The sequence below is a fragment of the Streptomyces antarcticus genome (assembly GCF_026627255.1).
Taxonomy (GTDB): domain Bacteria; phylum Actinomycetota; class Actinomycetes; order Streptomycetales; family Streptomycetaceae; genus Streptomyces; species Streptomyces antarcticus.
Map to the genome: position 1 here is coordinate 1 of NZ_JAPNLM010000045.1, position 42,028 is coordinate 42,028.

At 70.2% G+C, this 42,028-nt stretch carries 37 protein-coding genes and 6 pseudogenes; 21 read left to right on the forward strand and 22 right to left on the reverse strand.

Annotated elements, in window-relative coordinates:
• Positions 1-679: 679 nt before the first annotated feature.
• From OTB16_RS36565 to OTB16_RS36605, 9 genes are all read left to right on the forward strand, one after another.
• Positions 680-1,204 carry an HPP family protein gene (locus tag OTB16_RS36565; protein ID WP_267726889.1) on the forward strand — a complete coding sequence of 175 codons (525 nt, stop codon included), beginning with the start codon at positions 680-682 and terminating at the stop codon, positions 1,202-1,204.
• Positions 1,205-1,287: 83 nt separating this feature from the next.
• On the forward strand, positions 1,288-1,926 hold the full coding sequence (locus OTB16_RS36570; RefSeq protein WP_267726891.1) for an HD domain-containing protein: 639 nt from the start codon (positions 1,288-1,290) through the stop codon (positions 1,924-1,926).
• A gap of 38 nt (positions 1,927-1,964) precedes the next feature.
• Positions 1,965-3,479: a vanadium-dependent haloperoxidase gene (locus OTB16_RS36575; protein WP_267726893.1), complete on the forward strand. Its 1,515-nt coding sequence runs from the start codon at positions 1,965-1,967 to the stop codon at positions 3,477-3,479.
• Positions 3,472-3,885, forward strand: coding sequence for a cupin domain-containing protein (locus tag OTB16_RS36580; RefSeq protein WP_267726895.1), 414 nt, complete (start codon positions 3,472-3,474; stop codon positions 3,883-3,885). The genes OTB16_RS36575 and OTB16_RS36580 overlap by 8 nt, the downstream gene beginning before the upstream one ends.
• Before the next feature lie 139 nt (positions 3,886-4,024).
• Entirely contained in the window at positions 4,025-4,360 is a 336-nt protein-coding gene (locus OTB16_RS36585) for a hypothetical protein (RefSeq protein ID WP_267726897.1), read from the forward strand.
• A 96-nt stretch (positions 4,361-4,456) separates the two neighbouring features.
• Positions 4,457-4,618, forward strand: coding sequence for a hypothetical protein (locus tag OTB16_RS36590; protein WP_267726899.1), 162 nt, complete (start codon positions 4,457-4,459; stop codon positions 4,616-4,618).
• Positions 4,619-4,623: 5 nt separating this feature from the next.
• Complete coding sequence (locus OTB16_RS36595; protein ID WP_267726901.1) at positions 4,624-6,522, forward strand: FAD/NAD(P)-binding protein; 1,899 nt, start codon at positions 4,624-4,626, stop codon at positions 6,520-6,522.
• Positions 6,519-8,192: an AMP-binding protein gene (locus OTB16_RS36600; protein WP_267726903.1), complete on the forward strand. Its 1,674-nt coding sequence runs from the start codon at positions 6,519-6,521 to the stop codon at positions 8,190-8,192. The genes OTB16_RS36595 and OTB16_RS36600 overlap by 4 nt, the downstream gene beginning before the upstream one ends.
• A gap of 96 nt (positions 8,193-8,288) precedes the next feature.
• A complete protein-coding gene (locus OTB16_RS36605) occupies positions 8,289-9,185 on the forward strand; it encodes a LysR family transcriptional regulator (protein WP_267726905.1) in 897 nt (298 codons plus the stop codon).
• 65 nt (positions 9,186-9,250) lie between these two features.
• Here the strand turns inward: OTB16_RS36605 and OTB16_RS39765 are convergent.
• From OTB16_RS39765 to OTB16_RS36625, 3 genes and pseudogenes are all read right to left on the reverse strand, one after another.
• Positions 9,251-10,360, reverse strand: a pseudogene (locus OTB16_RS39765) (IS630 family transposase).
• Positions 10,361-10,429: 69 nt separating this feature from the next.
• The gene (locus OTB16_RS36620) at positions 10,430-10,858 is read right to left on the reverse strand and encodes a DUF4267 domain-containing protein (RefSeq protein ID WP_267726907.1); all 429 of its coding nucleotides are present in this window, start codon (positions 10,856-10,858) and stop codon (positions 10,430-10,432) included.
• 229 nt (positions 10,859-11,087) lie between these two features.
• Entirely contained in the window at positions 11,088-11,534 is a 447-nt protein-coding gene (locus OTB16_RS36625) for a DUF1772 domain-containing protein (protein ID WP_267726909.1), read from the reverse strand.
• Positions 11,535-11,624: 90 nt separating this feature from the next.
• On the opposite strand from OTB16_RS36625, the gene OTB16_RS36630 reads away from it, so the two are divergent.
• Positions 11,625-12,203 carry a TetR/AcrR family transcriptional regulator gene (locus OTB16_RS36630; RefSeq protein WP_267726911.1) on the forward strand — a complete coding sequence of 193 codons (579 nt, stop codon included), beginning with the start codon at positions 11,625-11,627 and terminating at the stop codon, positions 12,201-12,203.
• A gap of 198 nt (positions 12,204-12,401) precedes the next feature.
• On the opposite strand, the pseudogene OTB16_RS36635 reads toward OTB16_RS36630, so the two are convergent.
• The 4 genes and pseudogenes from OTB16_RS36635 to OTB16_RS36650 form a co-directional block, all read right to left on the reverse strand.
• Positions 12,402-12,596, reverse strand: a pseudogene (locus tag OTB16_RS36635) (TetR/AcrR family transcriptional regulator); the annotation flags it as partial.
• A 234-nt stretch (positions 12,597-12,830) separates the two neighbouring features.
• Entirely contained in the window at positions 12,831-14,234 is a 1,404-nt protein-coding gene (chrA, locus tag OTB16_RS36640; RefSeq protein ID WP_267726912.1) for a chromate efflux transporter, read from the reverse strand.
• The gene (locus tag OTB16_RS36645) at positions 14,231-14,665 is read right to left on the reverse strand and encodes a chromate resistance protein ChrB domain-containing protein (RefSeq protein ID WP_267726914.1); all 435 of its coding nucleotides are present in this window, start codon (positions 14,663-14,665) and stop codon (positions 14,231-14,233) included. The genes chrA and OTB16_RS36645 overlap by 4 nt, the downstream gene beginning before the upstream one ends.
• On the reverse strand, positions 14,662-15,201 hold the full coding sequence (locus OTB16_RS36650) for a Chromate resistance protein ChrB (protein ID WP_267726915.1): 540 nt from the start codon (positions 15,199-15,201) through the stop codon (positions 14,662-14,664). Before OTB16_RS36650 ends, OTB16_RS36645 begins: the two co-directional genes overlap by 4 nt.
• Before the next feature lie 391 nt (positions 15,202-15,592).
• On the opposite strand from OTB16_RS36650, the gene OTB16_RS36655 reads away from it, so the two are divergent.
• Entirely contained in the window at positions 15,593-19,612 is a 4,020-nt protein-coding gene (locus OTB16_RS36655) for a bifunctional nitrate reductase/sulfite reductase flavoprotein subunit alpha (protein WP_420717874.1), read from the forward strand.
• A gap of 137 nt (positions 19,613-19,749) precedes the next feature.
• Here OTB16_RS36655 and OTB16_RS36660 read toward each other — a convergent pair whose 3' ends face one another.
• The 3 genes from OTB16_RS36660 to OTB16_RS36670 form a co-directional block, all read right to left on the reverse strand.
• Positions 19,750-20,184: a molybdopterin-dependent oxidoreductase gene (locus OTB16_RS36660; protein ID WP_267726917.1), complete on the reverse strand. Its 435-nt coding sequence runs from the start codon at positions 20,182-20,184 to the stop codon at positions 19,750-19,752.
• A gap of 582 nt (positions 20,185-20,766) precedes the next feature.
• On the reverse strand, positions 20,767-21,927 hold the full coding sequence (locus tag OTB16_RS36665; RefSeq protein ID WP_267726919.1) for a fatty acid desaturase family protein: 1,161 nt from the start codon (positions 21,925-21,927) through the stop codon (positions 20,767-20,769).
• Positions 21,928-21,934: 7 nt separating this feature from the next.
• Entirely contained in the window at positions 21,935-22,993 is a 1,059-nt protein-coding gene (locus tag OTB16_RS36670) for a ferredoxin reductase (RefSeq protein ID WP_267726921.1), read from the reverse strand.
• Positions 22,994-23,080: 87 nt separating this feature from the next.
• Here OTB16_RS36670 and OTB16_RS36675 point away from each other — a divergent pair, with 87 nt between their 5' ends.
• Both OTB16_RS36675 and OTB16_RS36680 read left to right on the forward strand, forming a co-directional pair.
• On the forward strand, positions 23,081-24,220 hold the full coding sequence (locus OTB16_RS36675) for a PucR family transcriptional regulator (RefSeq protein ID WP_267726923.1): 1,140 nt from the start codon (positions 23,081-23,083) through the stop codon (positions 24,218-24,220).
• A gap of 385 nt (positions 24,221-24,605) precedes the next feature.
• Positions 24,606-25,316, forward strand: a complete 711-nt coding sequence (locus OTB16_RS36680) for a hypothetical protein (RefSeq protein ID WP_267726925.1) — start codon at positions 24,606-24,608, stop codon at positions 25,314-25,316.
• 266 nt (positions 25,317-25,582) lie between these two features.
• Here OTB16_RS36680 and OTB16_RS36685 read toward each other — a convergent pair whose 3' ends face one another.
• Positions 25,583-26,320 carry a dienelactone hydrolase family protein gene (locus OTB16_RS36685; protein ID WP_267726927.1) on the reverse strand — a complete coding sequence of 246 codons (738 nt, stop codon included), beginning with the start codon at positions 26,318-26,320 and terminating at the stop codon, positions 25,583-25,585.
• A gap of 269 nt (positions 26,321-26,589) precedes the next feature.
• Here OTB16_RS36685 and OTB16_RS36690 point away from each other — a divergent pair, with 269 nt between their 5' ends.
• Positions 26,590-26,997 carry a hypothetical protein gene (locus tag OTB16_RS36690; RefSeq protein ID WP_267726929.1) on the forward strand — a complete coding sequence of 136 codons (408 nt, stop codon included), beginning with the start codon at positions 26,590-26,592 and terminating at the stop codon, positions 26,995-26,997.
• Positions 26,998-27,246: 249 nt separating this feature from the next.
• Here OTB16_RS36690 and OTB16_RS36695 read toward each other — a convergent pair whose 3' ends face one another.
• From OTB16_RS36695 to OTB16_RS36710, 4 genes and pseudogenes are all read right to left on the reverse strand, one after another.
• Complete coding sequence (locus OTB16_RS36695; protein ID WP_267726950.1) at positions 27,247-27,804, reverse strand: pyridoxamine 5'-phosphate oxidase family protein; 558 nt, start codon at positions 27,802-27,804, stop codon at positions 27,247-27,249.
• A gap of 92 nt (positions 27,805-27,896) precedes the next feature.
• A complete protein-coding gene (locus tag OTB16_RS36700) occupies positions 27,897-28,982 on the reverse strand; it encodes a globin domain-containing protein (RefSeq protein WP_324290933.1) in 1,086 nt (361 codons plus the stop codon).
• Between the two features lie 549 nt (positions 28,983-29,531).
• A complete protein-coding gene (locus OTB16_RS36705) occupies positions 29,532-29,897 on the reverse strand; it encodes a hypothetical protein (RefSeq protein WP_267726954.1) in 366 nt (121 codons plus the stop codon).
• Positions 29,898-30,182: 285 nt separating this feature from the next.
• A pseudogene (locus OTB16_RS36710) lies at positions 30,183-30,344 on the reverse strand (ion channel); the annotation flags it as partial.
• 510 nt (positions 30,345-30,854) lie between these two features.
• Here OTB16_RS36710 and OTB16_RS36715 point away from each other — a divergent pair.
• A pseudogene (locus OTB16_RS36715) lies at positions 30,855-31,216 on the forward strand (SRPBCC family protein); the annotation flags it as partial.
• Positions 31,217-31,493: 277 nt separating this feature from the next.
• Here the strand turns inward: OTB16_RS36715 and OTB16_RS36720 are convergent.
• Both OTB16_RS36720 and OTB16_RS36725 read right to left on the reverse strand, forming a co-directional pair.
• Positions 31,494-31,943, reverse strand: coding sequence for a spore-associated protein (locus OTB16_RS36720; protein WP_267726931.1), 450 nt, complete (start codon positions 31,941-31,943; stop codon positions 31,494-31,496).
• Between the two features lie 354 nt (positions 31,944-32,297).
• Complete coding sequence (locus tag OTB16_RS36725) at positions 32,298-32,444, reverse strand: hypothetical protein (protein WP_267726932.1); 147 nt, start codon at positions 32,442-32,444, stop codon at positions 32,298-32,300.
• 602 nt (positions 32,445-33,046) lie between these two features.
• Between OTB16_RS36725 and OTB16_RS36730 the strand changes: the two genes are divergently transcribed.
• The 4 genes from OTB16_RS36730 (at position 33,047) to OTB16_RS36745 (ending at position 36,304) form a co-directional block, all read left to right on the forward strand.
• Entirely contained in the window at positions 33,047-33,355 is a 309-nt protein-coding gene (locus OTB16_RS36730) for a hypothetical protein (protein WP_267726934.1), read from the forward strand.
• A 317-nt stretch (positions 33,356-33,672) separates the two neighbouring features.
• Positions 33,673-34,320: a YwqG family protein gene (locus OTB16_RS36735; RefSeq protein WP_267726936.1), complete on the forward strand. Its 648-nt coding sequence runs from the start codon at positions 33,673-33,675 to the stop codon at positions 34,318-34,320.
• A 1,500-nt stretch (positions 34,321-35,820) separates the two neighbouring features.
• Positions 35,821-36,057 (forward strand): hypothetical protein, encoded by a 237-nt coding sequence (locus tag OTB16_RS36740; RefSeq protein WP_267726937.1) that lies wholly within the window; start codon positions 35,821-35,823, stop codon positions 36,055-36,057.
• Positions 36,047-36,304, forward strand: coding sequence for a hypothetical protein (locus OTB16_RS36745; RefSeq protein WP_267726939.1), 258 nt, complete (start codon positions 36,047-36,049; stop codon positions 36,302-36,304). Before OTB16_RS36740 ends, OTB16_RS36745 begins: the two co-directional genes overlap by 11 nt.
• A 162-nt stretch (positions 36,305-36,466) precedes the next feature.
• Here OTB16_RS36745 and OTB16_RS36750 read toward each other — a convergent pair whose 3' ends face one another.
• Together OTB16_RS36750 and OTB16_RS36755 are read right to left on the reverse strand one after the other, a co-directional pair.
• Complete coding sequence (locus tag OTB16_RS36750) at positions 36,467-36,808, reverse strand: hypothetical protein (RefSeq protein ID WP_267726940.1); 342 nt, start codon at positions 36,806-36,808, stop codon at positions 36,467-36,469.
• 267 nt (positions 36,809-37,075) lie between these two features.
• Positions 37,076-38,428 (reverse strand): annotated as a pseudogene (locus tag OTB16_RS36755) (IS1380 family transposase).
• Between the two features lie 149 nt (positions 38,429-38,577).
• Here OTB16_RS36755 and OTB16_RS36760 point away from each other — a divergent pair.
• Positions 38,578-38,787: an HIT family protein gene (locus tag OTB16_RS36760; RefSeq protein ID WP_267726941.1), complete on the forward strand. Its 210-nt coding sequence runs from the start codon at positions 38,578-38,580 to the stop codon at positions 38,785-38,787.
• Positions 38,784-39,293, forward strand: a complete 510-nt coding sequence (locus tag OTB16_RS36765; RefSeq protein ID WP_267726942.1) for a nucleoside 2-deoxyribosyltransferase domain-containing protein — start codon at positions 38,784-38,786, stop codon at positions 39,291-39,293. The genes OTB16_RS36760 and OTB16_RS36765 overlap by 4 nt, the downstream gene beginning before the upstream one ends.
• A 712-nt stretch (positions 39,294-40,005) precedes the next feature.
• Here OTB16_RS36765 and OTB16_RS36770 read toward each other — a convergent pair.
• From OTB16_RS36770 to OTB16_RS36780, 3 genes and pseudogenes are all read right to left on the reverse strand, one after another.
• On the reverse strand, positions 40,006-40,395 hold the full coding sequence (locus OTB16_RS36770) for a hypothetical protein (RefSeq protein ID WP_079403197.1): 390 nt from the start codon (positions 40,393-40,395) through the stop codon (positions 40,006-40,008).
• Positions 40,396-40,633: 238 nt separating this feature from the next.
• Positions 40,634-40,948 carry a hypothetical protein gene (locus OTB16_RS36775; protein WP_267726946.1) on the reverse strand — a complete coding sequence of 105 codons (315 nt, stop codon included), beginning with the start codon at positions 40,946-40,948 and terminating at the stop codon, positions 40,634-40,636.
• A 354-nt stretch (positions 40,949-41,302) separates the two neighbouring features.
• Positions 41,303-41,794, reverse strand: a pseudogene (locus OTB16_RS36780) (IS5 family transposase); the annotation flags it as partial.
• Positions 41,795-42,028 lie beyond the last annotated feature (234 nt).

Consider the following 42,028-nt stretch of genomic DNA (forward strand, 5'->3'; position numbering starts at 1 on the left):
GAGGCCGCGATGGCGCCTCCGGAACTACTCGCTGGAACAGCCCCCACAACTCATCCGGCACCAGCCGCTCAACAATCCCCACCACGACCGGCAGCCTACCCAAGCCCCCAAATGAGATCGCCTCTAAGCCGCCATCGCCTCCCGAAGGCTTGTCGTCCAGCGGCCGCAGCGCCGCTCCAAGTAGGCCGCGACCAGCCGATCCTTCGCCGAGAAGAGCCGGTACAGGCGCTTGAGGGGGACCCGCGAGGCCGTCCGGATCCGGTCCATTCCAACGGCCTGGATGCCGTGGGCGTAGAACTATTCTTCCGCTGTGTCCAGCAGCCGGATCCGGGCCTCGTCATCGTCCTCGGGTATGTCCATGGGGCGTCAGGGGAATGCGCATCCGGGCTGTGAAGAACGGATTTTGTGCATGCCGGTGCACAAGCGGAATGACCCATCGGGTCAGGCACAGGGCGCCGCAGGAAAACTTCTGGCAGGAAGAATTTATGCCCCCCATCAGGGTCCCTATTTGCCCGTCCGGAGCGTTGCGATCTAGCTTCGAGGAGCGGAACGGCCGAGTCCCTCGGGGCATTGGGCACGATCGCCGATTTCCGGCCAGGAGTACAAGGCCGGCGCGGTCAACCGATCGCAATCGGTATTCCGGATTCCACTTCTGTTCGCAAGGGAAAGGTGTCTCAGCGTGCCCAGTGCCCAGGCCGCGTCCACGGCGGACCGGACGTCTTGGTCCAGCAAGGCTCCGCCCCGGCCGCCGTGGGCCGCGGTGGCAGTGGCCACCGCAGCTGCGGTGGCGGGGCTGGTCGCGCTGGTCGGTCTCGGATTCGTCATGGGGCAGGCCCTGCTCATACCGCCCCTCGCGGCGAGCGCGGCCCTGGTCTACGGCGCGCCCGCCCTGCCGCTGGCGCAGCCGCGCAGCGTGATCGGTGGTCAGCTGCTGTCCGCCTGCGTCGGGTTCGCCGTGGGGGCGGTCGTCGGCAGTTCACTCTGGGCGGCTGCCGTCGCCGGCGGTCTCGCCCTGGGGGCCATGATGGCCGCCCGCACCCCGCATTCACCTGCCGCGGCGACTGCCGTGATCGTCGTCGTCACCGAGCCGGACGCCAGTCTCTACCTTCCGCTGCTCGCCCTGGCGGCGGCCCTGCTGGTCCTCGTGGGCGTGCTTGCCGCACGGCTGCGGCCGGGGCCTGTGTACCCCACCTACTGGTGGTAGCAGGCAGCCCCTGCACGCCTTCTGCCCCATACCTGCCAACCCCCGACCCCTTCCCCTCACAACCAGTCAAGAGGTAGTCGAAGATGTCCCTCCGTATCGCAGACGTCGAGATTCCGGACAGCCGGCTCGCCAAGGAAGCCACCGAACTGATCCGTGAAGCGACCGACGATCTGATCTACCACCACTCGCGCCGCGTCTTCCTCTGGGGCTCTCTCCAGGGACGCAACCGCAGCCTCGCCTTCGATGCCGAGCTGCTCTACGTCGGAGCCATGTTCCACGACCTCGGCCTGACGGAGCCCTACCGCGACAACGACCAGCGCTTCGAGATCGACGGCGCCGACGAGGCGCGCAAGTTCCTCCTGGCCAACGGGATCGAGGAGGACCGGGCCAGGGTGGTGTGGGAGGCGATCGCGCTGCACACCACCCCCGAGATTCCCACCCGCATGGCCCCCGAGATCGCCCTGGTCACCGCCGGAGTCGAACTCGACGTACTCGGAATCGGCTACCACGACGTGTCGGACGAGGTCCGTGCGGCGGTCGTGGCCGAGCACCCCCGCCCCGACTTCAAGCGGAACATCGTCCAAGCGTTCAACGACGGCATCACCCGTCGCCCGGCCACCACTTTCGGAAACATCAAGGCCGACGTGCTGGAGCGTCTTACCGAGGGCTACGTACGCCCCAACTTTGTGGAAATCATCGAGACCTCTCCCTGGCCGAATTGATGAATTCCGCACCTACTCTCCCAAGGATTTCGAAAAGCATGGCAACCGGCCACACCACGCTGTCCCGCAGAATGGGCTGGGGTATTTCCTCCGCCCTCGCGGTCGCCCTCCTCGCCACCACCCTGAGCTCGCCGTCGCACGCCGACACCCCGGACGGGTCCTTCGCCGTCCGCGGGGGCGACAACGCGGTCCTGCTCTGGAACCGGCAGATCACCTCCGCCCTGAACGTGAACAACCAGGGCTCGGCGCACCCCACCCCGCCCCCCGTCGGCGCCCGCACCTTCGCCATCGTCCACACCGCGATCTACGACACCTGGGCCGCGTACGACCGCCGGGCCGTGGGCACCCAGCGAGGCGGGGACCTGCGCCGTCCCTGGGCGGAACGAACCGAGGCCAACAAGCGGAAGGCGGTCAGCTTCGCCGCCCACCGGGCGCTGAGCGACCTCTTCCCCCTGCAGCAGGCCTTGTTCGACGAGCAGCTGCGCGCACAGGGCTACGACCCGGGGGAGGCCCGGTCCCAGGCTCCGGCGCCGGGCTCGCCCGCCGCCGTCGCCGCGACGGCGACCGACGCCCTCCTCACGGTGCGCCACGACGACGGATCGCAGCAGAAGGCGGAGCCGGCGTACGCCACGCCCGCCGGCTACTACCAGCCGGTCAACCCGCCCCAGGACGTCAACGCCTTCAACAAGGCGACGCTGCTCGTACCTGACCGCTGGGCTCCCCTGACGGTGGGAGGCGCGACCCACGGGTTCATCACCCCGCACTTCGCGACCGTCAAGCCGTTCGTGATCGAGGACCCCGCCGCCTACATTCCGCCCGCCCCTCCGAAGTTCGGGTCCGCCGATGCGAATGCCGCCATCGACGCGCAGATCCAGCGCAACGCGAACCTGGCCGAGCGTCAGAAGGCCATCGCCGAGCACTGGCAGTACCGGGGCAGCAGCTCCTCCTCGATACCGCAGGAATGGGCAGCCTTCGTTTCCAAGCGCGACCGCCACGCGCTCGACGATGACGTGAAGATGTACTTCGCGCTGAATCTGGCGCAGGGCGACGAGGGGGTCGTCGACTGGAAGACCAAGGTCGACTACGACTACGCCCGCCCGATCACCATGATCCGATACGCCAAGGCGGGCGAGCAGATCCAGGGCTACGCCGGCCCGGGCAAGGGAACCCAGACCATCGACGGTTCCCAGTGGCGGCCCTACCTCAACACGCCCGCCTTCGCCGCGTACGGATCCGGCCACACCGGCTTCACCGCCGCCGGGGCGGAGACCCTGAAGCAGTTCACCGGCTCCGACCGCTATGGCGCCACGGGGACGATCAAGGCCGGCAGCTCGAAGATCGAGACCGCCGCTCCCGCCCAGGACATCGGCCTGAAGTGGAACACCTTCAGCGCGGCCGCGCTGGAGGTCGGTGAGTCCCGCCTGTGGGGCGGTGTGCACTGGGAGTTCGACCACACCGCTGCCGACGAGCAGGGCCGCAAGCTGGCCCGCGACGTCTGGGCCAAGACCCAGAACTACATCAACGGAACGCACAAGGAGGCAGCCGGTGGCTGAGATTGAGTACATCAAGAACGTCTTCCGCAGCGGGTTCGAGCTGAAGGACATCGAATGGTCCACCTGGGCCGAGCCCGGCCGGGCCGGAGTCGAACACCACGTCCTGTGGGCCCCCGACGCGGAAACCGGTGAGGACTCCGTAGGTCTGCTCCTGCGCTTCCCGCCGACCGCGCACGGCGACTTCCACGAGCACCTCGGCTACGAGCTGATGCTCGTCCTGGACGGCCAACTCGACCACAGCGACGGCACGTCCTACTTCAAGGGAGATCTTGTCGTGGAAGGCCCGGGCACCGAACACCAGATGTCGAGCGGCCCGGGCTGCACCGTACTGGCGATCCGAACCCGCCCGGCCGCCGCCCGCCGGCCGACGAAGCCCATCCGCCAGGTCGCCTCCGCCGCTTCCTGACCTGGTGAACACCGCCCGGCGCCCCTCGGCACCGGCGGATGAGAACGGCGTGCTCCGGGCGTCCTACCGCCCGGGGCACGCCCATAGACCTGACACAGCACCACGGCATCCCTGGGAAGTGACACGCATGATTCTGGACATGGGCGTTTTCCCGCAGACCCCGGAGGGAGCCCTGGACCTGCTGCGCGACAGCGCCGTTCTGGCCCGAGTGACAGGTACCGAGCGGCTCATAGTCAAGACACCGGCGGAAGCCCACCGCATCCCCACCCTCGCCGACAACGTACAGGCGCTGGAGGAAGCCGCCCGGGCGGCCGAGACGGCCCTCGACGGCTCCGCACCGGTCCAGGCAACGGACATCACGACCGCCGACGCGACCGAGGCCATGTACGCGGAAGCCCGCGCCTTGGTCGACGCCGTCCTCGAACTGGACACGGACCCGGGCCGCGCCCTGCTGCAGGCCTTCAACCGCGGCTAGCTCGACGTCCCGTACTGCCTGCACGCCGACAACGCGCAGCGCTCCCGCGCCTACATCGACGACGAGGGCCGCCTCCAGTGGCTGAACGCCGGTGCCATGCCAGCCCGCACAGTTCTCCCGACCCGCGCCTCCAGGCTCACCGCCGACGGGTTCCTGCGCATGCTCGGCCACGTGCAGCGAACCTTCGACGGGCCCGCCCTCGACCGCGCGGACGCCGGCCAGCGCGCGCTGAGCCCGTTCCATTCCCAGAAGGGCTGACCCCCATGACCACCCACAACACCGACCCCCTGACACTCGCGGTGATCGGCACCGGACCGCGCGGACTCTCGGTCCTCGAAAGCCTGGCCGTCCGGCTGGCCGCGTCGGACCCGACGCGCCCGGTACGGATCCACGCCATCGACGGAGTCGAGGTGGGCGCCGGCCGCGTCTGGCGCACCGACCAGGACGACTGGTACACGATGAACACCGTCGCCGGCCAGATCACCATGTACAGCGGCGGACCGGACAACGGCCCGTGGCGACCGGGAGCCGGACCCTCCCTGGAGGAATGGTCGCGCGCCGAGCCCGGAGAGACACCGCTCCACACGGACGGCTACGCCACCCGCCGCATCTACGGGCGCTACCTGCGATCGGTCTACCGGTCCATCGAGGAACACCTGCCCGCCCATGTCGAGCTCATCGGCACGAAGGCGCGCGTCACCTCGCTCACCGCACGTCCGGTGGGCGGCTGGCTCCTCGCCGTCGACGCACCACCCCATCTGATCGCCGCCGACCAGGTGCTGCTGGCCACCGGCCATCCGCACAACATCCCCGACGCCTTCGAACGCCGGATGCTCGACTTCGCCGCCTCCCACGGCGGCGGTCGCGTCCGCTACGTGTGCGGCGACTCGGCTGCCGACATGGACCTGGACGAGAACGCCATCGCCCCAGGCAGCACAGTGGCGATCCGTGGCCTCGGCCTCTCCTTCTACGACGTGATGCTCGCGCTGACGGTCGGCCGCGGCGGAGAGTTCAAGCGCACCGCGCAGGGAAACCTCGACTACCTCCCGAGCGGCCGCGAGCCGCACATCGTGGCCGGATCCCGCAGCGGACTGCCGATCCCGGCCCGCGGCGTGAACCAGAAGGCGCCCGACCACACCCACCGCCCCCGGTTCCTGACGAAGGCGGCCGTCGCCCAGGCGCGCGCCCGCCGGATCCAGCGCACGGGCAGCGACCAGCTGTCCTTCGCCGAGGACGTCTTTCCCCTCCTCCTGCGGGAACTGGAAACCGTCCACCGCGAGGTGTGGCGGCTGAGCGGCGCCGAAGGCCCGCCCCCCACACCGGACCTGCGACGGCTCGCGCGCCCCTTCGAGGGACAGACCTTCGCCGGCCCCGGCGAGTTCACCGGCCGGCTCCTCGCCCTGATGCGCGCCGACCTCGCCGAAGCATCGCTGGGCAACAGCCGCGGACCACTCAAGGCGGCCCTCGACGTCCTGCGCGACATCCGCAACATCGTCCGCGAGGCGGTCGACTTCGGCGGACTGCTCCCGCACTCCCACGCAGAGGACTTCGTCCAGGACTTCCTTCCCGTCAACGCCCTGCTGTCCGCCGGCCCACCCGCCGAACGGGTCGAGCAGCTGCTGGCGCTCATCGAGACCGGAGTGGTGGAGGTGGCCGGTCCCGGTGCACAGTTCACCGCCGACGAGACGACCGGCCGCTTCCGGGTCAGCTCGGCGCAGGTCCAGGACTCGGCCCGCATCGCCACCACCCTGATCGACGCCCGTATCCCGACCCCCGACCTTCACAGGGACGGATCCACACTGATGACGTCCCTGGTCACCAACGGAATCGTGTCGGAGTACTTCCGTACCGGCCCCGACACCGTGCCACCCGTCCCGACCGGCGGCCTGAACGTGACCAAGGCACCCTTCCGGGCCATCGCGGCGGACGGCAGGGTCCACGACGGCCTCTACGCACTCGGGATACCCACCGAACACACCCGCTGGTTCACCCAGGTCGGCAGCGGCAAGCCCGGCCTGAACACACTCTTCCGCCAGGACGCGGAGGCCATCGCCCAGGCGATGCTGCACCAGCGCACCGAGGCGACAGAGCAGCCGGCCCCCGACGGCCTCACCGCCACCGCCGACCACCGGATCCTGCTCGGCAAGGGACAGATCTCATGACCACCTTGACGCCGACCGAGCGCTTCCGCGCCGCGCGCGACACCCTGCTCACGCACCGCACCGACCTCCAGACCGCCCGCGCCGCCTTCACCTGGCCCGAGCTGGTCCGGTTCAACTGGGCCCTGGACTGGTTCGACATCATCGCCCGCGACAACGACCGCACAGCACTTCACCTCATCGGCGACGACGGCGACACCCTGATCTCGTACGCCGAACTGTCCCGACGCTCAGACCAGGTCGCCCTATGGCTCCGCCAGATCGGAGTCAGACGCGGCGACCGGATGCTGCTCGCCCTCCACAATGTCCTGCCCCTGTGGGAGGCGATCCTCGCGGCCATCAAACTCGGCGCCATCATCGTCCCCACCTACCCGAACGCACCCCCGGCCGACCTGGCCGACCGGATCCACCGCGCGGGCATCAGCCACGTCCTCACCGACAGCGGACTGACCGGGAAGTTCGCCGACATACCCGGCGGGTGGACCCGCATATGCACCGGGCCGCCCGTCGCGGGCTGGGCCTCGTACGAGGACTCGCGCGGCGCTCCGGAGGGACCGTTCGTACCGGGAGCGCCCACCGGGGCCGACGACCCGCTCTTCTGCTACTTCACCTCGGGCACCACGTCCAAGCCCAAGATGGTTGTCCACACCCATACGAGCCACCCCGTGGGCCACCTCTCCAGCATGTACTGGAACGGAGTCCAGCCCGGCGACATCCACCTGAACATCTCCGCACCCGGCTGGGCCAAGCACTCGTGGGGTTCCCTGTTCGTGCCCTGGAACGCCGAAGCCACCGTGCTCGTCCTCTCCTCACCGCAGGCCGGACCGTCCGCCATCCTCGACGCCCTGCGCACGCGTGGCGTCACCACCTTCTGCGCACCCCCCACCAGCTGGCGCGGGATGGTGGCCGCAGGCCTGGGCGAGCGGCCGACCACACTGCGAGAGGCCACGTCGGCCGGCGAACCGCTGGAGTCCGCGCTGATGGAGCGGGTCGAGTCGTCCTGGGGCGTCGTGCTGCGGGACGGATACGGGCAGACGGAGACGACCTGCCAGATCGGCAACCCTCCCGGACACCGGCCCAGCCCTGGGAGCATGGGCTGGCCGATGCCCGGGTACGAGATCACCGTCGCCCAGTCGGGCAGCGGGACAGCGGCCCCTCCAGGCGATCCGGGCGAACTCTGCCTGGACCTCGCCAACCGGCCGGCCGGCATGCTCAGCGGCTACCTCGGCGACGGACCCAAGACAGCCGCCGTCTTCGCCGGAGGGCGCTACCACACGGGTGATCTGGTCACCCAGGACGCGACCGGCGCCCTGCGGTACGCCGGCCGCAGCGACGACATGTTCAAGTCCTTCGACCACCGCATAGCCCCCCTGGAACTCGAAGCCGTCCTGTTGCGCCATCCGGCGGTCGAGCAGGCTGCCGTCGTCCCCGTACCCGACCCGATCGGCATGTGGATCCCCAAGGCCTTCATCACCTTGACCTCCGGCCGAGAAGCGACGCGGGCCACCGCCCTGGACCTCTTGAGCCATGCCGAACACGACCTGCCGGAAGAAAAGCGGATCCGTGTCATCGAGTTCGCCGAAGCACTGCCCGTGACCGCCTCAGGGAAGATCCAGCGCAGCGCGCTGCGCGCGGCACGGACCCTGGGGGGTGAGGAGTTCCGGCCCGCGTGAGGGAACAACCACCGTGAACGGTGGGTTGTTCGAATAACAGCATGGAACACGCCGCTGGGCGCGCCATGCGAAAGGCCGACGGGGGAGCGGCCTTCTATGCAACTGCTGTGGCTTCAAACCTTCATGGCCGTTTACCACACCGGGTCGTTCACCAAGGCGGCCCGCCAGCTGGGCATCACCCAGCCCACCGTCACCCAACAGGTCCGTGGACTGGAACTGGAATTCGGCCTTCCACTCTTCGAGCGCACTCCGCGCGGAGTCGTACCCACACCCAGCGCGACCGTCCTCGCCAAGGACGTGCAGGACTCCCTGAAGAACCTGAGCATCGCCATCGGCCGCCACTTCGGCGATGGCGAGGAGAACCGTCCGCTACGGATCGGAGCAACACCGGAACTGGCCGCCGCACGGCTCATGCCCTCCTTATCCCGCCTCGCCGCGGGCGGCATGGACATCAAGACATCTGTCGGCGTCAGCTACGAACTCCTCGACCGCCTCTCAGAGGGCTTCCTCGACCTGGTCGTCTCCACGATCCGACCCCGCAGACGCGGACTGGAGGCCACCCCCCTCGCCGACGAGGAACTCATCCTCGCCGCCTCACCCACGATGGCGCGAGAGCTGTTCCCGTTCGGCGTGACGGAGGCCGACGTCGACCTCGTGGCCAAAGCACCGCTCATCGCGTACGCGGAAACCCTGCCACTGATCCGGCAGTACTGGAAGGACGTCTTCGACGCCCAGCCGACGACCGCGCCCAGCGTCGTCGTACCTGACCTGCGCGCCGTCATGTCAGCCGTCATCTCCTCGGCGGGCATCTCGGTCCTTCCCCGCTGCCTGTGCTCCGTCGCCCTCTCCTCGGAGGCCCTGGTCACCCTCCTGGAACCGGAGCTCCCACCCATCAACACCCTCTACCTGGTTGTCCGATCCGGAACCCTGGCCGACTACCGCCTCTCACAGGTCCACAGCCAACTCCTGCGCAGCGCCCAGATGTGGTCCTGAGCGCCATCCGCCGGAGGCCAATCCGGTTCCTCACACCGACCCGGCGGATGCGGCCTGCCCGGCGGTCAGGACGAAGGACGGCGGGCGGCAGCGGCGGTCTGCCGCCAGGTGAGGGTCAGGCCGGTGCCGGCTATGAAGCCGTCGAGGGTGTGGGGCCGGTATTGGAGGCGTTTGAGGCGGTTGCGGACGAGGGTTGCGAGTCGGTCGAGGGCCATGACGGCGAGGTTGGCGAGGCTGCGTTTGACGTGGGCCCATACCCGCTCGACGGGGTTCAGGCCGGGTGAGCAGGCGGGCAGCAGGAACACGGTCAGCCACGCCCGCTCGGCCACGAGGTCGCGCATCCTGCGGGAGACGTGGGTGTTCAGCCGGTGCCACACGAGCACGATCGGGGCCTTGACCATCTGGTGGACTCCGTCGATCAGCGCGGTGAAGTCCCGCTCGCCCATGCTGCGACGTGTGCCTTTGCCGACGGGGTGGGTCCGAAGGCGGTGGCACAGCCGGGTCCTCGAGCCGGGCCGCATCGCGATCAGCCCGGCCACCGACAGCCGCCCCGAGCGCCGGCCGTTGATGGTGACGACCGGAGTCACTCCACGCCGTCCCCAGGTCCGTCCGCGGGGCGGCCGGCGGGTGAAGCCGGCTTCGTCCTCGAAGCAGACGTGGCCCCCCGCAGGCCCGCCCGGGCCCTTTTGCCTCCGCCCATGTCACCTCCCGCCACGCGCTCACGGCCTGCTCGTCGCGCCCGGCGACCCGCCGGGCGGGGACTTGCGGGCTGAACCCGAGCCGGTGCATCAGCCGAGCCGGGTGGCGCCCGAGACGCTATAGGTGACGTGGAATTTCCTGGCGATCAGCGTGGCCACCCTCGATGCGGTCCACGCCTGTTCCTCCACCCAGCCGTGCCCGGCCGGACCCTCCTCCAGGTATGCGGCGAGCTTCTCCAGGGTCCGCGGGGACAGGCGGCATCGTGACCCGCTCGGACCGCGGGAGGCCAGTGCCTGAACACCGCCGCCCCGCCACACCTGGTGCCATTGATACGCCGACTTGACACTCACCCGCAGCCGCCGTGCGACTTCCGGCGGCTTGATCTTCTGCTCGAACAACTCGGCCGCCTGCATGCGTACCTTCTCCCGGCGCCGACGTCCCGCAGGAGTCAGCCCGCCCCCATCCGCATATTTCACACACCACGAATACAGCCACCCACCCACACCCATCAGCGACTTCGCAAAGATTCACCCCACGAGCTGATGTCAGTAGGCGGGCTGCGTGGCGGGCGTTGCCGGAGCGGCCGCGGCCTTGCGGGTCTCTCGCATTATCAGCAGGCCGTTGACCACCATCAGCGTCGCGGTCAGACCGTGGACGCCCAGCGCGGTGGCCACGGAGCCGTGGTGGGCCAGCACGGTGGTCATGTCACCGTACGCGGCGAGGGCCTCCACCAGCAGCACCCAGCCCAGCGCCCGGCGGTGGCCCGTCACCAGCAGGATGCCCAGGACCAGGGCCAGGACGACGTCGCGGATTCCCTTGATGATCAGGAAGCCGTCGCCGTCGCCGGACGGCCAGCTCGGCAGGCCGAAGCCCGGCGCCGTCGTCTCCGGCCTCAGGATGAACTCCCCCCCGAACCAGAGGATGAAGAGGATGAAGGCGGCGGCCAGGACGGTGTTGATCTTCTTCAGTAACATTGTTCTTCTCCTTGCGAGTCTTCGTCAGCTTGGTGAGCGTGGAGCTTGCCGAGTCGTGTGGGGCCTGATCAGGCCGCGCGGACGCGGCTGATCGAGGGGCGCGGTTTGTCGGGATCGCAGTTGTGGGATCTGAGCGGCAGCCGCATTCCCGGATGTCGGGAGTTCTGTGGCCCGCTGCCGCCCGGGGAGCGGGGATCGTGCGCCGCCAGTGCGGGGCCGGCCCGCGGGCTCAGACGAGGGCGGCGACGAGCAGGGTGAAGGCGGCGATGATGACGGCGACGCGGACGTAGTGGAAGCGGTCCCAGCGGTGCATCTGCTCCTTCCAGTCCTCGGGCCGGTTCTCGGGGGTCCACGTCTTGTTCCGGTTGTTGATCGGGACGAGCAGCAGGAGCGACATGACCACGCTGAGGAGCAGCAGCGCGCCGGCAGTGACGACGAGGCCGGTGCCGTGGTGGTGCCATCCGGCGATGGCCCAGACCGCGACGAGGGCGAGCGAGCCGATGTACCAGACCGGCATCACGGCGCCGAGCATCCGGCCCCCGTGGGCGTGGCCGAGTTGGCCACTGTCCTCCGGGAGGGCGTTGAGGATCGGGTTCATGACGAAGGCGACGGAGAACTCCACCCCCACCATCACGCCGACGACCACGGTGGTGACGACCTCGAGTGCGTTGAGCATGATGACCCTCTCGGTATCTAGTGCTGCTAGCTGTCGAGGCAACGCTAGTACTACTGCCGCTTGGTTGTCTAGCGATGCTAGGATCGAATCATGTCGGTACAGGAACGCAAGGAGCGCGAACGGGCGAAGCGCGAGCGCCTCATCGTGGCGACGGCCCGCGAACTCGCCGAGCAGCAGGGCTGGGACGCGGTCACCACCCGTCGGCTCGCTGAGCGCATCGAATACAGCCAGCCCGTCCTCTACAGCCACTTCCGCGGCAAACGGGAGATCATCGGCGCCGTCGCCCTGGAGGGCGCCGCCGAGCTAGCCGCGGTGGTGCGCGCCGCCACCGCCGCCGCAGACGGCCCGCGCGAGCGGGTGTACGCCCTCGCCCGCGCCTACCTCGACTTCGCCGCACGCAACCCGGCGGTCTACGACGCCATCTTCCAGCTCGACGGCGGTCTCCCGTACGCACAGGAGGACACCCCGGCACCTCTCAAGGACGCCTTCGCCGCGCTGCTGGAGTGCCTCGGCGACGTCGCCGGGGACGGCGTCGACCCGGGGCTGTTCACCGAGACGTTCTGGGCGGCCCTGCACGGGCTGGCCACCCTGACCCGGGCCGGACGACTGCCGCCGGAGGACACCGAGCAGAGGGTGGAACTGCTGGTGGACCGGCTCTCCATGGTCTGACACGCCGTCCCAGCGGGCGCGCAGCCGGAGTTCTCAGGCCCGGCTGCCTGCAGCATCGCTTCCGGTCGCTCGCGCCCACACGGCACAGCCGCAGATCGCCGGCCCCGTACCCCAGACGACACCAGCCCCGGAAGCTGCGATGATCATTGATCACGACCCGATACGCGCCCTAGATCAGCCCCCGCCGCCCCGCACCGGTTACGCCTTCCGCTCGGACGTCCAGCCTTGTCGGCGGAGGGTTTCGAAGCCGTCCAGGAGGAGGTCCAGGGCGAATTCGAACTCGAACTGGTCGTCGCAGCCGCCACCGACCGTGGAGCCCCCGTCGTGTGCGGCCGTCGCGGCCAGTTCCGCGATGTGCGCGTAGTGCACCGCCAGTGCGGGGTCCGGCGGGCCGGTCTGGGCCTTCATGGCGATCGTGTGCACGGTCATCTACCGCGCGCTGCGCCGCAAAAGATGGCTCTAGCGACCCGGCCGGTGTCGGGGCAGGCAGCCACCATGACTTCTCCATGATCGAAGGGCCGACAGCTCCACAGCTATCGCTGCCAGGAACTCGCACGTTAGAACATCTGTCCACCATCTCCCTCGACAGGGGCGAGGGGCTGCGCGGAAGAGGTGACGCCACTGTCATCACAAGGCTTGGACAGCCGCGCTTGCGAGGCCCAGTGCGGCGCAGACGCCGAGGGTGCGCAGGACGCTCCACCGCAGCCTGAAGATCATCAGCAGGGCTGCCGCCGTGATGGCCAGCGCGCTCGGGCGGATGCTCGCCAGGTCGGGGACGAGGAGGTGCAGCGGGCCCGAGCCAGTTTCGTCCACCTCCTTGAAGAGGGTGTGGAAGGCGAAGTACAGGCCGAGGTTGGCGATGACTCCGACGACGGCGGTGGTGATGCCGGTCAGTGCGGCGGAGACGGAGCGGTTGCCGCGGAGGCGCTCGATGTAGGGGGCGCCGAGGAAGATGAAGAGGAAGCAGGGGACAAAGGTCACCCATGTGGTGAGCAGGGCGCCGAGCAGGGCGGTGGCCCAGGGATCGAGGCCACCGGGGTCGCGGTAGGCGCCGAGGAACGCGACGAACTGCACGACCATGATGAGCGGTCCGGGCGTGGTCTCGGCCAGCGCCAGCCCGCGCACCATCTCGCCCGGTCCGAGCCAGCCGTACGTCTGCACTGCCTGCTGAGCGACGTAGGCGAGGACTGCGTACGCGCCTCCGAAAGTGACCAGGGCGGTGCCGGAGAAGAACACGCCCTGGGTGGTGAAGACGCTGCCGGTTCCGGTCAGCAGGGCGACCGTTACCAGCGGCGCACCCCAGAGCAGCAGTCCGATGCCCAGAATCCGTCCGGTGCGGCGGCGGCTCGGCGCCTCCGTGTGCAAGGCGTCGTCGGAGATCAGGGGCGCCCGGTCGTCGCCATCGCTGCCGTGCGCGGCCGCCGGCCGCAGCGTGTGGGGCGCGTAGCGGGCGAGCAGCCAGCCGATGAGCCCGGCCGCCACGATGACGAGCGGGAACGGGACGGCGAAGAGGGCGAGCGCCGCGAAGGAGAGGACAGCGAGGGCGACGAGGGCGGGGTGGGTCAGGGAGCGGCGTCCGACTCGCCAGACGGCCTGGGCGACGATGGCGACGACGGCCGGGGCGAGTCCGGCGAACAGACCTGTGACGGCAGCGGTGCTGCCGTAGGCGACGTAGAGCGCGGAGAGGGCGAGCAGGGCGACGACGCCGGGCAGGACGAACAGCGTGCCGGCGGCCAGCCCGCCCCGGGTGCCGTTGAGTAGCCAGCCGGTGTAGATGGCCAGTTGCTGGGCCTCCGGGCCGGGCAGGAGCATGCAGTAGCTCAGGGCGTGGTTGAAGCGCTGCTGGCCGATCCACCGCTTCTCCTCGACCAGGGCGCGCTGCATAACCGCGATCTGCCCGGCCGGGCCGCCGAAGGTCTGGAGGGAGATCGCGAACCAGGTGCGCAGTGCCGTACGGAAGGGCACCACGTCCCGGGGTACCGAGGCTTCGCGGGGGATGGCGCCGGGCTCGGAGGCGCGCTGGCTGGTCATGCGGGACTCCGTCCGTTGAGTCGGGCGCGGCGGTGGTACTCGTACAGGCCGTCGAAGAGCGGGCCGGTGATCTCCAGGACGCGCTCGTCGCTGTCGCACACCATCGACAACCCGCGCAGCACGGCGTCCAGGCCGGGTGCCTCGGGGGCGTCGAAGCGCTCGTCGGCCAGGTCGGCCTCGTGCACGATCTCGGCCAGCTTCCACAAGATCGGGTCGGTCAGCTCGTAGCGGTGCAGGATCGTCTCGAACGAACAGTCCCCGCCGTGGTGGCCGAGGCTCACGCCGCGCATGTCGAACGGCGTGGCATCGGCCGGGACATCGGCGGGATCCGCGACGAAGCTGAACCGAGCTTCGGCGTCGACATGCCGGCGGATCAGCCAAGCGCAGGCGGCCCGGTCGATGTGGACGCCAGCTCGGGTGGCCCAGTTCACGATGGCTCCTTTGGTGGTTGCGCTGCGCGCGGCGCTGCCGCGCTCGCGGGGCGGTCGGTCTGTGGTGGGTCGAGCAGGGCCTGCACGGCGGCGTGGGCCAGGTCGCGTTCGGGTGGAGGGAAGAAGTCGCGGGCGCCGATGCGCCGCAGCTCGGCCCGCAGCCTGCGGATCGCGGCGAGCGGGTTCATACCAGCGGCAGGCACTTGGGCGGCCTCGTCCAGGACGGCCCGGTACTCGGCCGCGCGGGCATCGGCCATCCCTTGTACGAGTTCACGCTCCTGCCCGAGGGCGGCGGGCCTGGCCAGCCAGATCGAGGCCGCGCCGTCGGCCTCCATCGCCTCGTCCGCGATCCACTCCAGCTGCTCCCGCGTGCGGGCATCGGCGGGCAGTGCGACCAGCCCGTCCGAGAGCTGCGCAACGCCGAGCCGCTTCAGCTTCCGCCAGATGGCGATGCGTGGCGTCGACGGCTCCCGGGGGAGCCGGTACGACAGCAGGACCCACTCGCCCGTCCCGTCTGCCCCATCGTGTTCGCTCACGCATCCCCCCACGGGCTGTCCCGTCGGGTCACACGGATCCAGGCAAGTCGGGCAGCCATGCGTGATGCAACCACGGTTACATCAATGGTTGGTAGAGGGGGTCCGTACAGTGGACCGTTTGAGACCGGCATCGGTGCGTGACCAACGCTCCCGGTCGGAGGCGCCCCGCTGGGGGCGGAGGGCACGCTCATTCTCACAACGCCGATCCAGCGGGTGTGTGACGAGCGTCACCGTCCATGATCGGCCGGGGTCACGTCGGCGTAATGGACGTTTCGTACCGTCGGGGGCACGCGTCGATCAACAGAGAGGCCAGCCGGTGCCCCCACAGGACTCGTCGACGGCCGTCTCCCAGGTGCGGACGGTCTGCTCGTACTGCGGTGTGGGCTGCGGCATGGTCCTCGACATCGCCTCCGGCCCCGACGGCCGCCGCACGGTCCTCAAGGCATCGGGGGACAAGGCCCACCCCGCCAACTTCGGCCGGCTGTGCACCAAGGGCGCGACGACGGCCGACATGCTCGCGGCCCCGGGGCGGCTGACCACCGCACTGGTGCGTCTCGAGCGAGGGGGCGAGCCGGTACCCGCCGGCCTGGACGAAGCGATCGCCGGTACGGCCCTGCGGCTGCGGGCGATCATCGACGAGTACGGGCCCGACGCCGTCGCGTTCTACGTCTCCGGGCAGATGAGCCTCGAAGCCCAGTACCTGGCCAACAAGCTCGCCAAGGGCTTCGTCCGCACCAACCAGATCGAGTCCAACTCCCGGCTGTGCATGGCCAGCGCGGGCAGCGGCTACAAGCTCTCCCTCGGCGCCGATGGCCCGCCCGGTTCGTACGAGGACTTCGAGAAGGCGGACGTCTTCTTCGTCATCGGCTCCAACATGGCCGACTGCCACCCCATCCTGTTCCTGCGGCTCATGGAGCGGGTGAAGGCGGGAGCCAGACTGATCGTCGTCGACCCGCGGCGCAGCGCCACCGCCGACAAGGCCGACCTCTTCCTGCAGATCAAGCCGGGGACCGACCTGGCCCTGCTCAACGGCCTGCTGCACCTCCTGGTGGAGAACGGCCACACTGACCCCGGATTCATCGCGGAACACACCGAGGGCTGGGAGGCGATGCCGGAGTTCCTCGCGGACTACCCGTCCGCGGCGGTCGCCGAGATCACCGGCATCCCGGAAGCGGACATCCGGCGGGCGGCGGAGTGGATCGGCGCGGCGGGGGAGTGGATGAGCTGCTGGACCATGGGGCTCAACCAGTCCACCCACGGCACCTGGAACACCAATGCCCTGATCAATCTCCACCTGGCCACCGGCGCGATCTGCCGCCCGGGCAGCGGCCCGTTCTCCCTCACCGGCCAGCCCAACGCCATGGGCGGCCGCGAGATGGGCTACATGGGGCCCGGCCTGCCCGGACAGCGGTCGGTCCTTGTGGACGAGGACCGTGCCTTCGTCGAGGAGCTGTGGGGACTGGAGCCCGGCACCGTACGCGCGGACGGGTCCGGCAAGGGCACCATCGAGATGTTCCAGCGCATGGCGGACGGCGAGATCAAAGCGTGCTGGATCATCTGCACCAACCCGGTCGCCTCGGTCGCCAACCGCAGGACAGTCATCGAGGCGTTGGAGACGGCCGAACTCATCATCACCCAGGACGTGTTCGCCGACACCGAGACCAACGCCTACGCCGATGTCGTGCTCCCCGGAGCCCTGTGGACCGAGACCGAGGGCGTACTGATCAACAGTGAACGCAACCTCACCCTCTCCCAGCCCGCCGTGGACCCGCCGGGGGAGGCCCTCGCGGACTGGCGGATCATCGCGCGCATCGCCTGCGCGATGGGCTACGCCCATGCCTTCTCGTACGACAGGGCCGAGCAGATCTTCGAGGAGATCAAGCGCGCGGCGAACCCCAAGACCGGCTACGACCTGCGCGGAGTGACGTACGAACGGCTCCGTGAGATGCCCGTCCAGTGGCCCGCCGCGACGGCCGACGGACCGGACCGCAACCCGATCCGCTACCTGGCCGAGGGCGGGGGACCGGTGTTCCCCACGGCGAGCGGACGAGCCGTCTTCTTCGCCCGCCCGCACATCCCCGCCGCCGAAATGCCCGACGACGACTACCCGTTCGCACTCAACACCGGCCGGCTCCAGCACCAGTGGCACACCCTCACCAAGACCGGAAAGGTCCCCAAACTCAACAAGCTCAACCCGGCCCCCTTCGTCGAGGTCCACCCGCAGGACGCGGAGCGGCTGGGGATAGCGGAAGGCGACTCGGTGGAAGTCGCCTCCCGGCGCGGCCGCGCCGTGCTGCCCGCCGTCATCACCGACCGGGTGCGACCGGGATGCTGCTTCGCGCCGTTCCACTGGAACGACCTGTTCGGCGAGTACCTGAGCATCAACGCGGTGACCAGCGACGCCGTCGACCCCATCTCCTTCCAGCCCGAGTTCAAGATGTGCGCGGTGACGCTGGCGAAGGTCGCCACGCCGGTGACCCTGGCTCCGGGACCCGTGGACGCCCCCGCCGAGGGCCCGGTGACGCTAGTGCCGACCGCGATCCAGCCTGGCGCGGCAGCCGTCTTCGGGCTGGAGAGCACACCCCCGCCGGTGCTCGTCGAGCACGAACGCCAGTACCTGGTCGGATTCCTGGCCGGACTGGAATCGGGCGCGCCCGGCGTTCCCGTGCTGCCGCCCGGTGCGCCGTTCAGGGAAGAGCACGCCCGCTGGGTGAACGGTGTACTCGCCGGCCTGTACTCCCGAGCCCCGCAGCCCGCGGTGGAAGCCGCGGCGCCGACCGCTGTCCCGGGTCGTGAAGTCGTCGTGCTGTGGGCCTCGCAGACGGGCAACGCCGAGGAGTTCGCCGCGGGCGCCGCCGAGCGGCTCTCCGCAGCGGGACACCGTGCGGCGCTCGTCGGCATGGACGACACGGACCTGAAGTCCCTGCCCCCTGCTGCCGATCTGCTGCTGATCACCAGCACGTTCGGTGACGGCGACGCCCCTGACAACGGCTCCGGGTTCTGGGAAGCCCTCACGGCTGCCGACACTCCACGCCTGGACGGCCGGCGCTATGCCGTGCTCGCCCTCGGAGACTCCTCGTACGACGACTTCTGCGGCCACGGACGCCGCCTCGACCAGCGCCTGGACGAGCTGGGGGCCGTACGTCTGGCACCGCGCACGGACTGCGAACCGGACTACGAGCCACCTGCTCAGGCCTGGCTGGAGCAGGTCCTCACCGATCTCACCGATCTCACCGGACAGCCGGTGACGGACGTGGCCCCTGCCCCCGGTGCCGCACCCGTCCGTACTTCAAAGCCGGCCTTGACCACCGCACGGCTGACAGGCAACCGGCTACTCAGCCTTCCGGGTGCGGGCAAGGAGGTCCGCCGTTTCACGTTCGACACCCGGGACAGCGAGACCCCGCTCGTCTACGAGGCCGGCGACGCTCTTGGTGTGCACCCCGTCAACTGCCCCGACCTCGTGACCGAATGGCTGGCCGTTACCGGAGTCGACCCCGCCGAGACCGTCGAGGTCGCCGGCATCGGCGCGGTCGGGCTGGCCGATGCCCTTCACCAGCACCTGGACATCACCAAGCCGACCCCCGCATTGCTGGGCTTCATCAACGAACGCACCGGCGACCGCGAACTGAAGAAGCTGCTGCGCCCCGACAACAAGGGCGACCTCGCCCGGTGGTCCTGGGGCCGCCAGGCCGTCGACGTCATCGCCGAACACCCGGTCCGCGCCACGGCCCAGGAGTGGGCGACCGTACTCAAGCGCCTCCAGCCCCGCCTCTACTCCATATCCTCCAGCCCGCTCACCGACCCCCACCAGGTGTCGCTGACGGTCTCCGTCGTCCGGTACGAGAACGTCCACGGCCGCCCCCGCAAGGGCGTGTGCTCGCCGTTCCTCGCCGATGCGGTGCCCGACGTCCCAGTGCCTGTCCTCGTCCAGCGCTCCCCCCACTTCCAGCCTCCGGCGGACCCCGGGACGCCGATGGTGATGGTCGGCCCGGGAACGGGGGTGGCTCCCTTCATCGGTTTCCTCGAGGAACGCCGAGCCCGCGGCCACAGGGGCCCCAACTGGCTCTTCTTCGGAGAACAGCACCGCGCCACGGACTTCTACTACGAGGACGAACTCGCCGCCTTCCTCGCCGACGGCACCCTCACCCGGCTCGACACCGCCTTCTCGCGCGACCAGCGCGCCAAGATCTACGTCCAGGACCGGATGCGCGAACGCGGCCCCCAGCTCTGGTCCTGGCTCCAGGACGGCGCACACTTCTACGTCTGCGGCGATGCTGCGCGGATGGCCAAGGACGTCGACCGGGCACTGCGCGACATCGCCGTCGCCCACGGCGGCCTCGACGAGGACGGGGCGGCCCTGTACGTCAAGCAGCTCGCCGCCGACAAGCGGTATGGTCGCGACGTCTACTGAGCCGCATTGGCCGAGTGGGAATGCGCGCCGGCGCCCCGCGAAGGAGCCCTGGCGTCGACGCGCAGAGCCTCGCTGAGAGCCCTCCGTGGTCCGGCTGATCAAGGGAACCGAGATCTCCTCCGGGCCGCCCAAGCCACTCAAAGGCCGAGGCTCGGTGGTGACAGCGCGCCGAACCAGACATGGGTGACCGCGCTGACGTAGCGCGCCCCGCACCGGTCCGACGGGACCACCAGCTGCGCCCCAGCCTCGTCGAGGTCCTCGCCGTCGAGCCGGGTGGCGAGTAGGACAGGGGCGTCACCGAAGTCGGCGTCCAGCTCGGCCCAGGACAGGACGGTGTGGTGCCCGTCCCCGCCGCTGATCGCGAGCAGGAAGCGGCTTCGGTCCTTTCTTCGCCGGGCGTCGAAGGCGGGGCCCGCATCCGCGATCACGTCGCGCAGCAGCGGGCCCTCGAACGCGTGGTGTTGCGGTCCGTTCGTCGCGCAGTCGAAGGTGACCGCCGCCTGGTGTTGTTCCCATTCGCGCAGGTCCGCGACGCTCAGGGTCGCCGGGTGATCGAGGTCTCCGTGCAGCATGAGTTTGGCCCTGCCTGTGTCATGCCCGGGGCTGCGCGTTCCGGAACCTCATATGCAAGTCTAGTGAACGGATTCACGTCGCAAGTGTGGCGTATTCATCCACGTCGGCCTTGCATCTTCTGATGGATCTTCTGCCATACGATCTTAAAGCGTTGGCGAAGGCGGGGGCCACCGGGTTGAAGGGGCTCTCGCTCATCGACTTGGCGCCGAGCGGGCCGCTTGCCGGGCCCACCGGGTGCCCATCGCGGCCGTGCCCGCGACGGTGAAGACCAGGACATCGGCGATGAGGCCGGCCGGTTCTTCGCCGTCGGGCCGGAGAGGCTGGTGGCGCGGGCACGGCGGTCGCGATGATCGCGACCGGACCTCCCGGCGGCCACTACGCCGACGCCCGAATCAGCCTGCTGCGCGACGGGGCGTGCCCGCAGTTCGGCGGCGGTGGGCGGCAGCGCGAACCAGAAGCGGTCGTCATTGGGCTCGCATTTACGATGGATTTTCTTATGTTCACCGATGACGAGATGGAAGATCGAACGGCTGCTACTGGAGCTGACCGACCTGCCGACCTGCCGACCTGGGCAGAAGGCATCAAACACCTTCTCCGCCGAGGCCCGGCCGGCTGGCAGCCGTGGCAGCCGCGACGAGCTCCTGCTCGCGGTCCGGCGTCTTGACCCTGGGCTTCTTGTTCGGCAGCGAGAGCCGGAAGACCTTGTGCCACGCGGAGAACACCTGCTTGGGCAGCGGCCCGGTGACGTACTCCAGCTCGTACTTCTCGAACAGCGCGCGCACCTTCACCGCGACCTCGGCGTACCGGTTGCTCGGCAGGTCCGGGAACAGGTGGTGCTCGATCTGGTGCGACAGGTTGCCGGTCATGAAGTGCATGGCCCTGCTGCCGCTGATGTTCGCCGAGCCCATCATCTGGCGCAGGTACCACTGGCCGCGCGTCTCGCCCTTGATCGACCGGCGCTCGAAGACCTGTACGCCCTCGGGGAAGTGCCCGCACATGATCACCGAGTGGGTCCAGACGTTGCGGACCAGGTTCGCGGTGAACGTGGCGGCGAGCGTGGTGAGGAACGACGGGCCCGACAGCAGCGGGTGGATCACGTAGTCCTTGAGCACCTGCTTGCGGATCTTGCGGCCCACGGCCTTGGCCCGCGCGCGGAACTCCGGGTTCTTGCGGCGGCGCTTGTGCAGGTTCTTGCCGAGCTCCAGGTCGTACGCTGCGATGCCGTACTCGAAGAAGCAGGCGTTGATGAGGTTCCACAGCGGCTGGCCGAGGTGGAACGGGTGCCACTTCTGGTCCTCGTCGACGCGCATGATGCCGTAGCCGAGGTCGTTGTCCTTGCCGATCACGTTGGTGTACGTGTGGTGCAGCTCGTTGTGCGAGTGCTTCCACTGCTCGGACGGCGAGACGTGATCCCACTCCCAGGTGGTGGAGTGAATCTTCGGGTCTCGCATCCAGTCCCACTGGCCGTGCAGGATGTTGTGGCCGATCTCCATGTTGTCCATGATCTTCGCCACGGACAGACCAGCGGTGCCGAGCAGCCACGCGGGCGGGAAGATCGAGAACAGCAGCACGCCCCTGCTGACCAGCTCGAGCTTGCGCTGCGCCGAGATGACCTTACGGATGTAGGCGGCGTCCTGCTCGCCGCGGCTGGCGATCACCTCGTCGCGGATCGCGTCCAGCTCGCGGCCGAGCTCCTCGATCTGCTCCGCGGTCAGGTGAGCGGTGGGGTCGATGGCGGTCAAGGTGCTCCTACCGTTCGATGTCGCAAGGGCCCGCCGCGGCGGACACGCAGGTCTGGATGAGGACGCCCGGCTCGGCCTCGGTGATCTCGCCGGTGCGCAGGTCGCGGACGGCGCCCGCCTTGAGCGGCGTGACGCAGCCGAAGCAGATGCCCATGCGGCACCCGGAGGGCATGAGCACGCCGGCCTCCTCGCCGATGTCCAGCAACGGCGTGGCGCCGTCCGCGGCGACCGTCTTGCCGGTGGCGCTGAACGTGACCTCGCCGCCGTCGTCGCCGGCGACGACGATGCCGGGGCGGAAGCGTTCGGTGTGCAGGCGCTCTTGTACGCCGTGCTCGGTCCAGTGCTCTTCGGCGGCGTCGAGCAGGCCCGCGGGCCCGCAAGCCCAGGTCTCGCGCTCGGCCCAGTCGGGCACGAGCTCGTCGAGACGGGCGATGTCGAGCATGCCGTCCGTGTCGGTGTGCACCTCGGTGAGCCGCAGCTTCTTGTCCGCGACCAGGTCGTGCAGTTCGTTGCGGAAGATCACGTCTTGCGGCTGTGGCGCGCAGTGGACCATGACGACGTCGTCGAACTCGATGTCGCGCAGCATGCCCATCACGGGCGTGATGCCGCTGCCGGCCGTCAGGTAGAGCACCTTGGCCGGGTTGGCCTGCGGCAGCACGAAGTCACCGGTCGGCTGGTCGAGCTGGACCAGGGTGCCCGGTTTCGTCCTGCGGACCAGGTGGTTGCTGACCTTGCCGTCCGGGATCGCCTTCACGGTGATCGTGACGCGGCCGTCCTGGCGGTTTGTCGGCGAGGTGATGGAGTAGGCACGCCACAGGCGCACCCCGTCGACGTCGACCCCGATCCGCACGTACTGACCGGCTGTGTGGCCGCGCCAGCCCCGTCCCGGCCTGATCACGACAGTCGCGGCGTCACCCGTCTCGGGGTGCACGGCCTCGATGCGCCCACGCAGGTCAGCGCCCGCACGCAGCGGGCTGACCAGGTCGAGGTAGTCCGACGGCAGCAGCGGCGTCGTGACCATCTCCAGCAGTTTCCACGCCCTGCTGCGGAGGGCTGTACTCGTCATGACTCCAGCTTGCTGCGCCTCAAGGCGTAAAGTCCTGACCGTAGGACGTAAATCTGATCGGCTGAATTGTTCGCAGGGAACAAAACCATGAGCCATGCAATCCAGAGGGCCAGCGAATTGGCCCTGGATGAGACGACGGTCACCACACTTCGGGCCGCGCTGAAGACCACCGCCGACGAGGTCGTCCAGGCGATCATCGATGAGGTCCCTCCCTACGCCAACGCCCTTTCGGGCCGCATGGGCGCCACCATCCGCCGAGCCGTCCGTACCGCGCTGGGGCACTACCTGGACCTCGCGAGCGGGAACGCCACAGGCGGCGACGCCGGTGACGCAGCCTACGAGCTGGGCCGCGGCGAGGTGCGCGACGGCCGTTCGATGGATGCCCTGCTCAGCGCCTACCGCGTCGGCGCCCGCGTGGCCTGGCGATGCCTGGCAGCGGGTGCCGTACCCGTAGGTCTGCCCGCCGCCGAGGTCGCCAAGTTCGCCGAGCTGACCTTCGCCTACATCGACGAACTCTCCGCCGCGAGCGCCGCGGGCCACGCCGACGAACTGGCAGCCCGGGGCAGGGCCCACGAGCGCCACCTGGAACACCTGGCCCGCGACCTCCTCGCCGGCGCGAGCCCGGACGTGCTGCTGGCCTCTGTTCAACGGGCCGGGTGGCAGCCTCCGGTTTCGCTGACCGCGGTCCTGCTGCCCGCCGCCCAAGCCCGGCCCGCCTACCGCGCGCTCGACCCGAGCACCCTCGTCCTCGACGATCTGCCGGACGCCACCGGTGTGCTGCTCGTCCCCGATGCCGACCGATCACATCTCTTGCGGCAGCTGACCGACCGCACCGCCGTGGTCGGCCCGGCCCGGCCATGGACTCGCGCGTCCGCCTCGTACGCACGAGCCGTACGCGCGCGCTCCCTCTCCTCCGACATTCGCGACACCGAGGACCACCTGCCCGAGCTGGTGCTGAGCGCCGACGTGGACGCGTACGCAGACCTGCGTGCCCGAGCCCTCGCACCGTTGCGGACCTTGCCTGCCGCGACGGCACGGCGGCTGGAGGAGACGTTGCGAGCGTGGCTGCTGCACCAGGGCAGGCGGGACGAGGTGGCGGCGGCGTTGTTCGTCCACCCCCAGACGGTCCGGTACCGGATGTCGCAGCTGCGGGAGCTGTTTCCGGACCTCGCATCGCCACACCGGGTCCTTGAACTGACGCTGGCGGTCGGTCTTCGGGCCGGCTGACGCGTACTTCGACCGTCCACGACCGTGTCCGAGCCACGCGGACGGCGGGTGAATCTGTCGTTCAACGACGCGGAGCTGGAAGTCGTACGGCTGGCCGCGGGGCGGGAGGGGATGTCGCCCGCGTCGTGGGCGGGACGGCTGGTGATGGCGGTCGCGCAACACGTGCTGGTGCCGGTCTCCCGGGACGCCGGGGACGTGCTGCGGGAGCTGGTCCAGGCCCGCGTGCACCTGCGGGAGACCGGCGCCGCGCTCCGCGCCCTGACCGCCGCCGACCCGCCTGTGGCCGGCCTTCCGGAGTCGGCCGCGACCGTGGTGGAAGCAGCGTTGGCTGCGGGGCCCGGGTGGATGAGGCGACGGCCCAGATGCGGGAGAGGCGCCCCAGGTCGTGATGCCGAAGAAGGCGGAGAGCGGTGCGACGACCGCCGATCTCCTCGCCTACCTCTTCGGTCCGGGCGAGCGCGACGAGCACACCGCCCCCCACCTCGTCGCCGCCTGGGACCCGGGTCCGCCGTGCCCGGCCCGCGACCCCGGGCGCATGCCGCTCGCCGATCCGGCGCTGCTCCTGGACGCCCCCGTGGAGGCGCTGCGCGGTCCGAAGCCGGAAGAGCACGTGTGGCACGTCTCGGTCCGCAACGCGCCCGGTGACCGGCTGCTGTCGGACGCGGAATGGGCGGAGGTCGCCGCCGCCATGGTGCACGCCGCGGGCATCGCCGAGCACGGCGACGAGCAGGCCTGCCGGTGGATCGCGATGCGGCACGCGGACGACCACATCCACATCGCGGCGACCCTCGCCCGCCAGGATGGCCGGCACCCCCGCGTACGCGGCGACATCCTCAACATGCACACCGCCGCCCGGACCTTCGAAGCCCGCTGGGGCCTCACCCCGATGTCCCCGCTCGACCGGACCGCGCGCCGACGGCCGGTAACCGGCGAGGCCGAGAAAGCCGCCCGCCGCGGCCTCGCCGAGACCGCCCGGGAGTCCCTGCAGCGCACCGTCCACACTGCGGCCGCGCTCGCCCACGGCGACACCGACCCAGGATGCCGGCTGTCAGGGCTGGATTCAGCCGAGATACGCGCCAAAGGGGCAATGAGTTGATCTTGGTGTGACTCTATGCGTGGTCAGCGCAGTGATGCCGCTGTAAACGCGTACACCTCGCCCCGGCGGCCGGAATGGTCCGCCGCAGGTCGCGACGGTCACGGCGGGGCTCCGTCGCAGTGAAATCCGCTATTTACTACGGCAGTTGTGAACGCGTCTCCGCGATCGAGTACCCGCCCTCATGTGCTTCTGCTGTGCGGACTTGAGGGGAGGGGACTGTCGGTGCCCGACGCGGACCGGGCCTGGCGCCAGGCTGTTTGCCTGGGTCATGCCCCCAGATCCTCCGTCACGGGCAGGCACTCGGCGAGCAGGTCGACGACGTCGCGCCAGGCTCGCTGCGCGTGCTGTGGGTGGTAGCCGACGCCGGGGACCGTGGGGTGGTCGACCGGCGGGTGGTGGAAGGCGTGCAAGGCGCCGCCGTAGACCGCGAGGCGCCAGTCGACGCCCGCGGCCTGCATCTCGGCGGTGAACGCGTTCCGTTGCACGGGCGGCATGATCGGGTCTTCCGACCCGACCCCGGCCCACACCGGGCAGCGGATGCGCGCTGCCTCGCCCGGTCGGCCCGTGGTAGTTGCGTTGACTGTCCCGATCGCGCGCAGGTTGACGCCGTCGCGCCCGAGTTCCAGCGCGATGGCGCCCCCGGTGCCGTAGCCGATGGCGGCGATCCGGTCGGGGTCGGTCCGCGGTTCGGTGCGCAACACGTCGAGTGCCGCATGGCCGATGCCCCGCATCCGGTCGGGGTCGGCGAGCAGCGGCAGGCAACGGGCCAGCATCTCCTCGGGGTCGCCCAAATAGCGCCCGCCGTGAAGGTCGAAGGCCAGCGCTACGTATCCCAGCTCGGCGAGAGCATCGGCCCGGCGGCGCTCGACATCGCTGAGTCCCATGCCCTCTGGTCCGAGCAGCACCGCGGGCCGGCGGTCGACACCGGCCGGGAGCGCGAGGTGCCCGATCATCGTCAAACCGTCCGCCGGGTACTCGACCGTACGCGTCGTGATCGTCGTCATGAGACTGGACTGTAGTGATCGTCGAGCCCGGTTCGGCCGGTGTTCTGCCGCTGGCAGAACAGCGTGCGTGTTCCTCGTGTCCCCTCTGAAATTCGGGGGCCGAGCGCTCAGGGCTTCAAGATCATCTCGTTGCCCCTTTGGCGCGTACCTCGGTCACACCCCAGCAGCGTGTGCTGCGGATCTGGCCGAAGGAGCCCGGCGACGGACCCCGGGGCTGACGCAGCCGCGACGTAGGCTCGGCGGTCGAAGATCACAAGGGGGGATTCGGGATGGACGTGAACGAGCAGATCGAGGCGTCGCGGACGTGGGAGCACGGGGACCCCGGGCCCCGGCCGTACGACCCGAACTCCGCCGAGCTGATGCGCACGGCAGCGCTCCTGGAGCGGATGACCGTTCTGATCAAGGCCGATCCGGTGGCGTCGGCCCGGGTGCACGCCGCGAACGACCCGGCGATCCTCAGAGGCGCCGTACGGACGTCGGCCGGCCGGGAGCGGCTGCGGCTGACCTACGCCGAGGACCCGGGCATGTTGCTGTGGCTGAACACGAGCGCCATCGGACGGATTGTCCTCGCGCAAGTCGAGACGGCGGTGGACGCCCCGTACCCGGCCGTAGCGGCGGAGGCGATACGTACCGCGCCGACGCACCCGGGAGGCGGCGTGAGCGGTGAGTACGAGTAGGACCGAATCGGGCGGTAAGCGGACAAAACGGGCCGGGTGTCGGGCTGTGGGGCAGGCGTGACCGGGCGCGCGCGGTGCCGGTCCCGGTGACCGGCGCGGTGGCCGGGACGGGCCCCGCCCGGGACCCGCCCCGCCCGGGACCGACCCCGCCCGGTGCCCTCCGCCCGGCCCCGCCCACGCCCGGCGCCGGCCTGGCTCCGGCCGCCCGGGGCCCGCCCGGTGCCATGCGCGTCGTGGGGTTCCCGCTGCTCACCGGGTAGGGCGTGACTCCTGTGCTGCCCGCGCGGTGAAGTAGTCCGCGTCCTTCGGCCGGTCGGCCGGCTGGGCGGGGCGTGGGCCCGGCACCAGGTGCGGTATGTACTTGGAGCAGTGGATGTAGGCCTCTTCGACGGTGAGGCGGACCCACATCTCGGGGGCGCGGCCCGGCGCGACGTCCTGGGGCAGGCGGGGGTGCGCCGAGCGGAGGTCGGCGTCGAGGTGGAGCTGGGCGACGCCGTTGACGTGCAGGCCGACGTGGTCGTGCGTGAAGTCGACGAAGAGCATGCCGAGGTGCGGGTTCTCCGTCATGTTGCCGGCGCTGGCGAGCACGCCGTTCCCCCGGAACTCCGGATAGGCGAGGGTGTGTTCGTCCAGCACGTGCACGAAGCCGGGCGGACCCGCCCGGAAACTGGCGTCGCATTCCCCGCGGGAGTCCGCGGTGGCCAGGAAGACCATGCTCTGGCGGCCTATGAACTCCTGCATCTCGGCCGTGAGGCGGGGATGCACCTGCTGGTCGTAGAACCGTGCGGCGCGGTCGGCGCTGCCCATGTGCTGCTGCAGCCGGTGTTCACCTGCTGATCCGAAAGCGGGCGGGGGGAAGGTCACGGGGGTTCTCCTGGCAGGTTCGGCACGGGTGTGTCTCAGGAAGCGGACAGGATGGGGGTCTCGAAGGGGTCGTGGTGGATGTGGTCGGGCGCAGTGCCGTGCTGCGTGAGCGTCTTGCTCGCGGAGACCACCATCGGGGCCGGCCCGCTGAGAAAGACGTCGTGCTGGTACCACGGGCCGTACTCGGCGAGAACCTGCGGCAGGGATCCCCGGATGCCGGGGATGTGCTCGTGGGAGACGGCGCCCCTGATGGACAGCCAGTGGTGCTGCTGCGCCATCCGGAGCATGTCGTCGACCCCGTACAGCTCGGCGCCGGTACGGGCTCCGAGGAACAGATCGACCTGGTGCCGTCCGCCGCGACGGGCCACGTCCTCGACGATCGCGCGGATCGGTGCGAGACCGGTGCCGCCCGCCACGCAGAGCAGGTCGCTGTGGACGGCGGCGTCCAGCACCATGTCCCCCATGGGTGCGCCGAGTTGGACTACGTCTCCGACGGCAGAGCGGTGTACGAGCGCGTCGCTGACCGAACCGCCGCTCACCGCGCGCACGTGGAAGGTGAGGGTGCCGTCCCGACGGGGTGCGTTGGCCGGCGAGTAATAGCGCCACTGCTTGGGCCACCAGGGAGTTTCGAGGCTGGCGTACTGCCCGGCCGCGTACGGGTACGGCATGTGGGGCCGCACGGTCACCTCGGCGATGCCGTGTCCGCGCAGGACCTTGTGCACCACAGTGGCGGGCCACACCGCGGGCCGCTGCGCCTCGTCCTGCTCGGCAGCGCTGATCATGACGTCGGCGACCACCCCGTACGCCTTGGTCCAGGCCGCCGCGATGTCCGCGGTCCAGGCCGGGCCGGCGTAGCGGGCCAGAGCAGCGAGGAGGCACTCGCCCACGGCGGGGAAGTGCGCGCTGAGGGTGCCGAACTTGCGGTGGTCGCGACCGAGGTGGCCGCAGAAGCCGACCAGGCGCTCCGGGTCGTCGACCAGGTCCACGATGCGCAGCAGCGCGCGCAGCAGGCGCCCGCGCTGGGCGTCCATTCCCGGCGGGAACATGGGACGGACCTCGGGGTAGCGGGCGAAGAGGATCGCATAGAAATAGACCGTCATGTCCGCGGCGAACGGCTCCACGACGGAGACGGAAGCCCGTATGAGGGCGATTTCGTGGGCCGAGAGCGGCGGCTCGGCGCCGGCCGGCTCGCCGACGGCGCCGGCCTGGGCGGGAACTGCGCGGGGGCCCGAGCCCTCCGGGCCCGGGTGGGGGTGTGCGTGTGCGGGCGGGTGTGTGGACGGGTGTGTCGGGCGTCCGATCCGGAACTTCAAGAGACCGGCGCTCCTCCCGTCGATATGCGAGTCGGCCGCAGGCGTCCGACGCTGTGGCACGCGCGGTCACCGCCTCGCAGCTTGCGGTGGGAGGCGTCCTCGCCCGATCTGCCTCCTGGGAGGGTGGCGGTCGTGGCGGCGACGGGGGCAGGCATGAGTCCTCCTGTTGGGGGTGGGCATCGGAAAGCGGACCAAGCAGTTCCGGACGCTACCCGATCATGGGTGTGACTCAGAAGTAGCAACGGCCCGCGGCAACCGGCACGGCTGATTCCGCGTGCTACGCATACCCCGCCCAGGGGATTTCATCTGCCGGCTGTTCAGGAGATCCGGTGGGTGGCCGATGGCCTGGCCCTGTGGTCAGGGTCGGTCGTCGGTGACGTCCATGGCCACCTCGTAGGAGAGCTCGTAGTCCGCGCCGCTCTTCACGAATCGCGCGGTCTGGATGCCTGCCCCCACATCCGCGTCGCTCAGCGTCACCGAGCCGATGACATCCCACACGCTGCCCTCCGCCGCCGGCCTCACGGCCAGCGCGAGCGTGCCCGACCCCAGCAGGGGTCTGGTCACCTCGGGCGTGTTGGTCTCACCGGTCCCGGCTTCACCCTGCCAGATCTCTTCCCCGTCCCAGAGGATCTTGACCCTGTCGACGCCCTGGCTCCCGGGCGCCTGCGGCGACGAGCAGAAGACGAAGGGGATTCTGACCTCGTTGGCGTGCGACATCGTCATCTCCGCGAGGGTGGGTGGCGGCAGTTCTGAGCCCTGCGTACGGGGCGGGCCCTGGAAGGGCTTCGCCCGTACCCCACCACCCTCACCCGGAGGTCCGCGGTCGGCCACAGCTCGCCGCCAGCCAGGTGAACGGGGCCCGACGCGGACGCGAGGGTCAGGGAGCCACGGGTCAGGCCGCTCGGGTGGCGTGGAGGACTGACGTCTTTCCAGCCCGATCCGGACCGCCCCGACCATGACTTTCGCGATCAGGCCCACGAGGATGAGATCGGCCACCATCTGGCACGTGGTCAGCACGCGCGCCGTTTGCGAGACGGGCACGATGTCGCGGAAGCCGACAGTGGCGAAGACGGTCACCGTGAAGTACAGGGCATCGTTCCTGTTGAGCGATTCGGAGAAGGAGCGCCCTCCGTGCTCCTGCGCGTACAGGAAGTACGTGGCCGCGAACAACAGCAGAGGGGGCCGCGGTGGTCAGCGCCTCGATGGCGCGCAGCCGAGGGTGCGGCGAACCGGTGATGCCGACCGCCTGCAGGGCCAGCAGTCCGCCGATCGCCAGCAGGCCCGGGACGAGCACCGTCGCGATGCGCTGGTCGAGATCACGGTCGATGGGGAGCGTGTAGTAGCCCGTGGTGGCCGCTGCCACCACGACGCCGGAACGCAGGAACGGCAGGAGCAGGCGCATGTGCTGCGGGTGCACCCGCCGGCGGCCCCGGTCGGGGCTCTGACAGGACCGGGGTCCCGTTCCTCACCCCGGGCTCAGGGTTCCTGACGCCGTGGATGGCCGGACCGGCGTCGTCCAGGCGTCCCACGGTTCAGGGGCTCTGGCGTGCCGGGGGGGCACGGAGCGGCGTAGAGTCCCGTCGGTCACCTCCCGGGCGGCGGCGCGGGCCAGCGTCCAAGCCTGCTCCAACCGGGCATCGAGGGGCGGTGGCTCCGGGTCGGCGGGGACGAGGGTGCGGTTTGGGCGGGGTCGAGCGGATCGAGCAGCGGACCGACACCTTGACGCACTGGGTGACGAAGTTCGGTGGTGTAGTAGCGAGTTCGACGCGGAGATCACCGAGCAGGTCCCCGACGAGCGCGTCGCCTGGGCCACGGTCGGCGGGGAAGTGGAGCAGGCCGGTGTGATCACCTTCCACCACCACCTTGCCGACAACAAGTCGAAGGTGATGCTCCAGCTCGACTACGACCCTGAAGGCTTCACCGAGAACGTCGGCGACAAGCTCGGCTTCGTCAAGCGCCAGAACACGGGCGACCTGAAGCGGCTCAAGGAGTACATCGAGGACCGCGGCCGCGAGACCGGATCCTGGCGCGGCGAAGTCTGACCAGCCCATCGCGTGAACCACACCGTGGGGGTCTTGATCGTTTGCGTCCGTCCGAGGTGGAGCGGGCTAGCTTCCCCGGGGCGGTTGCCGGCGAGGCGCCGACCGGACGGCCGCGCACCCGAGGGAGGAGGCCGGACGCGCCCTCGCCCCGGCAGAACTCGGCGAGTCTGCCGGGGCGAGCCGGACCACGGAGGTTCCCGTGCGGTCGTCGGGTCGCAGGTCCTGCCCCCGACGACCGCACGACGGCACAGAACGTCGCGGTCAGGAGGAGCTCGGGTCAGCGGACCTCGGTGACCCGGTGCTCCTTGCGCGCGCCACAGTTGGAGTTGTATACCTGCACGTGCACGTTGCTGATGCCCCCGCCCCAGTCGACGCAGTGGCCCTTGCCGTACACGTAGGCCGGGCCCGCGTACGACGTGTACCGGCCGTAGTCCTCGCCCCGCGCCGAGGTTGCGTTGACTTCGATCCAGAGGGCCATGTCCACGGCCGCACCCGGGTTGTTGCGGATGGTCGCGACGCAGTTCTTGCCGTTCGAGGCGTTGTACGTCAGGTAGACGGTGCCCAGCGAGCCGATGGCGGCCGAGTTCACGGTCTTGTAGGCGCTTCCGCAGACCTTCTGCGGCGTGGTGTTGGGCGCGGCGGTGGCGGGCGCCGCCAGCGCGGTCGTGGCCCCCAGGGCCAGGGCGGCGAACGCGGTGGTGGTAAGGACGGAACGGGTGAATCTCATGTTTCCCCCTGGTGGTCATTGGAGTTGGTCGCTCCTGCATGGTGTGACATGAAGGACGGCGGAACGGTTGCGCATCGTCGGCAAAAGATGCGACCGCGCCGCCTGATTGGCACCTTCTCGGCGCTCCCGGGCCTGGGACGCTTCGAGAGTGAGCAGCGCTTTCCCCGAGACAGGGCGGCCTGACGGGGCCCCGGGGCGTGGTGCCGTGCCCCGGGGCCAGTCGGCAGAGTCCTGGCGGTGGGTGTCCGGCGGCCGCCGGGAGATTGCGCGGGTGCGGGGAGGGGGAACCCGCGACACGACGACAACGTCCACGGCCCCGGGATGGTCACGACCCGGGCAGCGGGCGTGATCGGACTACTGCCGACGCGAGCGGGCGGAGACGCCGACGAGGGTGACGTCGGAGCCGAGGTCGTTGGCGTAGCGGCGGCGGCGTTCGGTAGTCCACCCGTAGCCACTCGCTGCCGCCGACCGCCGCTCGACGGCGGCCCATTCCCGCTCCATCACCACACCCACCGCAGAGCCGCCGCGGCCTCCGGGCAACAGACCCCGGCGCAAGCCGTCGTTTCTGCCCGCCTACAGCAGGCCGCACCCGGCCAGGCGTGCGGGGCATACGCGCGGCGGCGGCGCCCGCTCGCGGCCGCCGCGGCGCGGTGTGCGGCGGTGCGCTGCCCGCTAGGTGGGCGGGCGCGCCGGGGCCGGGGCAGGTGGCTGTCGGGGGTGTGGGGTCGAGGGTGAAGCGGTTGAGGGCTCCGGTGCGTTGAAGGAGTTTGAGGAGCGGGGGAGGGGCTTCCTTGGAGGCGCATCGTGCGGCCTTGGGAGAAGCGCGCGGGAGGATGTTGAGGCCGGTGGAGTCGCAGAAGGTGAGGCCGCTGGCGTCGGCCGTGACCTGGCGGGGGCTGGCGGGGTCGGTGACCGCCCGCTGCAGGACCGTATCGATCGCGGCGGCGCGCCGCGTGGCGGGGCTGGCTGGCGCCTACTCCTCGGCCGGACCGTTGGCCGGCCGGGGCTGCTGCCCGCCGAACTCGAGACGGGCACCCGCGCGTCCTCGCCGATGTGGTGCACCGATGTCTGCCTCTGTCGGTGGAGCCATTTACCCTCCTCCCATGTCTGTCAACATTGATCTTGCCTTCACCGTTACACGTGTCAGCGGTGAGCCGCAGGCCTGGGAGATCGTCCGCGCGCTGGAGGAACTGCTGCGCGAAGAGTCCCTCATCCTCCAGGTGTCCCTGGGGGTGGCCGTGGATGACGACGGCGCGTTCTTCGTGTCCGGCGAATCCGACTTCCCGCTCGGGATCAGCCGCTTCTACCTGTGGCAGCCGCACTTCGAAGGGCTCTTCGCGGCGACCGTCGCACAGGTGGCCGCCGGTGCGAGCGCGAAGGTCCGGTGGGGCTACCCCGACGAGGAGTACTGACCGGACTGGGCTCGGTGGCCGCCGCTCCGGTCGGTACCTGCCCGCCGCTGCTGCTGAACGTGGACAGAGCCAGGTTGTAGCGGGAGTGCGCCTGTGGCTGGAGCTGCTTGCTACGGGCTGGGGACGCCGGGCGGTGCCCACGGCGGATTTTGGGGTGCCCAAGGCCCCTGTCCGAGCCGAGCGTCACCCGCCCGGTCACCGCCGTGAGGGCGAAGCCCAGCCCCACTGGTTGCTTCACAACGAGGGCTGATCCGCGGTGTCCCGCGTAAGGGCCTTCTCCCGCCGGGCCTGTCACAGGCGGCCAGTAGCCTTCCGCCATGCAGACAGCGCTGATGATCTACGACGGCTCCACACCGGCCGATTCCGACGTCCCGCGTACCGGGGGCGTACCGCTGGCTCCTGCCGGATTCGCCTGGCCCCTGTGCGGCTGCGGGGGACCGCTTCAGTTCTTCGCCCATCTCCCCGTCGAGGACGGTGTCCTGTCGGTGTTCCTGTGCCAGAACGACCCCGGGGCCTGTGAGTTCTGGGACGCGAGCTCCAGCGCGAACAGGGTCTATCTGTTTCCCCGGGAGGAACTGCGGCCGGTAGCCGTACCCGAGGCGGGACTGACGCTGCTGCCCGCCACCTCGGCCATCCGCACCCACGTCGTGACGATCGACCCCGAAGATGCCTGCGACGAGGAAGGGATCGAGCCTGACGCCTACGACCTTGCCCGCTCGGGATGGAAGCGGGAACCCGAAGAACGATTCGGGAAGCAGCGCGAAGTGCTTGGGTCACTCGGAGGCAGCCCCTCCTACCTTGAGGACGACCGCCTGCCCGTGTGTCCTTTCTGTACCGGCACCATGGAGTTCGCGGCACACCTGGAGGAGGGGATAACCCGGGAGACCGCGATGAACCTCGGCGGTCAGCTGGGCTACGTCTTCGTCTGCCGCCCTTGTCGCGAGGGAGCCTTCCTCACGGGCTGAAGGTCACCTGCGAGGGTAGTGACGGTGACGCTGTCGCCGGTTCGAGACGCCGCAGAGCGCCTCTGGGGCGGAGGCGATGCCGCCCGTGCGCGGCGTTGCGCCAGAGGGGCAGGGTGGCCTTGTTCGCGAGCAGCGCCCGCGGTATTGACGTCGCCCGGATCCTCCTCAACGCGCACGCCGCCGGGGCCGGTGTCGACGAGGCCCGCCGCCGTCATCACCGTGGCCGCCGCCGGGGCACCCGCGGCCGTGCCCGCCCCGGCGGCGGCCACCGCCCCCGCTCCTTGCCCCCGCTACCCCCGCTGCTCCCGGTGCTGTCGCGCCGCCGGCCCGGAACGTGCCGGGCCTCGCGCATGGGCAGCTTCGGCGACCCGTGGGGTGCGCCTGCGGCGGGACCGGTACCCGCACCGGCACCTGCGCCCGCCACGGGCGCCGCCCCCGCCCCCGCTGCGCCGCCGGTGGGGGAGGCGCAGCGGGGGCGGCGGCCGATCCGTGGGCGCCGCCGGCCAGCGTGGACGAGAGGCGTTCGTGGGGCCCGCTGATCGAGGGGCTGAGCGTGCCTCGGGACCTGGACCTCGGCGACCGGGCGAAGGCGCTGGGACAGTTTGACGTCAACCGCCTCGCGCACGCCGCGATCTTGGGAGCCGTCAGGATGTCCTGCCCGAGTTGGAGGCGCCCTGCTCGTGGGCTCGTGCCAGTGGCCCCTGCTGGCCCACCGTATGGACCGGATCCGCGACCACGGCGGCACCGGCCTCCTTGCCGCGCACCTGGCCGGCCTCGGTTAGGACATCACCTGGAGGACGGCCGGTCCTCCACCACGGTGGGCCGTCTCGTGGACGCGACTCTGCATTGCCTGACGACACCCACCGCGGCGGCGCCCGCCTCCCGCGTCCGGGTGTCCCCGGCAGGCAGGCGGAAGGCGGTATGGCGCCGGGCGTGGCCATGACGGGCAGGCAGCGCCGCGTGTGCAGCGGCAGCGTGAAGGGCACAGCCCCGGCCGGGTGCGGCTGGTGGGCGGACACCGCCGGGCACCCGGCCGCGGGCCTGCTCCTGGCGGTCCCGGCGGCCGTGGACAGGGCGTCCGCCACCGGACCCGGGGTCCGCGCGCTGGCCGAGGACGCCTCGTTCGAGCGGAACGTGCTTCTGGGCGTCGGCGGTGGCCCCGGCCGGGAGTACCCGCCGCCGGCCACACCTACCCGCACTCGTGAGCATCCCCGGTGGGGGTCTCGTGCGGGCGCTGTGGCCGCGTAACACCCGACGGTCCCGGGTCGGCCGGGAGACTGCCGGCGCTGCGCGACGACGGTATGTCCGCCGGAGCAGTGGCCACTGCGCTCGGCACTACCTGATCCAAGGTCCTGGTCCTGCTCCTGACCGCGGGATGGGTAACGGCACGCACTACAGCGTCCGCCTTGTTGGTTTTCGGTTCCGCCGGAGCGGATCCGGTCCGGCGGACCGGGCGCTACGGTGGTGACACCACGCCAGATGACAGTCCAGGAGCCCCGGATGAGCCAGCAGCCGGCAAGCGCGCCCGTGCCCGAACGCCTGCCCCTCGACGAGCACGCCGCTGCGTCCGCCCTCGCGTACGCGGCCGACCAGCGGGCCAAGGTCGACGTCCTCGCCTCGGTGCTCGAGGACATCGCCGCGAACGGCTACCCCGCCCCGGACACCGGCGTCCTGTGGGAGACCGCCCGCGACGCCCACCTCGCCCGCCTCGCCGACGAGCAGCCCCGTGTCGCCTGACCCCTCCGCGCGCCGCTCGCGCGTCGTCATGGTCGAGCCCGCCCTCACCCAGCTCACGAAACTCACGGCGAACGAGACGCACCGCTTGGACCGCGCGATCGTAGCGATCAGCGTCAACCCGGAACTCGGCACCGAGGTGCCCGGCACCCTGCTGCGCGACTACGCGGACGAGATCGACGGGGTACGCGTCGTCTACTACGTGACCGCCCTGCGGACCATCACGATCGTGGCGTACGTCGAAGCCTGAACGCCGAACAGCAGTGCCCCGGACCCGGGTCGTTCGGGGCGCCGCTGTGTCTGCGGCACGGTGACGGCCGCCTCACCCACGGAGAGCCAGCCCGCCGGGCCGGCGCCCTCCGGCGGGTGTCCGGCTCGCCCCCGTACGGGGGGGGCGCTGGCCCGGGCGGCCTCAGCCTCCGCCTTGGAAGGCCCACAGCACGAGCGCCACTGCGCACAGCACGAAGGTGGCCAGGTGCGCGTAGACCAGGGCGATCAATGCGCCGACCCCGCCCAGGACCAGGCCGCGGGTCCTCGTGTCCCGGTGGGCCGAAGGGCGCCAGGAGGCCGTCACCAGGGCCAGCGGAATGACGTAGGGCAGGGCCAGCCACGCCGTGGCGTGGATGATCGGGGAGGAGCGGTAGCCCCACGCCCCGCCCAGTACTGCCGCCACGGTGAACAGGGCCGGGGCCAGCCACCACGGCGAGTCCAGGGGACGCTCGGCCGGAGGTACCAGGGTATGAGTCGCTTTCACGCCCCCATTGCACCACCGCCCCGCGGCCTCCGCATGGGCGCACGTACTTACCCTTGATCCACCGACGTGGTCTGAAAGTGATCTTCTGACTGATTTTGAGCCGGTTTCGGGAGGGCTGTTGGGCTTGGGTAGCGTGTAGCTGCTGGTCTGCCCGGCGTTTCCACGTGTTCGTTCCGGTTGGGGCCTGGCGGGCGGGGTGGGCTGGGGCGGTTCGTGTCAGCCGGCTGGGCCGTGGACGGTGTCGAAGAGGTTTGTCCAGGCGTGCTGTCAGGGCCAGTTGTGGGGCAGGTGCAGGGTGATGCGCCGTGCGGAGCGGGCGATCCGGGCGGGGACGTGCACCAGGTGGGTCCGGAGGGTGGCGGTGGTGGCCTTCGCGTGGAAGGCGGAGGTCTGTGCACCGGTGGCCTGCGGCAGGTTGTAGGTCATCGCCCTCAGGGTCAGCCAGGCGGTGTTGGCGTTGAAGTGCCCGGAGGGCAGGTGGGCCAGGGCTGAGGCTTTGCTGCCGGCGGTGACCTGCTCGGCCACGGCGTGGTGGCGGTGTTCCCGCTCGGCCCGCAGGGTGGGGGCGGGGTTGTCGGTGGAGAACGGGTGATAGCGCCAGACGGGGAACAGCTCGCCCTGCTCACCCACGACGGCGGGTTCGGCCAGGTCGCGGACGCGGCGCACGATCAGTCGGGCGGTGATCCGCTCTGTTTTCTTGCGGCTGGCGAACGCGGTGTATGCGGGTATCTCGGCGACTTCGGCGCCGGAGGTGAGCTCGCCGGTTTCGGGGTCGGGCACGGCGGTGGGGTACGTGATCTGCTGCCATGCCTGGTCGGGGATGGCCAGGACGGCCCGCTTGATGGAGGGGTTCATGCCGGTGGTGACCGAGAAATGGGCTCCGGCCCGGCGGCAGGCGGCGATCACGCCGGCGTTGTAGAACTGCGAGTCCGCGCGCAGGATGCGGGTGCCGGTGCAGCCGGCCTCGGCGGCGGTGGCCAGGGCTTCACTGACGAATTTCGGGGCTCCGCGGGAGTCGGCGGTCTTGCCGCGGCGCATCCGTACCGCCTCCACGGCCGCACGACAGAAGAGCGACCCCAGGAACGATCATCGCGGACCCGACCTCACCCCCGCAGCGAATTGCGCAGCAGAGTCGCCGTACTCGGCGCCCTGTTTGGTCCGGCCGTAGACCCGTTTGTGGGTGGAGTCGACATCGATGAACGCCATCTCGTCGGCACCTGGCAGCAATGGGGTATGCGCGGCCAGCTCACTCAAGAACTTCCGGTGGACGGCGTGGAGTTGGAGAGCATGGCCGTGGGTGAACGCGCGCAGGAAGGTGCCCAGCGTGGACGGGGCACGGACACCCGCGAACACGGCCGGCATCGCACCGTGGCGCAGGACGTCCAGGTCGTCGATGCTGTCCGCGCCTGCCGCCATCCCGGCCACGATGCTGGTGACTTTTGCGTCCGCCACCGCACCCGCGTCGTTTGCCGCCCCGGTCAGCTTCACCTTCTCCGCCACCAGCCGCGAAAGACCGCACCGCTCGGCCAGCCGCATCACCGGGACCAGCCTGGCGTGCGCGATCAGATTCGAGTCGTCGGACGCAGCGGAGACCGCTGCTGGGGTATGGGAAACTTTCATCTACGAGGTGCCTTGCTGATTGTGCGTGCTGGAAGCGTGAGAACTCCCATCATCGCAGGTCAGCAGGCACCTCTCTTCGATTCTCTATCCACAGGACACAGCCCGTCCTGCCGCGCCTCCACGTCCAGGACGCCGGCACCGACCCCGAGGTGACCGCCGCCGTGATGCGCCGCGCCGCCGAGCTGATGGCCGACCTCCCGGCCGCGAACCTGATCACGTCGAAGGGGGACGCCGCGACGCAGTCGGTCCTCCACCTTCACGTCCACGTGGTGCCCCGCGAGGCCGGCGACGGCCTGCCCCTGCCCTGGACCCCGCAGCACGCCGCCCGCGCCGCCGTGCAGAACGCAGCCACCTCGTGAACGGCCCCACCCTGGTCATGGCCCGCGAGCCCATCCCGGCCGGGCCGTCCGTCTTCCTCGCCGGCCCCACCCCGGACAAGAGCAACCCCGTCCCGTCCTGGAGGCCCGACGCCCTGCGCGCGCTCGCCGAGCAGTGGACCGGCCCCCACACGCTGACCGTCCTGAGCCCCGAATCCCGCAACGGCGACCGCGCAGACCGCTACGAGACACAGGTCGACTGGGAGACCGACGCCCGCGCTCAGGCAACGGCGATCCTCTTCTGGATCCCCCGCGACCTGAAGACGCTGACGGCCATGACCACCAACGTCGAGTTCGGCCTCGACGTCGGGACGGGCCGGGCGGTCCTGGGCTGCCCGCCCCACTGCCCCAACCCCGAGCGCAACCGCTACCTGATCTACGTCGCCCGCCGCCACGGCGTACCGGTCCGCACCACCCTCACCGACACCGTGACCGCGGCCCTCGCCCTCGTCTCCACCGCCCACCCCGAGCAGGAGAACCTCCGATGATCCGTCGCCTGTTCCGCCGCTGCGCCACCGCGCCCGGCACCGTCCTCGCCCCCGAGGACCAGGCCGTCGTCGACGCGTTCCGCGCGATGCTCGCCGCCTTGCGCACCCCCGAACCCTGGACCCCCGGCTGCGCCCAGGACGTCGCCGTCCGGGTCGGCGCCTACATCGAGCGGGCCCACACCCGGCCGGGCGACGACCACGGTCCCGACGTGATCGCCGTCGCCCTGGTCCACCCCGACACCCCGCACGCCGCGGTCTACGCCCACCGCTACACCCGCAAGGGCTGGCTCCGCTGCGAGACCGCCACGATCCTCGGCGTCTGGCAGCCCCCCCTACACCGCGCTCTCCCACGCCGCCTCGGGCCTCGACCTTCCCGACGACGTCGCCATGCCCCCGGCCCACTACAGCGTCGACGTCGAAGCACGGCAGCCCGACGGATCCGGCTTCACCCTGCTCCGCCTCGGCCGGTAAAGCCAGACCCGGCTCACCTCCCGCGACGCCGAACGCCTCACCACCGAGCTGCAGGGCCGGACGGCCACCGTCGTCCCCGGGTTCACCGTCACCGCGGCGAGCGCGCCATTCGACTTCGACGACCGCGAGAACTACAACGACCCGTACCGAACCGACGTCGCCGAGCTCGGCGGTGAGCTGCAGCTCCCAGCCACCCGTAACGGGCGCTTCAGGGGCGCGGTCATCCCAGAAGGCTGCGCGGTCAGCGCCGGCCGCCGCCGATGCGGCGGTCGTCGGCCAGTGCGGTAAGCGGGCCGAACTCGCGGGCAAGCTGGTTCCACGTCAGAACCTCGCCACAGCGGGCCGGGAACTCCTTCGGATTGAACTCGGGCATGGTCCAGGTGCCAGTGCCCCGGTCCCGCAGCCACAGGTCCCCGTCACCGTCGACCACAGTCGGCGGGACCGGTACGGGCTCGGCCTGATCGGTGGGCTCCCAGGTGACCCGGCCCGGGTGGGAAACGCGGCGCAGCTCGGTGGTGGCCAGCCGCGCGGCCAAGTCACGGGTGGACTCTTCGGCGTCCTTGACCGACGCGAGTCGGAATGCGTCGTCAAGTACGGGCAGGGCTGGATTCTTGCTGCGCTTTGAACTCATACGCTGACTACCTCCGGTGGGGGGCGTCACATCCGTTATGGCACCCCGTAGAGGAACACGGTATCCGAGGCGGGAGCCGGGCCGGCTACGACCACTGTCCAGGTGGAGGCGCTGGCACACCGGGCGGTGGGGCTAGGGCTTGTCCGGCCGATCATGCTGCTCGTTGATCACACATGGAGTATGGGGACAGAGACGCAGCCCTCAGCGCGGTGCCACCGCATTCAGCAGAGACTCGCGGTCATCTGCGCTGATCAGTCCCCCCGGGGGGGCTCTCGTCGATCAGGAGAACATGCAGCAAGGACGCGTGTTCAATGAACGCGGCCCTGCACTGTTCGCGTTCCGGATGGTCACCGTCGTTGCCGAGTAGCAGCACCATGGGGTCGTTGTCTGCGGCGACGGGCTGAGAGAGTTCCGCGGCGACGACCACGAAGTCTACCAGGCCGGATCGCACGGCGATATCAGGGTTCGCTGCGAGACGGAGGAGGAAAGGCAAGGCCGTTGGCATTGCCGCGCCCGCGTGGAAGACGCTGTCCATCAAGACGTTGCCCAGCACGCGCAGGGCCTGGGGGCGGCGGCCTGATCGAGGAGACCTTCAAACAGGGCAGGGATCCCGGCAGGACAGCCGGGGATCTGCGACCAGGCGGCATCGACGCAACCCAGAAGCGCGGAGTGGTCGCGTTCGGCTTGCGCTGCCTCCGGATATTCGCGAAGGAACTGGGCGACGGCTGCCTCTTTGGCCGCCGCATCCACTGTGCACATCCGTCTGCCCCCATCTCACATGACGTCGCCTGATGTGTATCCGTCCGATGGAACTCTTTCCTGGCCAGGGCGTCGAACGCAAGCACAAAGACCGGCGGTCGAGGGCGCTCAACCATGACCTACTCTCAGATCGCAGTGCCGTCGCCGGTCAGGTGCGGAGCCAAATGGTCAGGGCTGCGGCGGTGGCGGTGCCAAGGTAGACATAGCGGCGCTTGTCGTATCGGGTGGCCACCGCCCGGTGCTGCTTGAGCCGGTTGATGGCTCGTTCGATGGTGTTGCGTTTCTTGTACCGCTCTTCGTCGAAGCCGGGCGGGCGTCCGCCACGTGAGCCTTTGCGTAGGCGGGCCGCCTGGCTGTCTGTCTTCTCCGGGATCGTGTGGCGGATACCCCGGTGCCGCAGGTACTCACGACAGGGCCCGTTGCTGTATGCCTTGTCGGCGGCGACGCTGTCGGGCTTCTTCCGAGGCCTGCCCGGCCCCAGTTTCGGGACGCGGATCTTCTCCAGCACCGGTTTGAACTGAGTGCAGTCAGCCCGCTGACCTGGTGTGACGACCAGGGACAGTTGGCGGCAGAGGCCGTCCGCGCTCAGGTGAAGCTTGGTGGTGAACCCGCCGCGCGAGCGACCCAGGCCCTCACCTCCTGCACCACCTCCACCAGCCGGGCGTGCAGGCTCTGCCCCGCGGTTTCGCCCTGGTGTTCTGGCATTTCGGCCCCCTTTGAGGACGCGAGGGCCGGCGGCGGGTGCCGGCCGCGGTGTGCAGCTCGGCGGCGGTCTCGGGCAGCTTGGCGGCGAATGCGGCGGCTTCTTCGACCCGCTGGTGGAACGTCATGACGGTCTTGAGGTTGTGCCGGGCCGCGTGTTCCAGGAGCGCGG

What these genes read in the sequence shown, in the direction of transcription:
- OTB16_RS36570 (WP_267726891.1), top strand. Translation starts at nt 1,288, where the DNA reads ATGTCCCTCCGTATCGCAGACGTCGAGATTCCGGACAGCCGGCTCGCC.
- OTB16_RS36575 (WP_267726893.1), top strand. Translation starts at nt 1,965, where the DNA reads ATGGCAACCGGCCACACCACGCTGTCCCGCAGAATGGGCTGGGGTATT.
- OTB16_RS36585 (WP_267726897.1), top strand. Translation starts at nt 4,025, where the DNA reads ATGGGCGTTTTCCCGCAGACCCCGGAGGGAGCCCTGGACCTGCTGCGC.
- OTB16_RS36590 (WP_267726899.1), top strand. Translation starts at nt 4,457, where the DNA reads ATGCCAGCCCGCACAGTTCTCCCGACCCGCGCCTCCAGGCTCACCGCC.
- OTB16_RS36595 (WP_267726901.1), top strand. Translation starts at nt 4,624, where the DNA reads ATGACCACCCACAACACCGACCCCCTGACACTCGCGGTGATCGGCACC.
- OTB16_RS36600 (WP_267726903.1), top strand. Translation starts at nt 6,519, where the DNA reads ATGACCACCTTGACGCCGACCGAGCGCTTCCGCGCCGCGCGCGACACC.
- OTB16_RS36605 (WP_267726905.1), top strand. Translation starts at nt 8,289, where the DNA reads ATGCAACTGCTGTGGCTTCAAACCTTCATGGCCGTTTACCACACCGGG.
- OTB16_RS36620 (WP_267726907.1), bottom strand. Translation starts at nt 10,858, where the DNA reads ATGTTACTGAAGAAGATCAACACCGTCCTGGCCGCCGCCTTCATCCTC.
- OTB16_RS36625 (WP_267726909.1), bottom strand. Translation starts at nt 11,534, where the DNA reads ATGCTCAACGCACTCGAGGTCGTCACCACCGTGGTCGTCGGCGTGATG.
- OTB16_RS36630 (WP_267726911.1), top strand. Translation starts at nt 11,625, where the DNA reads ATGTCGGTACAGGAACGCAAGGAGCGCGAACGGGCGAAGCGCGAGCGC.
- chrA (WP_267726912.1), bottom strand. Translation starts at nt 14,234, where the DNA reads ATGACCAGCCAGCGCGCCTCCGAGCCCGGCGCCATCCCCCGCGAAGCC.
- OTB16_RS36655 (WP_420717874.1), top strand. Translation starts at nt 15,593, where the DNA reads ATGGTCCTCGACATCGCCTCCGGCCCCGACGGCCGCCGCACGGTCCTC.
- OTB16_RS36660 (WP_267726917.1), bottom strand. Translation starts at nt 20,184, where the DNA reads ATGCTGCACGGAGACCTCGATCACCCGGCGACCCTGAGCGTCGCGGAC.
- OTB16_RS36670 (WP_267726921.1), bottom strand. Translation starts at nt 22,993, where the DNA reads ATGACGAGTACAGCCCTCCGCAGCAGGGCGTGGAAACTGCTGGAGATG.
- OTB16_RS36675 (WP_267726923.1), top strand. Translation starts at nt 23,081, where the DNA reads ATGAGCCATGCAATCCAGAGGGCCAGCGAATTGGCCCTGGATGAGACG.
- OTB16_RS36685 (WP_267726927.1), bottom strand. Translation starts at nt 26,320, where the DNA reads ATGACGACGATCACGACGCGTACGGTCGAGTACCCGGCGGACGGTTTG.
- OTB16_RS36690 (WP_267726929.1), top strand. Translation starts at nt 26,590, where the DNA reads ATGGACGTGAACGAGCAGATCGAGGCGTCGCGGACGTGGGAGCACGGG.
- OTB16_RS36695 (WP_267726950.1), bottom strand. Translation starts at nt 27,804, where the DNA reads ATGGGCAGCGCCGACCGCGCCGCACGGTTCTACGACCAGCAGGTGCAT.
- OTB16_RS36705 (WP_267726954.1), bottom strand. Translation starts at nt 29,897, where the DNA reads ATGACGATGTCGCACGCCAACGAGGTCAGAATCCCCTTCGTCTTCTGC.
- OTB16_RS36720 (WP_267726931.1), bottom strand. Translation starts at nt 31,943, where the DNA reads ATGAGATTCACCCGTTCCGTCCTTACCACCACCGCGTTCGCCGCCCTG.
- OTB16_RS36725 (WP_267726932.1), bottom strand. Translation starts at nt 32,444, where the DNA reads ATGGAGCGGGAATGGGCCGCCGTCGAGCGGCGGTCGGCGGCAGCGAGT.
- OTB16_RS36730 (WP_267726934.1), top strand. Translation starts at nt 33,047, where the DNA reads ATGTCTGTCAACATTGATCTTGCCTTCACCGTTACACGTGTCAGCGGT.
- OTB16_RS36735 (WP_267726936.1), top strand. Translation starts at nt 33,673, where the DNA reads ATGCAGACAGCGCTGATGATCTACGACGGCTCCACACCGGCCGATTCC.
- OTB16_RS36740 (WP_267726937.1), top strand. Translation starts at nt 35,821, where the DNA reads ATGAGCCAGCAGCCGGCAAGCGCGCCCGTGCCCGAACGCCTGCCCCTC.
- OTB16_RS36770 (WP_079403197.1), bottom strand. Translation starts at nt 40,395, where the DNA reads ATGAGTTCAAAGCGCAGCAAGAATCCAGCCCTGCCCGTACTTGACGAC.